Source organism: Mesorhizobium sp. M3A.F.Ca.ET.080.04.2.1 (genome assembly GCF_003952525.1).
Classification (GTDB): Bacteria; Pseudomonadota; Alphaproteobacteria; order Rhizobiales; family Rhizobiaceae; genus Mesorhizobium.
Genome location: NZ_CP034451.1, coordinates 3,277,718 through 3,334,591, shown reverse-complemented (window position 1 = coordinate 3,334,591; position 56,874 = coordinate 3,277,718). Strand labels below are relative to the sequence as shown.

53 protein-coding genes and 2 pseudogenes (2 of these 55 only partly in view) are annotated in these 56,874 nt (G+C 64.5%); 31 read left to right on the top strand and 24 right to left on the bottom strand.

What is annotated here, in order from left to right; all coding sequences use genetic code 11:
* Positions 1-596: the 3' portion of a DMT family transporter gene (locus EJ074_RS15890; protein WP_095805250.1), read on the top strand. It extends 331 nt beyond the left edge of the window; the window shows 596 of its 927 coding nt (coding positions 332-927); its start codon lies beyond the left edge, outside the window; the stop codon is at positions 594-596.
* 15 nt (positions 597-611) lie between these two features.
* On the opposite strand, the gene EJ074_RS15885 is transcribed toward EJ074_RS15890, so the two are convergent.
* From EJ074_RS15885 to EJ074_RS15870, 4 genes are all read right to left on the bottom strand, one after another.
* Positions 612-2,309, bottom strand: coding sequence for a SulP family inorganic anion transporter (locus EJ074_RS15885; RefSeq protein WP_129553572.1), 1,698 nt, complete (start codon positions 2,307-2,309; stop codon positions 612-614).
* Between the two features lie 189 nt (positions 2,310-2,498).
* Positions 2,499-2,768, bottom strand: a complete 270-nt coding sequence (locus EJ074_RS15880; protein ID WP_095805248.1) for a helix-turn-helix domain-containing protein — start codon at positions 2,766-2,768, stop codon at positions 2,499-2,501.
* A gap of 91 nt (positions 2,769-2,859) precedes the next feature.
* Positions 2,860-3,561, bottom strand: a complete 702-nt coding sequence (locus EJ074_RS15875) for a phosphatase PAP2 family protein (protein WP_095805247.1) — start codon at positions 3,559-3,561, stop codon at positions 2,860-2,862.
* Positions 3,562-3,565: 4 nt separating this feature from the next.
* Positions 3,566-3,910 (bottom strand): hypothetical protein, encoded by a 345-nt coding sequence (locus EJ074_RS15870; protein WP_095805453.1) that lies wholly within the window; start codon positions 3,908-3,910, stop codon positions 3,566-3,568.
* 216 nt (positions 3,911-4,126) lie between these two features.
* Between EJ074_RS15870 and EJ074_RS15865 the strand changes: the two genes are divergently transcribed.
* Together EJ074_RS15865 and EJ074_RS15860 are read left to right on the top strand one after the other, a co-directional pair.
* Positions 4,127-6,124, top strand: a complete 1,998-nt coding sequence (locus tag EJ074_RS15865) for a PhoX family phosphatase (protein WP_095805246.1) — start codon at positions 4,127-4,129, stop codon at positions 6,122-6,124.
* A gap of 254 nt (positions 6,125-6,378) precedes the next feature.
* Complete coding sequence (locus tag EJ074_RS15860; RefSeq protein ID WP_095805245.1) at positions 6,379-7,416, top strand: phosphatidylglycerol lysyltransferase domain-containing protein; 1,038 nt, start codon at positions 6,379-6,381, stop codon at positions 7,414-7,416.
* A gap of 51 nt (positions 7,417-7,467) precedes the next feature.
* Here the strand turns inward: EJ074_RS15860 and EJ074_RS15855 are convergent, their stop codons facing one another.
* A complete protein-coding gene (locus EJ074_RS15855; RefSeq protein WP_095805452.1) occupies positions 7,468-8,229 on the bottom strand; it encodes an ABC transporter permease in 762 nt (253 codons plus the stop codon).
* Between the two features lie 14 nt (positions 8,230-8,243).
* On the bottom strand, positions 8,244-9,170 hold the full coding sequence (locus tag EJ074_RS15850; RefSeq protein WP_095805244.1) for an ABC transporter ATP-binding protein: 927 nt from the start codon (positions 9,168-9,170) through the stop codon (positions 8,244-8,246).
* Between the two features lie 231 nt (positions 9,171-9,401).
* On the opposite strand from EJ074_RS15850, the gene EJ074_RS15845 reads away from it, so the two are divergent.
* Positions 9,402-10,772 (top strand): cytochrome ubiquinol oxidase subunit I, encoded by a 1,371-nt coding sequence (locus tag EJ074_RS15845; protein WP_095805243.1) that lies wholly within the window; start codon positions 9,402-9,404, stop codon positions 10,770-10,772.
* A 1-nt stretch (position 10,773) separates the two neighbouring features.
* On the top strand, positions 10,774-11,778 hold the full coding sequence (locus tag EJ074_RS15840; RefSeq protein WP_095805242.1) for a cytochrome d ubiquinol oxidase subunit II: 1,005 nt from the start codon (positions 10,774-10,776) through the stop codon (positions 11,776-11,778).
* 49 nt (positions 11,779-11,827) lie between these two features.
* Here the strand turns inward: EJ074_RS15840 and msrA are convergent, their stop codons facing one another.
* The 4 genes and pseudogenes from msrA to EJ074_RS15815 form a co-directional block, all read right to left on the bottom strand.
* On the bottom strand, positions 11,828-12,571 hold the full coding sequence (gene msrA, locus EJ074_RS15835; protein WP_095805241.1) for a peptide-methionine (S)-S-oxide reductase MsrA: 744 nt from the start codon (positions 12,569-12,571) through the stop codon (positions 11,828-11,830).
* Positions 12,572-12,803: 232 nt separating this feature from the next.
* Positions 12,804-13,058 (bottom strand): annotated as a pseudogene (locus EJ074_RS15830) (hypothetical protein); the annotation flags it as partial.
* 84 nt (positions 13,059-13,142) lie between these two features.
* Entirely contained in the window at positions 13,143-13,850 is a 708-nt protein-coding gene (locus EJ074_RS15825) for a DUF1223 domain-containing protein (RefSeq protein WP_095805240.1), read from the bottom strand.
* A gap of 296 nt (positions 13,851-14,146) precedes the next feature.
* Entirely contained in the window at positions 14,147-15,202 is a 1,056-nt protein-coding gene (locus EJ074_RS15815) for a TadE/TadG family type IV pilus assembly protein (protein ID WP_245420308.1), read from the bottom strand.
* A gap of 303 nt (positions 15,203-15,505) precedes the next feature.
* Here EJ074_RS15815 and lepA point away from each other — a divergent pair, with 303 nt between their 5' ends.
* From lepA to EJ074_RS15755, 11 genes are all read left to right on the top strand, one after another.
* Entirely contained in the window at positions 15,506-17,311 is a 1,806-nt protein-coding gene (gene lepA, locus EJ074_RS15805) for a translation elongation factor 4 (RefSeq protein WP_095805238.1), read from the top strand.
* A gap of 139 nt (positions 17,312-17,450) precedes the next feature.
* Positions 17,451-17,735 carry an ABC-three component system protein gene (locus EJ074_RS15800; RefSeq protein ID WP_129553570.1) on the top strand — a complete coding sequence of 95 codons (285 nt, stop codon included), beginning with the start codon at positions 17,451-17,453 and terminating at the stop codon, positions 17,733-17,735.
* A gap of 259 nt (positions 17,736-17,994) precedes the next feature.
* Positions 17,995-18,450: an ABC-three component system middle component 5 gene (locus EJ074_RS15795; RefSeq protein ID WP_129553569.1), complete on the top strand. Its 456-nt coding sequence runs from the start codon at positions 17,995-17,997 to the stop codon at positions 18,448-18,450.
* Positions 18,437-20,353, top strand: coding sequence for a hypothetical protein (locus tag EJ074_RS15790; protein WP_129553568.1), 1,917 nt, complete (start codon positions 18,437-18,439; stop codon positions 20,351-20,353). The genes EJ074_RS15795 and EJ074_RS15790 overlap by 14 nt, the downstream gene beginning before the upstream one ends.
* 21 nt (positions 20,354-20,374) lie before the next feature.
* Complete coding sequence (locus tag EJ074_RS15785) at positions 20,375-21,058, top strand: hypothetical protein (RefSeq protein WP_129553567.1); 684 nt, start codon at positions 20,375-20,377, stop codon at positions 21,056-21,058.
* A gap of 149 nt (positions 21,059-21,207) precedes the next feature.
* On the top strand, positions 21,208-21,720 hold the full coding sequence (locus tag EJ074_RS29695; protein ID WP_165349946.1) for a hypothetical protein: 513 nt from the start codon (positions 21,208-21,210) through the stop codon (positions 21,718-21,720).
* Positions 21,721-21,731: 11 nt separating this feature from the next.
* Positions 21,732-22,241 (top strand): hypothetical protein, encoded by a 510-nt coding sequence (locus tag EJ074_RS15775; protein WP_095805234.1) that lies wholly within the window; start codon positions 21,732-21,734, stop codon positions 22,239-22,241.
* 117 nt (positions 22,242-22,358) lie between these two features.
* Entirely contained in the window at positions 22,359-22,706 is a 348-nt protein-coding gene (locus EJ074_RS15770; RefSeq protein ID WP_095805233.1) for a hypothetical protein, read from the top strand.
* 130 nt (positions 22,707-22,836) lie between these two features.
* Positions 22,837-23,208 carry an endonuclease domain-containing protein gene (locus EJ074_RS15765; RefSeq protein WP_095805232.1) on the top strand — a complete coding sequence of 124 codons (372 nt, stop codon included), beginning with the start codon at positions 22,837-22,839 and terminating at the stop codon, positions 23,206-23,208.
* Between the two features lie 180 nt (positions 23,209-23,388).
* Positions 23,389-25,425: a hydantoinase/oxoprolinase family protein gene (locus EJ074_RS15760; RefSeq protein ID WP_165349945.1), complete on the top strand. Its 2,037-nt coding sequence runs from the start codon at positions 23,389-23,391 to the stop codon at positions 25,423-25,425.
* Between the two features lie 251 nt (positions 25,426-25,676).
* Complete coding sequence (locus tag EJ074_RS15755) at positions 25,677-27,845, top strand: malate synthase G (RefSeq protein WP_129553565.1); 2,169 nt, start codon at positions 25,677-25,679, stop codon at positions 27,843-27,845.
* Positions 27,846-27,871: 26 nt separating this feature from the next.
* Here EJ074_RS15755 and EJ074_RS15750 read toward each other — a convergent pair.
* Both EJ074_RS15750 and gshB read right to left on the bottom strand, forming a co-directional pair.
* Positions 27,872-29,322: pseudogene (locus EJ074_RS15750) on the bottom strand (YifB family Mg chelatase-like AAA ATPase).
* Between the two features lie 217 nt (positions 29,323-29,539).
* Positions 29,540-30,481, bottom strand: coding sequence for a glutathione synthase (gene gshB / locus EJ074_RS15745; protein WP_095805229.1), 942 nt, complete (start codon positions 30,479-30,481; stop codon positions 29,540-29,542).
* A gap of 277 nt (positions 30,482-30,758) precedes the next feature.
* Between gshB and EJ074_RS15740 the strand changes: the two genes are divergently transcribed.
* From EJ074_RS15740 to EJ074_RS15705, 8 genes are all read left to right on the top strand, one after another.
* Positions 30,759-32,003: a glycosyltransferase family 2 protein gene (locus tag EJ074_RS15740; RefSeq protein ID WP_095805448.1), complete on the top strand. Its 1,245-nt coding sequence runs from the start codon at positions 30,759-30,761 to the stop codon at positions 32,001-32,003.
* 8 nt (positions 32,004-32,011) lie between these two features.
* A complete protein-coding gene (locus EJ074_RS15735; RefSeq protein ID WP_245420307.1) occupies positions 32,012-32,398 on the top strand; it encodes a GtrA family protein in 387 nt (128 codons plus the stop codon).
* A gap of 99 nt (positions 32,399-32,497) precedes the next feature.
* Positions 32,498-34,306, top strand: a complete 1,809-nt coding sequence (locus tag EJ074_RS15730) for a polysaccharide biosynthesis protein GtrA (RefSeq protein ID WP_095805227.1) — start codon at positions 32,498-32,500, stop codon at positions 34,304-34,306.
* Between the two features lie 108 nt (positions 34,307-34,414).
* Positions 34,415-35,764 (top strand): EAL domain-containing protein, encoded by a 1,350-nt coding sequence (locus tag EJ074_RS15725; protein ID WP_095805447.1) that lies wholly within the window; start codon positions 34,415-34,417, stop codon positions 35,762-35,764.
* 152 nt (positions 35,765-35,916) lie between these two features.
* Positions 35,917-36,684 carry an SDR family oxidoreductase gene (locus EJ074_RS15720; RefSeq protein WP_095805446.1) on the top strand — a complete coding sequence of 256 codons (768 nt, stop codon included), beginning with the start codon at positions 35,917-35,919 and terminating at the stop codon, positions 36,682-36,684.
* A complete protein-coding gene (locus tag EJ074_RS15715; protein WP_095805226.1) occupies positions 36,681-37,616 on the top strand; it encodes a 2-dehydro-3-deoxygalactonokinase in 936 nt (311 codons plus the stop codon). The genes EJ074_RS15720 and EJ074_RS15715 overlap by 4 nt, the downstream gene beginning before the upstream one ends.
* Positions 37,613-38,251: a 2-dehydro-3-deoxy-6-phosphogalactonate aldolase gene (locus EJ074_RS15710; RefSeq protein WP_095805225.1), complete on the top strand. Its 639-nt coding sequence runs from the start codon at positions 37,613-37,615 to the stop codon at positions 38,249-38,251. The genes EJ074_RS15715 and EJ074_RS15710 overlap by 4 nt, the downstream gene beginning before the upstream one ends.
* Positions 38,248-39,123, top strand: a complete 876-nt coding sequence (locus tag EJ074_RS15705; RefSeq protein ID WP_095805224.1) for an SMP-30/gluconolactonase/LRE family protein — start codon at positions 38,248-38,250, stop codon at positions 39,121-39,123. The genes EJ074_RS15710 and EJ074_RS15705 overlap by 4 nt, the downstream gene beginning before the upstream one ends.
* A gap of 504 nt (positions 39,124-39,627) precedes the next feature.
* On the opposite strand, the gene EJ074_RS15700 is transcribed toward EJ074_RS15705, so the two are convergent.
* From EJ074_RS15700 to EJ074_RS15660, 9 genes are all read right to left on the bottom strand, one after another.
* The gene (locus EJ074_RS15700; RefSeq protein WP_095805223.1) at positions 39,628-39,915 is read right to left on the bottom strand and encodes a DUF1330 domain-containing protein; all 288 of its coding nucleotides are present in this window, start codon (positions 39,913-39,915) and stop codon (positions 39,628-39,630) included.
* A 23-nt stretch (positions 39,916-39,938) separates the two neighbouring features.
* Positions 39,939-40,646 (bottom strand): orotidine-5'-phosphate decarboxylase, encoded by a 708-nt coding sequence (pyrF, locus tag EJ074_RS15695; RefSeq protein WP_165350090.1) that lies wholly within the window; start codon positions 40,644-40,646, stop codon positions 39,939-39,941.
* Positions 40,646-41,242, bottom strand: coding sequence for an NADPH-dependent FMN reductase (locus EJ074_RS15690; protein ID WP_095805222.1), 597 nt, complete (start codon positions 41,240-41,242; stop codon positions 40,646-40,648). Before EJ074_RS15690 ends, pyrF begins: the two co-directional genes overlap by 1 nt.
* Positions 41,243-41,407: 165 nt before the next feature.
* On the bottom strand, positions 41,408-42,013 hold the full coding sequence (pmtA, locus tag EJ074_RS15685) for a phospholipid N-methyltransferase PmtA (protein ID WP_095805221.1): 606 nt from the start codon (positions 42,011-42,013) through the stop codon (positions 41,408-41,410).
* 168 nt (positions 42,014-42,181) lie between these two features.
* On the bottom strand, positions 42,182-43,312 hold the full coding sequence (gene dnaJ / locus EJ074_RS15680) for a molecular chaperone DnaJ (RefSeq protein ID WP_095805220.1): 1,131 nt from the start codon (positions 43,310-43,312) through the stop codon (positions 42,182-42,184).
* Positions 43,313-43,514: 202 nt separating this feature from the next.
* Positions 43,515-45,431 carry a molecular chaperone DnaK gene (dnaK, locus tag EJ074_RS15675; protein WP_095805219.1) on the bottom strand — a complete coding sequence of 639 codons (1,917 nt, stop codon included), beginning with the start codon at positions 45,429-45,431 and terminating at the stop codon, positions 43,515-43,517.
* Positions 45,432-45,896: 465 nt separating this feature from the next.
* A complete protein-coding gene (locus EJ074_RS15670) occupies positions 45,897-46,895 on the bottom strand; it encodes an LLM class flavin-dependent oxidoreductase (protein WP_129553564.1) in 999 nt (332 codons plus the stop codon).
* Between the two features lie 277 nt (positions 46,896-47,172).
* Positions 47,173-48,339, bottom strand: coding sequence for an AI-2E family transporter (locus EJ074_RS15665; protein ID WP_095805217.1), 1,167 nt, complete (start codon positions 48,337-48,339; stop codon positions 47,173-47,175).
* A 120-nt stretch (positions 48,340-48,459) separates the two neighbouring features.
* Positions 48,460-49,515, bottom strand: a complete 1,056-nt coding sequence (locus EJ074_RS15660; RefSeq protein ID WP_095805216.1) for an LLM class flavin-dependent oxidoreductase — start codon at positions 49,513-49,515, stop codon at positions 48,460-48,462.
* Between the two features lie 227 nt (positions 49,516-49,742).
* Between EJ074_RS15660 and EJ074_RS15655 the strand changes: the two genes are divergently transcribed.
* Entirely contained in the window at positions 49,743-50,171 is a 429-nt protein-coding gene (locus tag EJ074_RS15655; protein ID WP_095805215.1) for a DUF6481 family protein, read from the top strand.
* Between the two features lie 81 nt (positions 50,172-50,252).
* Here the strand turns inward: EJ074_RS15655 and sugE are convergent, their stop codons facing one another.
* Both sugE and EJ074_RS30620 read right to left on the bottom strand, forming a co-directional pair.
* Positions 50,253-50,567 (bottom strand): quaternary ammonium compound efflux SMR transporter SugE, encoded by a 315-nt coding sequence (sugE, locus tag EJ074_RS15650; protein WP_095805214.1) that lies wholly within the window; start codon positions 50,565-50,567, stop codon positions 50,253-50,255.
* Positions 50,568-50,831: 264 nt separating this feature from the next.
* Positions 50,832-50,957 (bottom strand): hypothetical protein, encoded by a 126-nt coding sequence (locus EJ074_RS30620; RefSeq protein WP_095805213.1) that lies wholly within the window; start codon positions 50,955-50,957, stop codon positions 50,832-50,834.
* A gap of 248 nt (positions 50,958-51,205) precedes the next feature.
* On the opposite strand from EJ074_RS30620, the gene EJ074_RS15640 reads away from it, so the two are divergent.
* Complete coding sequence (locus tag EJ074_RS15640) at positions 51,206-52,165, top strand: cation diffusion facilitator family transporter (protein WP_095805212.1); 960 nt, start codon at positions 51,206-51,208, stop codon at positions 52,163-52,165.
* Between the two features lie 31 nt (positions 52,166-52,196).
* Positions 52,197-52,601 carry a GFA family protein gene (locus EJ074_RS15635; protein WP_095805211.1) on the top strand — a complete coding sequence of 135 codons (405 nt, stop codon included), beginning with the start codon at positions 52,197-52,199 and terminating at the stop codon, positions 52,599-52,601.
* Positions 52,602-52,864: 263 nt separating this feature from the next.
* Here EJ074_RS15635 and EJ074_RS15630 read toward each other — a convergent pair whose 3' ends face one another.
* Positions 52,865-54,118, bottom strand: a complete 1,254-nt coding sequence (locus EJ074_RS15630) for a DNA recombination protein RmuC (protein ID WP_095805444.1) — start codon at positions 54,116-54,118, stop codon at positions 52,865-52,867.
* 103 nt (positions 54,119-54,221) lie between these two features.
* Here EJ074_RS15630 and def point away from each other — a divergent pair, with 103 nt between their 5' ends.
* The 4 genes from def to truA form a co-directional block, all read left to right on the top strand.
* On the top strand, positions 54,222-54,752 hold the full coding sequence (gene def, locus EJ074_RS15625) for a peptide deformylase (RefSeq protein WP_095805210.1): 531 nt from the start codon (positions 54,222-54,224) through the stop codon (positions 54,750-54,752).
* A 6-nt stretch (positions 54,753-54,758) separates the two neighbouring features.
* A complete protein-coding gene (gene fmt, locus EJ074_RS15620) occupies positions 54,759-55,694 on the top strand; it encodes a methionyl-tRNA formyltransferase (RefSeq protein WP_095805209.1) in 936 nt (311 codons plus the stop codon).
* A complete protein-coding gene (locus tag EJ074_RS15615) occupies positions 55,691-56,197 on the top strand; it encodes an N-acetyltransferase (RefSeq protein WP_095805208.1) in 507 nt (168 codons plus the stop codon). The genes fmt and EJ074_RS15615 overlap by 4 nt, the downstream gene beginning before the upstream one ends.
* 86 nt (positions 56,198-56,283) lie before the next feature.
* Positions 56,284-56,874: the 5' portion of a tRNA pseudouridine(38-40) synthase TruA gene (truA, locus tag EJ074_RS15610; protein WP_129553563.1), read on the top strand. 180 nt of this gene lie beyond the right edge of the window; only the first 591 of its 771 coding nucleotides appear in the window; the start codon lies at positions 56,284-56,286; its stop codon lies off the right edge, out of view.

Genomic DNA, 56,874 nt, shown 5'->3' with positions numbered 1-56,874 from the left:
GTTTCGTCGCGCCCTTGTTTGCCCTCTTCCTCGCCGCGCTGCTGCTGGGCGAGCGAATCCGGCGGCAGGCCGTGTGGGCGTCGCTGGCCGGCATCGCCGGCGTCGCCATCATATTGGCGGGCCAATTCGGGCAGGCGAGCTATTCGCAGGATGCCCTGCTCGGTACGGCGGCCGTGCTCGTGTCGACGGTGTTCTATGGCTACAACCTGATCCTCGCCCGGCAGCAGGCGCTGTTGGCCAAGCCGGTCGAGATCATGCTGTTCCAGAATCTTTGCGTCGCGATCATGCTTGGCCTCGCCGCGCCGTGGCTTGCCGTCGCGCTTCCGCGCGACCTCTGGCTTCCGCTCGCCGGCGTGACGATGCTGTCGCTCACCGGCCAGTTCCTGATGAGTTGGTCTTACGCCCGCGCCGAGGCGCAATATCTGATCCCAACGGAATACTCGGCCTTCATCTGGGCGATCGCGCTTGGCTGGTTCTTCTTCGGCGAGGAGGTGGCCGGGACCACGCTGATCGGGGCATGCCTCATCGTTGCCGGCTGCCTGATCGCCGCGCGCGCCAACCCCAAACTTGCCGAGCCCATCGAAGCGACGGTTTGAGGGAAGCAGCGGCCCCTACGTTCCTTTAAGCTGCGCCCGCGCATCGCGGATCGAGGCGGCATAGGTCACCAGCGGCCGCTTGACACCGTGGTTGATCAGCATGCGCCGGGTCTGCGGCGCAGCACCCGCGATGATGAAGCGAACGCCCGCGCGTTTGGCCTTGTGCGCCGCGCCCTCGATGACATTGGCGGCGGTGGAATCGAAGAACGGCACCGCCGAGCAGTCGAGGATGAAGTTCCGCCGTTGGTCGGCGATGCGGTCGAGCACCGCGCCGACGGTCGAGGCGGCGCCGAAGAAGAAGGCGCCGGAGATGCGATAGACGACGGTGTCGGCATCGGCCGCCTCGCTGGAATCATAGGCGCTCGGCCGATCGGCGACGTCTTCCGGCACCAGCGTCTGGTCGGCTTCGACGGCGATCGACTTGGCCATGCGGTCGATGAACAGGATCGACCCCAGCACGAAGCCGACGACGATGCCTTCGGTGAGATCGCGGAAGATGACGATGAGGAATGTCGCCATCAACACCAGCGCGTCGCCGCGCGAGGCTCGCAGCAGCGTGGCGAAGGCTTGCTTCTCGAACATGTCCCAGCACACGACGGCTAGCACGCCGGCCAGCGCGGCAAGCGGGATGTAGCTCGCCAACGGCGCCGCCGCCAGCATCAGGACGAGCAGGATCAGCGAATGCAGCATGCCCGAGACCGGGCCGTGCGCGCCCGCCCGCACATTGGTGGCGGTGCGGGCGATGGTGCCGGTGGCGCAGATGCCGCCGAACAGCGCGGAGACGATGTTGGCGAAGCCCTGCGCCACCAGTTCGCAGTTGGAGCGGTGCCGGCGCCCGCTCATGCCGTCGGCGACGACCGCCGACAGCAGCGATTCGATCGCGCCGAGCAGCGCGAAGGAGATGGCGTCCGGCAGCACGTCGATCATCTTGGCCAGGGTCACCGGCGGAAGGGAAGGCCACTGCAGGCTGCGCGGGATGCCGCCGTAACGCGTGCCGATCGTCTCCGCCGGCAGCGCAAACAGGGTCACCACCAGCGAGGCCAGCCCGATGGCGATCAGCATCGCCGGCCATTTCGGCCGCCAGCGCTTGAGAAGGGCGATCGCCGCGATGGTGAGCACCGCCACGAACGCCGCCGCCGGATTGATCGTGCCGGCCGCCTCGCCGATCGCAATCAGCTTCGGCACCAGCGGCCCGGGCTCCTTGCCGGCGAGCTTGAGGCCGAGCAGCTCGACGATCTGGCCGGAGAAGATGATCACGGCGATGCCGGCCGTAAAGCCGACGGTCACCGGATAGGGAATGAACTTGATGTAGGTGCCGAGCCTCAGATAGCCGATGACGAGCAGGAAGACCCCGGCCATCATGGTCGCGAGCAGCAGGCCGTCGACACCGGCGCGGGCGACGGTCGCCGCCACCAGCACGATGAAGGCGCCGGCCGGGCCGCCGATCTGGAAGCGGCTGCCGCCGAGCGCCGAGATTATGAAGCCGCCGATGATCGAGGTGTAGAGCCCGCGCTCGGGCGTCACGCCGGACGCGATCGCGATCGCCATCGAAAGCGGCAGCGCGACGATGGCGACTGTCAGTCCGGCGACCGTATCGGCCCGCAAATGCGCGAGCGTGTAGCCCTCACGCAGCACTGTGACCAGCTTCGGCGTGAAAAGCTCGGCGAATGTCGGTCGCGCGTGGTGATGCATTGCCCGCCGGACCTGATCCATGGACTGCCTTCCGCTCCAGTGCATGTCGCCCAAAAGTTCATAGCGTTTTGGGGATAACGACAGGCACAAAACAAAGACCGAGGCGGCGGGATCGTCGGCTTTGGTGTCGGCGGTCGCCGTCGCGAAAACCTGCGACGCCGCATCGTGCTTTCCGAAATCGAGCCGATTTCGGGCCGATGCGGTCGCGACTCAGCCCTGCGAGTTCTGCGCCACGGTGGCCTTGAGGCGCACGCCCCTGCCGCCGCGCTCGCTGGCCTGGTTCTCGCCGATCAGTTCCACCCCGGCCTCTTCCAGCGCCTGGATGACCTTCATCAGCGTGTCGACCACGCCTCTGACGACGCCTTCACTCGCCTCCATGCGTTGGATCGTTGGAAGCGAAACGCCGGCTCGTTCGGCAAGCGTTTTCTGGTCGATACCGGCCAACGCCCTCGCGGCGCGCATCTGCGCGGCAGTAATCATCGGCCAGAACCCTTGTCTGAGTCTGCAGTATCAATGGATAATACAGATATCATGATGGTTCAAGCATCATCAACGATGGATAAAACATGGGCTACTCGCTGTCGGTCACCACCTTGCGCCGCTGCAGCAGGCGCGCGGCAAGCCAGCACAGCATGGCCCAGGCGAAGCCCGCGCACCACCCGGCAAGCACATCCGACGGCCAATGCACGCCGAGATAGACCCGGCTGGTGCCGACCAGCACCGTGATCAGCACGGCGAGGCACAGGACGAAGATCTTTGTGGTCCGGTCCGGCAGGAACCGCGCCGCCAGCGAGCCGAGCGTGAGATAGGTGATTGCCGACAGCATGGCATGGCCGCTCGGGAAGGACAGCGAAGTCTCGTCGACCAGATGCGAGACGAGGTCGGGCCGCGGCCTGTCAACTTCGAACTTGAGCAAGCTGGAAACGACTTGGCCGCCCGCCACCGCCACGAACACAAAGAGCGCCGTCGTCGGCCGGCGGATCAGCAGAAGATAGATGATGACAGCGCCGGTGATCAGCACCAGCACGCTGGTGCTGCCGAGCGCGGTGATGTCGCGCACCGCCCCTTCCAGCCACGCCGGGCCGATCGGACTGTCCGGCTGTCCGGCATGGCGGAAAGCGAGCAGGATATCAGTGTCGAAGCCATGTGGCGTCGTTGCCCGCGCCACCTCCATCAGCTCCAGCAATCCCCATAGCCCGCCGGCGATCACCAGCCCGGCCAGAAGCACCGGAAACTCGATCTTGTTGAGCAGCGCGCTTGCGGCGGATTTCATTCGCTCAGGCCCAGAGCCGCTGCATATAGGGCCCGAGCGTGATCAGCGCCACGGCGGCGATCGCCAGCACGACGCCGGTCGCTTGAAAGACATTGAGCCGCTCGCCGAAGAACAGCAACGCCACGATATTGACCGAGACCAGCTGGATCACCGCCGACAGGCTGAACGACACCGACATGCCGAACTCGCGGATCAGCCTCAGCATGATCAGGTTGCCGAGCGAGTAGAGCGCCAGCGTCAGCACGATCTTACCGAGGCTCGGCGCCAGTCCCCATTGCTTGGCGGCGGTTGCCGCCAACAGGAAGATCACCGTCGAGACGCCGAGCTGCGCCAATCCCCAGAAACTCACCTTCGTCCCTCCGAACCGGCGTCGCCGTGCCTGCTGCGTCCTTGTTTCCCAACCGCGCGAAACCGTCAAGCTGAGCGCGAGCCGGGCAAGCCGCTCCCGGGCATCAGCCGGCAAAGCAGCGCTGCAACCCCTGCGCTGTCACGAAAGTGTGATCCTCCGGCTATACGGGTCCCAAGGTCGCAGACCCAGCCATCTCAAGCAGCCAGAGGACAGCTCATGACCGATTCCCCTGAAACCCGCTTCCGCACCAGCCAGCTCGAGGACAATGACGGTCCGCCCGTCAATCCCACCGACAACCGCACCATGGGCGAGATCATTGCCGCGCGGTTCTCGCGCCGCGGCTTCCTCAAGGGATCCCTGGCCATTTCGGCCATTGCCGCCACCGTCAGCCCGCTCGCGCTGGTCGCAGCCGACGAAGCGCGTGCCGGTGAGGCTTCCGCCTTCAAGTTCGACGAGCTCGAGGCCGGCATCGACGACAAGCACCATGTCGCGCCGGGCTACGATGCCGATGTGCTCTTGCGCTGGGGCGATCCGCTCTTTGCCGATTCACCGGACTTCGACCCGACCAAGCAGTCGGCCGATGCTCAGGCCAAACAGTTCGGCTACAACAACGACTATGTCGGCTACATCGCTATCGACGGCTCGGCCGAGCACGGACTGCTGGTCGTCAACCACGAATACACCAACCCGCACCTGATGTTTCCCGGCATCGTCAAGATCGTCGACAAGGACGGCAAGAAGACCGCCGAGGTCGCGCCGCTGAGCAAGGAGCAGGTCGATGTCGAGATGGCCGCCCACGGCGGCACCATTGTCGAGATCCGCAAGGAGGGCGGCAAATGGCAGGTCGTGCGCGACGGCAAGCTCAACCGCCGCATCACCTCCAACACCGAGATGGCGCTCTCCGGCCCCGTCGCCGGCCACGACCGCGTCAAGACCAATGCCGATCCGTCCGGCACCAAGGTCATCGGCACCCTCAACAATTGCGCCGGCGGCGTCACGCCCTGGGGCACCTATGTGATGGCCGAGGAAAACATCCACGGCTATTTCTCGGGCGACCTGCCGGAGGGTCACAGGGAAGCGGCCAACTACAAGCGGCTCGGCATTCCGGAAGGCGCCTATGAATGGGGCGCGCATTACGACCGCTTCAATCTCGCCAAGGAGCCGAACGAAGCCAATCGCTTCGGCTGGATCGTCGAGGTCGACGTCAACGACCCGAATTCGGTGCCGCGGAAGCGCACGGCCATGGGCCGCTTCAAGCATGAGGGCGCCGAATCGATCGTCGCCAAGGACGGCCGCGTCGTCTTCTATCTCGGCGACGACGAGCGCTTCGACTATGTCTACAAGTTCGTCACCAAGGGCGCGTTCAACGCAAACGACCGTGCCGCCAACATGAACCTGCTCGACGACGGCACGCTGCATGTCGCCAAGTTCGCCGAGGACGGCACCGTCGAATGGATGCCGATCGTGTTCGGTGAAGGTCCGCTGACGGGAGAGAACGGCTTCGCCAGCCAGGCCGACGTGCTGATCGAGACGCGCCGCGCCGCCGACCTGCTCGGCGCCACCAAGATGGACCGGCCGGAAGACATCCAGCCCAATGCCGGCAACGGCAAGGTCTATGTCATGCTGACCAACAATTCGAAGCGCAAGGCCGACCAGGTCGACGCCGCCAACCCGCGCGCCGCAAACGCCTTTGGCCACATCATCGAGATCGTCGAGGACGGCGGCGACTTCGCCGCCGCCAAGGGCAAATGGGAAGTGCTGCTGAAATGCGGCGATCCTTCCGTGGCCGATGTCGGCGCCACCTTCTCGACCGCCACCACCGCCAATGGTTGGTTCGGCATGCCGGACAATTGCGCGGTCGATTCGGCCGGCCGGCTCTGGGTCGCGACCGACGGCCAGGGCCCGAAGGCCACCGGCCGTACCGACGGCCTCTGGGCCGTGGATACCGAAGGCGCCGCGCGGGCGACCTCGAAGCTGTTCTTCCGCGTGCCGATCGGCGCCGAAATGTGCGGCCCGCTGTTCGCGCCCAACGACCAGACCGCCTTCGTCGCCGTCCAGCATCCGGGCGACGGCGGCGAGGACTGGGAAGGCTTCGGCCGCCCGTCCTACTACGAGGACCCATCGACGCGCTGGCCGGACTTCAAGCCGGACATGCCAGTGCGGCCTTCGGTCGTCGCCATCACCAGGCAGGGCGGCGGCAAAATCGCCGTCTGACACGCCGAGGCGCTCGACGGGGCACCGTCACAGACGTTGGGGACTGGCCGAAGCCTCCCCGACGTGCTGATTTCCAGAATGACCACAGCATCACGTCACCGCCGGTGGTGGTGACGTCGGCCACTGTCGTCGCCGACTTTTGGCCTTCATTCCAGCCCGATTGCATCCTATATGGCGCTGGCGCGACAGGTGGTTACGTCGCGCCAGGCGACTGATTCGAGGGTCTCCACCTATCGCTAAGCGGAAACCCGGCCGTGCCCCCACTGCGCATCCACATCGACAGGTTTCTCGACGCCGCAGCGCCCAAGGTGCAGCGGCGCGAGCTCACCCATCTCGAGCGCCTGGCGCTGGTTCGTCGGCACGGCGACTTCTCGCTCGCCTATTCGACCGCCGTTCAGCAGAAACTCTCCTATTTCAGCGACGGCGACGGCTACATCGCCTTCGGCACCAAGATGAAGCATCACTTCGCTCTCGGCGATCCGGTGGTGCATCCGTCGGACCGGCCCGGTTACATCAAGCGCTTCGTCGAGGCGGCCGGCGGTCCGTGGTTCGTGCAGATCGGCGCTGCGACGGCAAAGGTGCTGGCCGGCCTCGGCTATCAGGTCAACCGGCTCGGCATCGACACCAGGCTGCAGTTGCCGGCGCATGATTTTTCCGGCAGGCGCAACGAGACCGTGCGCTATTCCGAGCGCTGGCTGACGAAGAAGGGCTTCACCTTCGCCGAGGACAGACGCGGCCTGTTTCTCGACGAGGTTTCCAGGCTGTCCGAAAACTGGCGCCGCGAGCGCATCGTCAAACGCTGGGAGATGGGCTTTCTCAACCGTCCCTTCGCCGAGCATCTCGGCGCCGACATGCGCCGCTTCGTCCTGCATGGTCCGGACGGCGAGCTCGTCGCCCTGCTCGATTTCGATCCGCTGTTCAGCGGCGGCAAGATCATCGGCTACACCACGGCCTTCAAGCGCAAGCATGTCGACGCCACGTCCCATGCCGAAATCGGCCTGACGAAATTTGCCGTCGACCGCTTCCGCGAGGAAGGCATCTCGGTGGTCACGCTGGGCCTGTCGCCGCTGCTCGACGTCGAGCCGAGCGGGTTTGCCGAATCGAGCTTCTGGCGCAGCACCTTCCAGCGTGCCTACCGATCGCCCTGGGTCAACCGCTCGCGCTTCAACCTGCAGGGCCAGGCTGCCTTCAAGCGTCGCTTCCACGGCGTGGAAGAGCCGACCTACATCGCCTTCCGCAAGGGCACGCTGATGGAGATGCTGGGGCTGTTGCGTCTGATCAAGGCGATTTGAAGCGCTGTTTCCTCGCCCCCGCCAAGGGCGGGGAAGAGGAACCGCCCTTGCTCAATTCCTGAGCCGGTACCCTGTCTTGAAGATCCAGGCCACGATCGCGATGCAGGCGGCCAGGAACACCAGCGTCATGCCGAGGCTGACGCCGACCGAGACGTCCGCCTTGCCGTAGAAACTCCAGCGGAATCCGCTGATCAGATAGACTACCGGGTTGAACAGCGTGACCGTCTTCCAGATGCCGGGCAGCATATGGATCGAATAGAAGCTGCCGCCGAGGAAGGTGAGCGGCGTGACGATCAGGAGCGGCACCAGCTGCAGCTGCTCGAAGGTCTTGGCCCAGATGCCGATGATGAAGCCGAACAGGCTGAAGGTCACCGCCGTCAGCACCAGGAAGGCGACCATCCAGAACGGATGCTCGATCCTCAGCGGCACGAACAGCGCCGCGGTGCCTAAGATGATCAGGCCGAGCATGATCGACTTGGTCGCGGCACCGCCGACATAGGCGATGATGATCTCGAGATAGGAGACCGGCGCCGACAGCAGCTCATAGATCGAGCCGACGAATTTCGGGAAGTAGATGGCGAAGGAGGCGTTCGAGATCGACTGCGTTAGAAGCGACAGCATCATCAGCCCCGGCACGATGAAGGCGCCATAGCTGATGCCGTCGATCTCGGTGATGCGCGAGCCGATCGCCGAGCCGAACACGACGAAGTAGAGCGATGTCGAGATGACCGGCGAAATGATGCTCTGCAGCACGGTGCGGAACGCACGCGCCATCTCCGTCCGGTAGATCGCCCACACGGCACGAAGGTTCATGGCAGCGCGCGGGTTCATGGCTCTTGCCTCAGAATGTTGACGAAGATCTCCTCGAGCGAGCTGTTCTTGGTGTCGAGATCGCGGAACTGGATGCCGGCCGCTTCGAGATCGCGGATCAGCGAGGCGACGCCCGGCCGGTCGCTCTGGTTGTCATAGGTGTAGGTGAGCTGCCCGCCGCCCGGCGAGAGCTCCAGCGCGTAACCCGCCAGCTTCTCCGGGATCGCCCTGAGCGGCGCGCGCAATTCGAGCGTCATCTGCTTGCGGCCGAGCTTGCGCATCAGTTCGGCCTTGCCTTCGACCAGGATGATCTCGCCGCGGTTGATGACGCCGACGCGGTCGGCCATCGCCTCGGCCTCCTCGATGTAGTGCGTGGTCAGGATGATCGTGACGCCGTCCTCGCGCAGCCGCCGCACCATCGCCCACATGTCCTGGCGCAGCTCGACGTCGACGCCGGCCGTCGGCTCGTCCAGGAACAGCACGCGCGGCTCGTGCGACAGCGCCTTGGCGATCATCAGCCGCCGCTTCATGCCGCCCGAAAGCGTGATTGCCTTGGCGTCCTTCTTCTCCCACAGCGAGAGATCGCGCAGCACCTTCTCGACGAAATCCTTGTTGGCCGGCTTGCCGAACAGGCCGCGGCTGTAATTGACCGTCGCCCAGACCGTCTCGAAGGCATCGATGGTCAGTTCCTGCGGCACCAGCCCGATCAGGCTGCGCGCCGCGCGATAGTCCCGGCCGATGTCGTGGCCGTCCACGCTGACGCTGCCGGAGGAGCGGTTGACGATGCCGCAGACGATCGAGATCAGCGTCGTCTTGCCCGCGCCGTTCGGTCCGAGCAGCGCGAAGATCTCGCCCCGCTCGATGTCGAGATTGATCTCCTTCAGCGCCTTGAAGCCGGTGGCATAGGTTTTCGTGACACCGGAAATGGAGATGATGGCGGACATGCTGAAAACGGCTATCGGAAATCGTGCTGCGCGGTGGAATGCCGTGAATGTCGGTTCGCGCGGCCGGAAGTCAATGCCCCTCCTGACAGTTCTGGCCACCGCGCCCGGCCAAAACGCCTGACGGATTGTTCACACTTGCTGCGACAACGCGCCTCGCGCGGCGCCGCGCCGCTTTGACCGGGGCGTGTTTGCGGCCTACTCTCCAAGAACAAGCAGCAGCCGGAGCCAGCCATGGACCCGCTTATTCTGTCGCGTATCCAGTTCGGCGCGAATATTTCGTTCCATATCCTGTTTCCGGCGATCAGCATTGCACTTGGCTGGGTGCTGCTGTTCTTCAAGCTGCGCTACAACAGGACCGGCGACTCCGCCTGGATGCGCGCTTATTTCACCTGGGTGAAGGTCTTCGCGCTCTCCTTCGCCATGGGCGTGGTCTCCGGCGTCACCATGAGCTTCCAGTTCGGCACCAACTGGCCGGGCTATATGGAAACCGTCGGCAACATCGCCGGGCCGCTGCTCGCCTATGAGGTGCTGACCGCCTTCTTCCTCGAGGCCGCCTTCCTCGGCATCATGCTGTTCGGCTTCCGCCGCGTCTCCAACCGCATCCACACTTTGGCGACGGTGCTGGTGGCGGGCGGCACCACGGTTTCCGCCTTCTGGATCATCGCGCTGAATTCCTGGATGCAGACGCCGGCCGGCTTCGAGATGCGCGACGGCAAGGCGCATGCGCTCGACTGGTGGGCGATCGTCTTCAATCCCTCCATGCCCTACCGGCTGGTCCACATGCTGCTCGCCTCGGGGCTGACGGTTTCCTTCCTGATCGCCGGCCTGTCGGCACTGCGCTATCTCTACGGCGATCGCTCGGAATCGATGTGGAAGGCGCTGCGCACCGGCGTCTTCACCGCCGCGATCCTGATCCCGATCCAGATCTTTGCCGGCGACCAGCACGGCCTGAACACGCTGGAGCACCAGCCGCAGAAGATCGCCGCGATGGAAGCCAACTGGAACACCGGCCCCAACGTGCCGCTGGTTCTGTTTGCGCTCCCCGATGAGGCGGCCAAGGAAAACAGGTTCGAGCTCGCCGTTCCCGGCGGCGCCAGCCTCGTGCTGCGCCATAGCGTGAGCGGCGTCGTGCCGGGGCTGAACGGCTATCCCGGCAACCATCCGCCGGTGTTCCCGGTGTTCTGGGGGTTCCGCATCATGGTCGGCACCGGCCTCCTGATGCTCGTCGTCTCCTGGTCGGCCGCCTTCTTCCTCAAGCGCCGCCACAGCCTGCCGAAGCCGCTGGCGCTGATCATGGTGCCGATGACGATCTCCGGCTGGGTGGCGACGCTTGCCGGCTGGTACACGACCGAGATCGGCCGCCAGCCTTGGCTGGTCACCGGCGTCCTGAGGACGGCCGACGCCGTCGGCCCTGTCGCCGGCAGCCATGTCGCGCTGACCTTGGCCATCTATCTCATCCTCTATGTGCTGCTCTTGATCGCCTATCTCGGCGTGCTGGTGCATCTGGCGCTGAAAGCGGCCAAGGACGGCGACACCTCGCCATTGCCCGGCGTCATGAATGCGGCGCTGTCGCAGCCGGCCGCCCAGGAAGGGAGCGCCTGACATGAGCTTCGACTGGCCGACCGCGCTGCCGCTGATCTTCGCCGGCCTGATGGGCCTCGCCATCCTCATCTACGTCATCCTCGACGGCTTCGATCTCGGCATCGGCATCCTGTTCGCCGGCGCCGAAGACGCCGAGCAGGACACCATGATCGCGGCAATCGGCCCGTTCTGGGACGCCAACGAGACCTGGCTGGTGCTGGCCGTCGGCCTTTTGCTGGTCGCCTTCCCGATGGCGCATGGCACCATCCTCACCGCGCTCTACCTGCCGGTCTTCGTGCTTTTGGTCGGGCTTATCCTGCGCGGCGTCGCCTTCGATTTCCGCGCCAAGGTGCCGGCCGGCAAGAAGCGCCGCTGGAACCGCATCTTTTTCTTGGGCTCCACCATCGCCGCGCTGGCGCAGGGCTATATGCTGGGCGTCTATGTGCTCGGCCTCGACGTCGGCTTCGGTGGCGTCGCCTTCGGCGCGCTGGTCGCGCTCTGCCTGTCGGCCGCCTATGCCGCCATGGGCGCCGCCTGGCTGATCTACAAGACCGAGGGCCATCTGCAGCGCAAAGCCGTGCTTTGGCTGCGCACCACGCTGGTGCTGACGGCGCTCGGCATGGTCGCGGTGTCGTTGGCGACGCCCTTCGCCAGCCCGCGCATCTTCGACAAATGGTTTCTGTGGCCGGAGATCCTCTATCTCTCGCCGCTGCCCATCGTCTCGGCGCTGCTGTTCCTGTGGCTGTGGCGGCAGACCTTTCACCTGCCGAAGCCCGGCGACCGCCACGCGCTGATGCCGTTCCTGACGCTCGCCGCCATCTTCGCGCTCGGCTTTGCCGGGCTCGCCTGGTCCTTCTATCCCTTCGTCGTGCCCGACAGGCTGACCATCTGGCAGGCCGCCTCGGCGCCGGAGAGCCTGGCGGTGATCCTGGCCGGCGTCGTCGTCGTGCTCCCGATCATCATCTTCTATTCCTTCTACGCCTACCGCGTGTTCGGCGGAAAGGCGACGGATCTGACGTATGATTGAGCGCTAAGCTAGGAGGCGCCGCGATCCTTCGCGCCCCCCTCAGCAAACCTCAGCTCTTGCTTGCCGCCAGCACCAGCACCGGCTTTTCGCTGTAGAGCTTGGGGAACAGCGCCTTCAAATTAGCCACCTTCGGCAGGTCGTTGTAGACGATGTAGGGATAGGTCGGGTTGAGCGTCAGGAAGTCCTGATGATAATCCTCGGCCGGATAGAAAGTCTTGCCGGTCTCCAGCGTCGTCACGATCGGCTTGCCGAACACCTTGGCCCTGTCGAGCTGGGCGATGTAGCTCTCGGCGATCTTCTTCTGCTCGTCATTTTCGGCAAACACCGTCGAGCGGTACTGCGTGCCGTGGTCAGGGCCCTGATAGTTGAGCTGCGTCGGGTTGTGCGCGACCGAGAAATACACCTGCAGCAGCTGGCCGTAGGTCACTTGCGAGGGATCGTAGGTGATCTCGACCGACTCGGCATGGCCGGTGCGGCCGCTGCCGACGATCTCGTAGACGGCGTTTTCGGCGCTGCCGCCGGCATAGCCGGAGACGGCCTTGCTGACGCCCTTGACGTGCTGGAACACGCCCTGCACGCCCCAGAAGCAGCCGCCGGCGAACACGGCCTTCTCGGTCCCGCCCGCCGCCTTTTCGTCTATTGCCGGCGGTGGGATCACCACCGCTTCTTCCGCCGACCGGGCCGGCGTCTGCCAGAAGCCGGCGGCCGCCACGGCCGCAAGGCCGAGCGCCGCAAGGGCGCCGCGGGCAAGGAATGGCGATCGCCGCATGGCCCTTGTCTTGATGCCGTTCATGTCTGATCTCCTTGGTTTGGTTCCAGTATATACGATGGAAGCTGCCACTGGGTGCTCACTTTGCCGTGCGGCGGTTCGTGTCGTCGACGGCGCTCCCCCTCTCCGTCTCGGCTTCGCCGAGCCACCTCTCCCCCGCTCTGCGGGGCGAGGAACTTGGGCTTGCGACAGCCGCGCCCTTGGCGGTTGTTCGGCCTCGCCCGCGAGAGGCGGGGACCGCCTCACTTATTGATTGAGCCGGGGCCATCGCATCGACCGGCTTCATGGCATTCGGCTTCATCGCATCGGTGGCCGGTTTCATTGCGTTGGCCGCCATGGCATCCGTCGCCGTCGCATCGGGCTTCATGGCACCTGCCGGCTTCATCGCCTCGGTAGCCATCGCATTGGCGGGCTTCATGGCGTTGGTCGCGTCGTCGGCGCGGGCCCCGGCAACCAGCGCGGTTGCGGCAAGCGCGAAGGCCAGCGCCGGCAGCGTCAGGTATTTGGTCATGGTGGTCTCCTTGTGTTGTGGCGCGCCGTGCGAGCCCGTTGGTGCGCTGCCGCCGTCTGCGGCTTCGGCGCGGAAAAATGCTGATCAGTCCGAGGCCGCCGCGAGGATCGGCCCGCCGCCGGGCGTCTGCACCAGCACCGCCGTGTTGAGGCCGGCGCCCGCCGCCGGCAGCGGCAACGTCGTCGCGCTGCCGTTCCAGCTGCCCAGCCTCTCCAGCGAATGGACGACATTGGCGTGCGGCAGCGTGCGGCCGCTGTTCTCGCCGCGCGCCACCGGCACCGCGACGACGCGCTTGTCGTAGCGCACCAGCCAGATGTCGGCCTTGCCGCCCGGCGCCATGCCGGCGCCGATGCTCACCTTGCCTTGCCCAAGCGCCAGCGCCGGGCCTTCGGCACGGGAGCTTGCCGAAATCAACCGTTCGATCTCGCCGGGCCGGACCCCGACGGCGTCGGCGCTGCCGTTCACCACCACCTGCGGCGTGAACGGCCCGTCATGGCCGAGCGCCGGTTCGTAGGCGAACTGGCGCTGTGTGAATTCCTGCCGGCCGAAACTGTCCTTCCAGCCGAGATAGTCCCAGTAGGTGACGTTGAACGACAGCGCCAGCACGCCGGGCTGGTCCTTGACCTTGATCAGATTGGCGTTGGCCGGCGGGCAGGACGAGCAGCCCTGGCTGGTGAACAGCTCGACCACGGTCAGCGGCTGCGCCGCCGCTGTCGCCGAGCTTGCCGCCAGCGCAATCAGCGCCGCGCCGGCGAGCGCTGCCTTGCCGGCTTTTGCCTTGCGTCCAGTCATGGGGAAGTCTCCGTTGCGGCGGGTCATGCTCCAACTTCGCCGCGCCGGACCGCTTCGTTACAGGCTTCACCGGTTTGTGATTGAATGGCGTCAATGCGCGACGTTGGCGGGACAGCACCCCCCTCTGGCCTGCCGGCCATCTCCCCCGCAAGGGGGGAGATCAGCTGTCGTGTTGGCCTTTGCCAATCGCCAACGCTGCAAGGAGGCGCGCCGCCGGCGAAGCTGCCAATCTCCCCCCTTGCGGGGGAGATGGCCGGCAGGCCAGAGGGGGGTGTGAAGGATCGCGGCGCTTCGCGCTACTGCGTCAGCACCGTCGCCGACGGGCGCTGGTTGTAGTCGCACTTGCCTTGCACGGTGTAGAAGAAGTCGGCATTGCTGACGGCCGCCGGCACGGGATTGCCGCCGTCTTCCCAGGCCTGGTAGCCGGGCTGGCCGCAGGGCACGGCGGTGAAGATGTTGACGGTCTGGCCCGTCGCCACCTCGGGCATGTCGGTTGGACTGACGCCCATATAGAGCCGGTTCGAGGTGGCCGGGTCGTTCGACTTCAGCACCTTGGGATTGCCCGAGGGCACGTCCATTTCCAGGTAGAGCTGGTCCATCGCGCTGACGTCGATCGTCGCGCCGGCGCCGTTGGCCGGATAGAAGGTGTCGGCGCAGGTCGTCACATATTTCTTGCTGCCGCTGCTCTGCGTGATCGCCCCGGCCGGCAGGTCGTTGAAGTTCTTCACCGTGCTGGTCGTGCAGACCTGCTGCTGTACCGTCGTCTCGGTGCTGCCGTTGATGGTCTTGACCGTCGTCGTGCCGTAGCCCTTCGGGTCGCCATAGCCATTATAGGCATAGGTGACCGTCATCAGCGGCTTGGCGCCGGTCTCGCCGAACCTGGTGCCGTAGAGCGTCATCGTCTTGTTCCAGTAGCCCGACACTTTCGTCACCTTGAACGTCGTCTGCACCAGCGCCGGCGTCTTGCGCACCGACGACCCGACGCCGACCTGCACCGAGCTGATCTTGGCGATCTGCATGAAATTGGTCGGCATCGGGTAGCTCGCCGTGGCGCTGAAGCTGGCGGTGCCGTCGGCGCCGATGTCGACGCTGGTCAGCGAGGCGGTCCCCTGCCCGGCATTGGCTAAATAGGCCTGCTGCAGCGCGACCTGGCGGTCGGCCTTCGAGGTCGTGGTCGGCAGCGTGGTGATCGAGATGATCGCCGCATCGAGCGCGTTCTGCATGTCGCTTCGGGTCGTCACCGCCGAGGTGTAATCGACGGAAAAGCCGACCGCGAGCAGCAGCGGGATGGTTGCCAACACCATAATCGGCATCATCGAGCCGTCGCTCGAATGCAGGAACTGCTTGAACATTTGGAACCTTCGCAACCGCGGCAACGTGCCGTGTACCATCAGGAGTTGCGGATGATGCCCGAAAGGAGTGGATGATTGTTTAAGCGGGGCACCCCCTCTGGCCTGCCGGACATCTCCCCCTCAAGGAGGGAGATCGGCAGTTCCAGCGCCGCGCCTTGAACTGCGACGGCGGAGATCGGCGAAGGCGGTCGAGCGTTTGATCTCCTCCCTCGAGGGGGAGATGGCCGGCAGGCCAGAGGGGGATGCCTCGCCAAAACCTCCCGCCGCTTGCCCCTTAAACCCGCCCCTGCTAAAGCGCGCCGCATGACGACCCCGCTCGACCACATCCGCAATTTCTCCATCGTCGCCCATATCGACCATGGCAAATCCACGCTTGCCGACCGGCTGATCCAGCTCACCGGCGCGCTGGAGGAGCGCGACATGAAGGAGCAGGTGCTGGACTCCATGGACATCGAGCGCGAGCGCGGCATCACAATCAAGGCCCAGACCGTCAGGCTCAACTACCGCGCCAGGAACGGCGAGGACTACGTCCTGAACCTCATCGACACCCCCGGCCATGTCGACTTCGCCTATGAGGTGTCGCGTTCGCTTGCCGCCTGCGAGGGCTCGCTGCTGGTCGTCGACGCGTCGCAAGGCGTCGAGGCGCAGACGCTGGCCAATGTCTACCAGGCCATCGACAACAACCACGAGATCGTCGTGGTGCTGAACAAGGTCGACCTGCCGGCGGCCGAGCCCGAGCGCATCCGCGAGCAGGTCGAGGAGGTGATCGGCCTCGACGCCTCCAACGCCGTGCAGATCTCGGCCAAGACCGGCCTCGGCGTGCCGGACGTGCTGGAGGCGATCGTCCACCAGCTGCCGCCGCCGCGCGAGGGCGACATTGCCGCTCCGCTCAAGGCGATGCTGGTCGACAGCTGGTACGACGCCTATCTCGGCGTCATCGTGCTGGTCCGCGTCATCGACGGCGTGATGAAGAAGGGCCAGACCATCCGCATGATGGGCACCGGCGCGAAATACCTCGTCGAGCGCACCGGCGTCTTCAAGCCGGCCCGCGTCAATGTCGACGAGCTCGGCCCCGGCGAGTTCGGCTTCTTCACCGGCTCGATCAAGGAAGTGGCCGACACCCGCGTCGGCGACACCATCACCGAGGACCGCCGCCCGACGGCCAAGGCCTTGCCCGGCTTCAAGCCGGCGCAGCCGGTGGTGTTCTGCGGCCTGTTCCCGGTCGACGCCGCCGATTTCGAGGACCTGCGCGCCGCCGTCGGCAAGCTGCGCCTCAACGACGCCTCCTTCTCTTATGAAATGGAGACGTCGGCCGCGCTCGGCTTCGGCTTCCGCTGCGGCTTCCTCGGCCTGCTGCATCTGGAGATCATCCAGGAGCGGCTGGAGCGCGAGTTCAACCTCGACCTCATCGCCACCGCGCCGTCCGTCGTCTACCGCATGAACCTCATCGACGGCACGACCAAGGAACTGCACAACCCGGCCGACATGCCCGACGTGGTCAAGATCGCCTCGATCGAGGAGCCGTGGATCCGCGCCACCATCCTCACGCCCGACGACTATCTCGGCGGTATTTTAAAACTCTGCCAGGACAGGCGCGGCATCCAGGCCGATCTCTCCTATGTCGGCAAGCGCGCCATGCTGACCTACGACCTGCCGCTCAACGAGGTCGTGTTCGACTTCTACGACCGGCTGAAATCGATCTCCAAGGGCTACGCCTCCTTCGACTATCATCTGACGAACTACCGCGAGGGCGACCTGGTCAAGATGTCGATCCTGGTCAATGACGAACCGGTCGACGCTTTATCGATGCTGGTCCACCGCACGGCGGCAGAAAAGCGCGGCCGCGCCATGTGCGAGAAGCTGAAGGAGCTGATCCCGCAGCATCTGTTCAAGATCCCGATCCAGGCGGCAATAGGCGGCCGCATCATCGCCCGCGAGACCGTCTCGGCGCTGCGCAAGGACGTCACCGCCAAATGCTACGGCGGCGACGTCACCCGCAAGCGCAAGCTGCTCGACAAGCAGAAAGAGGGCAAGAAGCGGATGCGGCAGTTCGGCAAGGTGGATATTCCGCAGGAGGCGTTTATCCAGGCGCTGAAGATGGGGGACTAGTATATCTATCCTCTGCTGAGAGGACCACGGCACGTAGTACCGAATTGTGGACGCTGGGCCTTGCGAAACTCCTGTAGATTGACAACATTAACCCAGACGCGTCGAATTGCGGTTCGTTCCTACAGGGGGAAGGAACAGGTTGTCCCAGGTCGCTGTCCTGATCGAAAAGCTTAACGCCCAGATTCAGTCTGGCGAACAAGTTGACTCGTTCATCGACGCCCTCCAGATGTTCGTCGATCACCGCGAAGATGAAGAGATCGTCGGTCTTGAGGACAAACTTGCGTATGTAGGGCGTAGTGACGAAATCAAAAGTGCCCTGAAAAAGAAAGAGCTATTTCAGAAGAAGCTCATGGCCCTTGAGCCCTTTAGCTCAGCACAAAAAATATTCGCTATCTTCCTGTCAAGGAATTCACGAGGTGTTTGAAGCGCATATAATGCACAACGGCCAAGCTCTAGACCGCACATCTGTCGAGTGCGTCGTTGAGGAAAAGATCATAAATCCAACAATAGCCGAAATAGACGCCAGTGTTGGGAGCGACCACTTGCTCATCACTCATACTCTTATAAAGGGTATGATTTTCTGGCTCGCCGATCGATGCTGGGTTCGGTGGCATTGATGTTTACGCTATCATATTCCTTCTGCCTATGACCCATACCATACTGTCTTTCGCATGATATGCGCTTTGCGTGCAGCAGACGAGCAGAAGATAGATTATCAGAAGCTCAGGATAGTTGATTTCTTCCTCTGTTTTCCGTGGTTAATCAAGGAAATAACAGCAAGCCGGTCGATCAAAAATTTTGCGAAGAGAAAAAACAGCATCCTAAAGGCATACATCGCCACGAAATACGATGTCACTCCCGCCCCGAGGACGCTTTTCGCTCGCATAGAGCCGATACAGATGGCTGCTTTAGGTGGATTGATATCCGCCGGGGTCGCGTCGGGGAGCAGAGATGCAGCTGTTAGGATCGATGTGGATGCGTTAAGCAGCGGACTAAATTCGTTAACCGCGAAATTTAACGACAATAATAGGGAGCTGGTGGAGTTCCTCTCACAAGAGTTGATAAAGTTACCCTATGCCGGCGATGGCGGCTTGAAGCACCGCTCCGGCTTGGATGAGTATCGCTATGACAATATTTAAGCCAAATCTGAAGGTTGAACATCTCTCGGTCTTTGGGTCAGGGAAAACGGTATTCTCGGCCGATTTTCATTCTGGGTTGAATATTATAAGGGGTGAAAATAGCTCCGGAAAGTCCACAATTATGGACTTTTTATTTTATGCGCTCGGCGGAGACTTCCTTGAGACTCAATGGCGTGAGAGCGCCTTGCGTTGCGATAGCGTGACTATCGGAGTCAGGATTAATGGCCAGCAGTTGGCGCTTTCAAGGGACATCGATCCTAAGTCATCTCGTCCGATGCGCATTTTTCTTGGTGGTTGGCAAGAAGCTCTGGCATCGGCGGGCGAAGGCTGGGAAATTTATCCTTACAGGCGGGGCGAGAAAGACAGCTTCTCACAGGTCCTATTCCGGTGTCTTGGCCTGCCTGAAGTGCAGTATGATAATCAAACGACCAAAGTGACAATGAATCAGGTGTTGAGGCTTCTGTATTCAGACCAGCTTAGCCCCGTGGATAAGATATTTAGAAGTCAGACATTCGATGATGCGCTGACTCGGCAATCGGTTGGCGATTTGCTGTGCGGAGCATACAGCGACAAATATTATAAGGCTAAGATCAGGAGGCGGGAGGCCGAGGCCGAGTTCACGGATGTTTCAAAAAAACAAGCGACCCTGATAAGGACTCATGGGCGATCTGGGCATCCATTGACGTTGGAGTGGCTGGGGCAGGAACAGGCCGGGCTCGAGCGTCGCCTGGACGAGTTGAACTCCGAGATCGAAAAGCTTGAGGCGCAGATATTTGATGCGCAATTCGACGATCGCCTAACCCTAAATGATCAGGATGCGACTCTAGGCAGGGTGGTCAGTTTCCAAGAGGAGATAGCCAGGCTAACGGTCCAACTTCGGGATATCGAATTCGAGATAGTAGACTCGAACGATTTCATTGCCGCGTTGGGACGCAAGATTGAGCAACTAACCGAGTCTGGTGCAGTCGTAGAGCAATTTTCGAATCTCAAGTTCGACTTGTGCCCGGCTTGCCTATCCCCAATCCGTGAAAATGAGGTGGAGGGGGCGTGTGCGCTCTGTAAGAACGCGTATGATCATGACCTCACAAAAAGGAGGTCGATGCGCCTCCTCAACGACTATCAGAGGCAGCTTGACCAGTCGCAGGAGTTGCAATCCGATCGACATCGGCAGGCAGCGGAATGGCGCGCAGAAGTTGAGAGGCTAAGGGTCCTTTGGGAGCAGGCATCTCAACTCTATCGGGTAGCTGTCCGAACGCCGACAACTGAAATGCGACTAAAGCTGCGCGACCTGAACCGCAGGGCAGGTTACGCTTACAAAGAACTCGAGGAACTTGCCTTCAAGCGCGAAGTTGTCGAAGAGCTAGCCGAACTGACAAGGCAGGCAGAAGCCCTAAACATTGAGATAGCTACGCTTGACGCTGTAATTCGCAGTGAAAACGCCAGGACAAAGGAGCAGCTGTCCAAAGCGCGGCGCTCGATAGAACTAGTTACACTCGATTTCTTGAAGAGTGACCTAGAACGACAGACAACATTCTCCAAGGCAAATCGATTCGACTTTGAGTTCGATGGAGACCGAATGTCGGTTAATGGGGAGAGCTTCTTCTCTGCCAGTTCGATGGTGTATATGCGCAACAGTTTCTTTGCGGCCTTTCTATTCGCTGCGGCAAACGACCCGTCCTTCGCGCATCCAAGGTTCCTTCTTATGGATACAATTGAAGACAAAGGAATGGAGCAAGAGCGGAGCCAAAATTTTCAAAGAGTGCTGGCAAAACGATCGAAGTCGGCAGTGTCAGAGCATCAAATAATAATAGCCACGTCCATGATTGCTCCGGACTTGGATTCACAGGAATATACGGTAGGGGAGACCTACACCCATGAGAACAGGACATTGAAGCTCGCTTAGATGCGAATTGGGGCGATTGCGATGTCCGACAATCAGGCGTACGTGCCAGATACATGGTTTCAGAAGGTAGTTAACTGGCATGCCTTGAGAGGGTTTGGGCAGTCCAAGATAGCCTCCTTGAGCATAGCAACCCCGTTCGTGGGTTATTTGATTCTGTACCATGAGGCTCTGAGGCCCTTTATGGGCGGGCTTGGAGGGCTTATTGGCTCGGGAAGCCACGAGCAATGCGGCCCATGGATAAGTTTTATCGGCAGACTCAATTGTATCTATTTCGGAGCACTGTCTCTTGGAATTGGAACGATAATATATCGAGTGTTTGCACATCCTGTAATAAAACGATTTGACGACATATCAGACTACGTTGAACGACAAATATCGACAGTTAGCGCTAGGAATCTTCGGTCAATGTTTGTCACCATCATGTCAAGGCGATCCGGCGTGGCAAGGCAATTGCTACGTAGAGCCGAATGGCTGGATAGGTCAAAAGTTGACTTTAAGGTTGCATCTGACGCTTTTTCAACCAGAAATGACCGAAGCTTGAGCGTAGATGTGCTCCGGTCATACTATAACGTTAGGGATAGATATGAATTCCGTCCGCTCGCAACGATGACAGCGATATTGTACCTTATTGGTTTTGGACTTCTGGCGATTCCTGGTCTTTTTTTTACGGCTCGGGTTGGGTGCGTAATAGTGTTCGGCGACTGAAGGACCTATTGTCGGAAGGTGGTTGGGTGTAAGGCCCCCCATCTTTCATCCGCTGTCACGGGCGATCGATTGCGAGCCTGCGCTTTTGAGCAGCCTTCACCATCCCCTCACCTCGTTGTATCCTCTCCCCGGCTTGGGGAGACACCAACATGCGCTCCACCTCGGACACCGTCGCCGCGATCGGCCTCGCTATCGGCGGCGCGTTGGGCATGGCGGGCACCTTCGTTGCCAGCGACGCGTTGCGCGAGACGCTGTGGACCATCGACGGCGTGGCGATCGTTGTTGCGGCAGCACTCCTCACCATGAAATACCAGCGGCTCGGCGATGACCTCGTCGCGGCCGGCTTCCTCACCTTCCTGGCCGGCGAATGCCTGCTTCTGGCCGGAAATGCGGCGGGACTCGAGGCCAGCGTACCGTCCTATGTCGGCGGCATTGCACTGTGGGCGGCGGGGCTCGTCATGGTCAGCGCCCAAAACACCTTCGCGCTGTGGATGCGGCTCACCGCTTTCGCGGCGGCCCTGCTCTTCACCGTCTCGGCGGCGATGATCCTGTGGGGCACACCGCTTTTGCCCACCTCCGCGCCCTTGCCCGCCGCCGGCTATCCGTTCCTGGTCCTGACCTTCATCGGCTGGATCTGGACACTACTGAAATCCGAGCGCTGAATGGGCGGAAAATGGTCGACCCGCTCGAAATCCGCAACAGCGTCTCAGGGAAAATCCTCCCGGCCATAGGGCCGGTCATCATCGGCGCCATGTTCGGTTTCGGCGCGCTGCAGGGCGCGGCGGCCGGAGCCAACAGCGGCCATGTGCTGTGGATCGCGCTGCTGGCTGCCGCCTGCCTGGCGCTCGGCTTCTTCATCGCGCGTGGCGCCTTCGACACCTCGGTCAAGGTGGTGCTGAACAGCCAAGGTTTCCGCGATAGCCGCGCCGGCGACGTGCTGGTGCCGTGGCGCAAGGTCAGGAGCGTGCGCCTCGCCTCCGGCGGCAAGGGCGCGGCGATGCTCAATTTCGAACTCACCGAGGAGCCGCCCGACGCAATCAGATACGCCGCCGCCAACGCCTTCGGCCTGATGCCCTTCGGCAAGACCACCGTGCACATGGAGATCTCCTCGCTCGACATCCGCGGCGACGACATGGTCGAGGCGGTGAAGGCATTCGCGCCGCATGTGGTGGTGAGAAGGTAGCGCGCCTCCCATATCGCCGGAGTTGCATGACGAGCGGGGCGCCGAAGCTGCTGATCTCCCCCACAAGGGGGGAGATTACGCACTCCACCCGTGCTCTACTCCTCAGGGGACCTCACCATGATTCGCGCTCTGCTCGCCGCCCTTTTCCTCGCCAGCCCGGCCTTCGCCGCCGACATGTCGCTCTATGTCCGGAACCAGCGGCAAGATGGCGTGGCGCTGGAGCTGTTCGGCCGCGACAGCGGCAAGGTCTGGCCGGGCAACGACAAGGTGTTCCTCATCCGGCCGGGGGCGAAGAAATCGGTGCCGATCACCTGCGAGCCCGGCGAGCACATCTGCTGGGGCGCCTGGGTCAACGGCGACGATTCCGTCACCGCCGGCGTCGGTCCCGACAACGACCAGCCCTGCGACACCTGTTGCTTCATCTGCACAGAGCATTCCACCGAGACGGTGGATCTGGCGGAGTAGCGGAGCCCTCTCCTTCTCCCGTTGTGGGAGAAGGTGGATCGGCGCGTAGCGCCGAGACGGATGAGGGGTGTGTGACGGAGTGCGACGTTGGAAAAGTGGACGAAATGAGGACGCTGCCTAATCTCGCTTCATGCCGCATCAACCCGTAACCCCGGCCAAGCGCAATTTCGCCCGCACGATGCGTCGCGAGCCGACGGAGGCGGAGGACCGTCTGTGGCAGGAATTGCGCGGCCGCCGCCTCGACAAGATCAAGTTCCGACGTCAGGTGCCGGTTGGTCGGTTTGTAGCCGACTTCGTCTGTGCCGAGGCTCGGCTGATCGTCGAAATCGACGGCAGCCAGCATGCGGAGTCGCGCCATGACAAGGAGCGCGATGCTGAACTGAAGGCCAGGGGTTTTCGCGTGCTGCGGTTCTGGAACGACGATGTTCTGAAGGACCTGGAGGCGGTGTGCGATACCATTATCGCCTATGTGCGCGATGTGAGTTTGCAACCCTGGCGGTGAGGCCAGGGCGGATGTCTTTGCCAAGCCGGAGCACCCCTCATCCGTCTCGGCGCTGCGCGCCGAGCCACCTTCTCCCACAAGGGGAGAAGGGAAGGCCATCCGTGGCCCACGTCTCCCATCTTTATCCAATCGCCCGTATCGGCTAAGGGCTTCGCAGCAAAAACTTCTCGTCTGGACCCAATGACCGCCAAACCGCATCCCCTGTTCCTCGGCATCGACACCGGCGGCACCTATACCGATGCGGTGCTGTGGACGGAGGAGGGCGGCCCCCTGGACAACCCGGGCAAGGGCAAGGTGCTGGCCAAGGCCAAGGCGCTGACCACCAGGCACGATCTCGCCGTCGGCGTTTCCGGCGCGGTCGACGCCGTGCTGGAGAAGGCCGGGACCGATCCGGGCGCGATCAAGCTCGTCTCGATGTCGACCACCTTGGCTACCAACGCGCTGGTCGAGGGCCAGGGCGGGCGCGTGGCTCTGGTCATGATCGGCTTTTCCGAGGCCGACCTTGCCCGCGACGGGCTGAAGACGGCGCTCGGCACCGATCCCGTCGTCTACTGCCCCGGCGGCCATGACGTGCACGGCAATGCCGCCAAGCTCGACCTCTCGGGGCTCGAGGCGGCGCTCCCCGAGCTCGGCGGCACGGTGTCGGGCTTTGCGGTCTGCGCCTATTTCGCCACCCGCAACCCGGCGCATGAGCTCGCCGCCCGCGACCTGATCCGCGACAGGACCGGCCTGCCGGTCACCGCCAGCCATGAATTGTCGGCCAAGCTCGGCGGCCCGCGCCGCGCGCTGACCACGCTGCTCAATGCCCGCCTGATCTCGATGATCGACCGGCTGGTGGCGGCGACGGAAGGCTTTCTTGCCAAGCGCGGCATTGCAGCACCCTTGATGGTGGTGCGCGGCGACGGCGCGCTGGTGTCGGCGGGTTTTGCCCGCCAGCGGCCGATCGAGACGATATTGTCCGGCCCCGCCGCCAGCCTTGTCGGCGCCCGCCACATGACCAGCCTCGACGACGCCATGGTGTCGGACATCGGCGGCACCACCACCGACGTCGCCGTGCTGGACGGCGGCCGGCCGCGGCTTGACCCGGAGGGCGCCACGGTCGGCGGGTTCCGCACCATGGTCGAGGCGGTGGCGATGCGCACCTTCGGCCTCGGCGGCGATTCTGAAGTGGCGCTGGAGGACGGCGCGCTCGAGCCGCAGATCCTGCTCGGCCCGCGCCGCCTGGTTCCGCTGGCGCTGGCCGGCATGGCGCATGGCGAGGCCGTCACCGTCGAGCTGGAATGGCAGCTGCGCGCCTCCAACCCCGGCCGCTCGGATGGCCGCTTTGCCGTGCGCACCGGCGTGCCGGATCGCCTCGCCGCCGGCCTCAGCGCCCCGGAAGCAAAGCTCTACGAGGCGATCGGCGCCGTTCCGCTGGCGCTCGACCGGCTGCTCGCCTCCAACGCCCAGAACGCCACGCTCAACCGTCTGGTGGCGCGGGGTCTCGTGCACATCTGCGGCTTCACGCCCTCCGACGCCGCCCATGTGCTGGGCAAGCAGGCCAATTGGGACGCCACCGCCGCCCGTCTCGGTGCCGAGCTCTTCGCCCGCCGCCGCGACGGCCGCGGCCTGGCCATCGCGGCGACGCCGGAAGCGCTTGCCGAGCGCGTGCTGGTGACGCTGACGCGCTGGTCGGCCGAATACATCCTCGAAACCGCCTTCGCCGAGGACGGCCTGGATGGCGCCGCCACCGTCGCGCATGCCTTGGTGCAGCGGGCCGTCGATGCCCATCCCGGCATCGCCCGCTTCAGCGTCGCGCTCGACCGGCCGGTGATCGGCCTCGGCGCCTCGGCGCCGCTGCACTATGCCGGCCTGCCGCCGCTGATCGGCAATGGCTGCATCGTGCCGGAGGACACCGATGTCGCCAATGCGCTCGGCGCCGTCGTCGGCCAGGTCCGCGTCTCCGCCGAAGCCCGCGTCAGCCAGCCGGCCGAGGGCCTGTTCCGCCTCTCGTCGGGGCAGACGGTGCGCGATTTCATGGACGAGGCGGCGGCGATCGCCGCGGCCGAGGCCGATGTGCGCGCGATCGTCGCCCAGCGCGCCAGGGACGCCGGTACCGACAGCGCCGAGATCGAGGTCGCCACCGAGTTCAAGGTCTCGACCATCGAGAGCCAGCGCATGTTCATCGAGGCGCAAGTGGTGGCCGTGGCCTCGGGACGGCCGCGGATCGCGGTGTGAGAGCAGCCCTCTCCTTCTCCCCTTGTGGGAGAAGGTGTCGCCGAAGGCGACGGATGAGGGGTGCTCCAGGGAACGCCAACGCCTCACTCCGCTGGAACACCCCTCATCCGTCTCGGCGCTTGCGCGCCGATCCACCTTCTCCCACAAGGGGAGAAGGGGAAACCGCGCCCCTCCTTCACCCTAAGCCGAATTGACCCCCGCCCCCCAACATGCCAAACGCCCGGCAAAGCCACTCATCGGGAGACGTGCTGATGACCGACCGCATCGAGATCGCCGGGTTGCGGATTGCCCGGGAGCTCCATGATTTCGTGGCCGAGGAGGCAGCGGTCGGCACCGGCATCGATCCTGAAAAATTCTGGAACGGCTTCTCGGCCATCGTCCATGACCTGGCGCCGAAGAACCGCGCGCTGCTCGCCAAGCGCGACGCCCTGCAGGAAAAGCTCGACGCCTGGTACCGCCAGAACGGCGCGCCGATCGACATGGCGGCCTACAAGGCCTTCCTGAAGGAGATCGGCTATCTGGTGCCGGAAGGCCCGGCTTTCAGCGTCAGCACCGAGAAAGTCGATCCCGAGATCGCGGTCGTTGCCGGGCCGCAGCTCGTCGTGCCGGTGATGAACGCGCGCTATGCGCTCAATGCCGCCAATGCCCGCTGGGGCTCGCTCTATGACGCGCTCTACGGCACCGACGCCATTCCCGAGACCGGCGGCGCCGAAAAGGGCAAGCGGTTCAACCCCAGGCGCGGCGCCAAGGTCATCGCCTGGGCCAAGGACTTCCTCGACCAGTCGGTGCCGCTGACCACGGGCAAGTGGGGCGGCGTCAACGGGCTTTCGATCGAGAACGGCGCGCTGAAGGCGGGCGAGGGGGCCGGCGCCACGACGCTCGCCGATCCGAAACAGTTCGTCGGCTATCGTGGCGAGGCCGCCAATCCGGAAGCGGTGCTCTTGGTCACGAACGGCCTGCACATCGAGATTACAATCGACCGCGCCAACGAGATCGGCAGGACCGACCCGGCCGGCATCGCCGACGTCATCCTGGAATCCGCCTTGACCACCATCCAGGATTGCGAGGATTCGGTCGCCGCCGTCGATGCCGAGGACAAGGTCGTCGTCTACCGCAACTGGCTCGGCCTGATGAAGGGCGACCTGACGGAAGAGATCACCAAGGGCGGCAAGAGTTTCGTCCGCAAGCTCAACCCCGACCGCCGCTACACCACGCCGCATGGCGGCCAGGTGCTGCTGCCCGGCCGCTCGCTGATGCTGGTCAGGAACGTCGGCCACCTGATGACAAATCCGGCGATAACGGACCGCGACGGCAACGAGGTGCCGGAAGGCATCATGGACGCCGCGGTGACCGCGCTGATCGCGCTGCACGATGTCGGCGTCAACGGGCGGCGCGCGAATTCCCGCGCCGGCTCCATGTATGTGGTGAAACCTAAGATGCACGGGCCCGAGGAGGTCGCCTTCGCCGTCGAGATTTTCGATCGTGTCGAAGCGCTGCTCGGCATGGCCAAAAACACCATCAAGATGGGCATCATGGACGAGGAGCGGCGCACCACCGTCAACCTCAAGGAGGCGATCCGCGCGGCGAGGGAACGCATCGTGTTCATCAACACCGGCTTCCTCGATCGCACCGGCGACGAGATCCACACCTCGATGGAAGCCGGCCCGATGATCCGCAAGGGCGACATGAAGCAGGCCGCCTGGATCTCCGCCTATGAGGCCTGGAATGTCGACACCGGGCTGGAATGCGGGCTCGCCGGCCACGCCCAGATCGGCAAGGGCATGTGGGCGATGCCGGACCTGATGGCGGCGATGCTGGAACAGAAGATCGCGCATCCCAAGGCTGGCGCCAACACGGCCTGGGTGCCTTCGCCGACGGCGGCGACGCTGCACGCCACCCACTACCACAAGGTCGACGTGCGCGCCGTGCAGGTGGCGCTGCAGAGCCGTCCGAAGGCCAGGCTCGACGACATATTGTCGGTGCCGGCGGCGGTGCGGCCGAACTGGACGCCGGACGAGATCCAGCGCGAGCTCGACAACAACGCGCAGGGGATTCTCGGCTATGTCGTGCGCTGGATCGACCAGGGCGTCGGCTGCTCGAAAGTACCCGATATCAACGATGTCGGCCTGATGGAGGACCGCGCCACGCTGCGCATCTCCTCGCAGCACCTTGCCAACTGGCTGCGCCACAAAGTGTGCTCGCAGATTCAGGTCCGGGACTCGCTGCAGCGCATGGCGGCGATCGTCGATCTGCAGAATGTCGGCGATCCGCTCTACCGTCCGATGGCGCCGGACTTCGACAACTCGATCGCCTTCCAGGCTGCCTGCGACCTGGTGTTCAAGGGCACCAGCCAGCCCAACGGCTACACCGAGCCGGTGCTGCATGCCAGGCGGCTGGAGCTGAAGGCGAACCCGCGGTAGCGCCCGCGGCTGATTTGGGCAGCCTGTTACGCCGCCTGCGCCATGCGCTCCGCGCTCATCCGGTAGGAGATCGCCTCGGCGAGATGGATGCGGCCGACGGTCTCGCTGGCATCGAGGTCGGCCAGCGTGCGCGCCACTTTCAGCACCCGGTGGTAGGCGCGCGCCCGCTGGCGTCCTTGAGCAGCGTCAGCCCGGCGGCATCCGGCTTGGCGATCTCCTCGACGATTGCCGGGGGGCAATGCGCATTGGTGGTGGCGCTTGCCGCACCCAGCCTTTCCAGGCGCTCGCGCTGGATGGCGCGGGCACGCGCCACGCGCTGCGCTACTGCAGCACTGGTCTCGGCGCGGTCCGGCCGGATCAGGTCGCTGGCCGAGACTGCTGGCACCTCGATCCGCAAGTCGATGCGGTCGAGCAGCGGGCCGGAAATGCGCGCCTGGTAGTCGGTGCGGCAGCGTTCGCCGCGCAGGCAGCGATAGCCCGGCTCGCCCGACATGCCGCAGCGGCACGGATTCATCGCCGCCACCAGCTGGATGCGCGCCGGATAGGTGACGCGGTGGTTGGCGCGCGCGATGACGCAGTCGCCCGTCTCCAGCGGCTGGCGCAAAGCATCCAGCGTCTGCGGCGTGAATTCTGGGAATTCGTCGAGGAACAGCACGCCGTGATGGGCAAGCGACACCTCGCCCGGCCGTGCCCGCAGGCCGCCGCCGACCATCGCCGCCATCGAGGCCGAATGATGCGGCGCCCGGAACGGCCGCCGGTCGGTGAGCTTGCCCTCGCCGAGCTCGCCGGCAACGGAAGCGATCATCGAGACTTCCAGGAGTTCCTTCGGCGCCAGCGGCGGCAGGATGGAGGGCAGCCGCTGCGCCAGCATCGACTTGCCCGAGCCGGGCGGTCCGACCATCAAGAGGTTATGCCCGCCCGCCGCCGCCACCTCCAGCGCCCGCTTGGCGCTTTCCTGGCCCTTGATGTCGGCGAGATCCGGCAGGTCGCGCGCCGCGAGCTGGATGCCCGCCTCGGGGCGCGACAGCACCTGCGTGCCGCGAAAATGGTTGGCGACGGCAATCAGGCTGCGCGGCGCCAGTATGTCGAAGTCCTTGCCGGCCCAGGCCGCTTCCGGCCCGCAGGCGAACGGGCAGATCAGGCCTTTTCCTTCCGCGTTGGCGCCGATCGCCGCCGGCAGCGCACCGGCCACCGCCGCGATGGTGCCGTCGAGCGACAATTCGCCGAGCACGACATAGCCGGCCAGCATGTCGCCCGGAATGGCGCCGAGCGCTGCCATCAGGCCGAGCGCGATCGGCAGGTCGTAATGGCTGCCCTCCTTGGGCAGGTCGGCCGGCGCCAGGTTCACCGTCACCTTCTTCGACGGCATCGACAGGCCGGAGGCATGCAGTGCGGCTTGCACCCGTTCTCGGCTCTCGGCCACGGCCTTGTCCGGCAGCCCGACGATCTGCATGCCGACCTTGCCCGGCGCGATCATCACCTGGACATCGACCGGCACGGCCTCGATGCCCTGGAAAGCCACCGTGCGAACCCGCGCCACCATCTTGTCTGAACCCCCCGCTGCGGCTCGCACGCGGCTTTGCGATCAGGCCGCGAGCGAGGTCAGGTTAGACAACCACAGATTTTCGCTTTGATCAAGAACATTACGGGAACATTTGCCATGGCAGGTCCCGCGCCCCGGCGGCAGAGAGGAGCTAGCCCTTCTTCCCCTCGACGCAGTCCCAGAACAGGCTGGCGATATCGGCACCGCCGAAACGCCGCACTTCGCGCACGCCGGTCGGCGAGGTGACGTTGATCTCGGTCATGTAGTCGCCGATCACGTCGATGCCGACCAGGATGAAGCCGCGCTCCCGCAGCGACGGCCCGATGCGGGCGCAGATCTCGCGCTCGCGTGCCGTCAGCTCGGTCTTCTCGGCGCGGCCGCCGACATGCATGTTGGACCGCGAATCGTGCTCGGCCGGCACGCGGTTGATGGCGCCGACCGGCTCGCCGTCGATCAGGATGATGCGCTTGTCGCCCTTGCGCACGTCCTTCAGATAGCGCTGCACGATATAGGGCTCGCGGAACAGCTGGCCGAACATCTCGAGCAGCGAGGCGAGGTTGCGGTCGGCCTCGTGCAGGTGGAAGATGCCGGCGCCGCCATTGCCGTAGAGCGGCTTGATGATGATGTCGCCGAACGCCCTGCGGAAGGCCGCCACTTCCTGCGGATCCTTGGTGATCAGCGTTTCCGGCATCAGGTCGGGAAATTCCGTGACGAAGATCTTTTCCGGGCTGTTGCGCACCCAGGCTGGGTCGTTGACCACCAGAGTCTTCGGATGGATCCGCTCCAGCATGTGCGTGGTGGTGATGTAGTTCATGTCGAAGGGCGGGTCCTGCCTCAGCAGCACCACGTCCATCTCCGCGAGATCGGTGCGCACCGGCTCGCCCAGCGCATAGTGGCTGCCCTTCTCGTCGCGCACCTGCATCTCCTCGACGCGCGCGAACACCTTGCCGCCCTGCATCGACAGCCGGTCGGGCGTGTAGTGGTAGAGCTTGTGGCCGCGCCGCTGCGCCTCCAGCGACAGCGCGAAGCTCGTGTCGCCGGCGATCGACACGGTGGAAACATGGTCCATCTGGACGGCGATCTTGAGCGGCATCTGCGGTCTCCGGCGGGGTCGAGCAATCCCAGGAAAAGTGCCCGGCGGTTTTCGGTCCGGAATTGCGTCGAGTAACGCCGATATAGGGAACTCGGCGGCTCCTGCCAATCGCGTCATTTGCAAGATTGCCGGCAAGGCCGCCGCAACCTCGTCTCGCCGGCCAATGGAGACAAGATGATGCCGCGCGTCATCGTTTTCTTAAGCCTTGCCGTGCAAGGGTGAGCGCCGAATGCCCTCGCCGGACGAAGCCGGAGGGGTCGCCGATGGAACAATGACCATGAACGCCGTCACCGCCATTCGCACCGCCTCGGCCGAGGAACTCGAACTCACCATCCTCATGCCGTGCCTCAACGAGGCCGAGACGCTCGCCACCTGCATCCGCAAGGCGCGGGCGTTCCTCGACAGGGCGGGTGTCGCCGGCGAGGTGCTGATCGCCGACAATGGCAGCTCGGACGGCTCCCAGCAGATCGCGGCGGACAACGGCGCCCAGGTCGTTCCGGTGGCGCAGAAGGGCTATGGTGCCGCGCTCATGGGCGGCATCGCCGCCGCCAGGGGCCGCTACATCATCATGGGCGACGCGGACGACAGCTATGATTTCGGCGCGCTCGAGGCCTTCGTCTCGCGCCTGCGCGACGGCGCGGATCTGGTCATGGGCAACCGCTTCCAGGGCGGCATCGAGCCTGGCGCCATGCCCGTCCTGCACCGCTATCTCGGCAACCCCGTGCTCAGCTTCATCGGCCGGCTGTTCTTCCGCATCAAGACGGGTGACTTCCATTGCGGGCTCAGGGGGTTCAACGCCGAGCGTATCAGGAAGCTCGACCTGCAGACGAGCGGCATGGAATTCGCCAGCGAGATGGTGGTTCGCAGCGCCCTTGCGGGTTTGCGCATAGAGGAGGTGCCGACCACGCTGAAGCCCGACGGCCGCAGCCGTCCGCCGCACCTGCGCACCTGGCGGGACGGCTGGCGCCATCTGAAGTTCCTGCTGGTGCACAATCCGCGCTGGATGTTCTTCATACCCGGCACCGTGCTGCTCAGCCTTGGCGCGCTGCTGGTGACGCTGTTGCTGCTGGGCCCGCTGCAGGTGATCGACAACCTGTCGCTCGACCTCAACACATTCGTCGCGGCCTGCTTCATGGTGGTGGTGGGCGTCCAGCTTCTCACCTTCGGCGCCATCTCGCGCTACTATGCCGAGATAACCGGCATTCTGCCGCCGAACAGGCGATCGGATTGGCTGACCAGAACCATCAGCACCGACCGCCTCGCGGCCAATGCCGGCATTTGCTTTGCCGGCGGTGCGCTGTTCTTCGGTTATGCACTTTTGCGTTGGGCGAGCCTCGGATTCGGCCCCTTGGATGATCCGGCAATTCCGCGCGTCGTCGTGCTGGGCCTGAGCCTGATCGTCATCTCGCTGCAGGCCTTCTTCTCGGCGTTCCTGCTCGGCGTCCTGGAAATACCGGTCAAGCGGCTGAAAGCCGCCTCAGCCGGCTCGGCCGACGATGCGCGGTTGGGCCAGGCCGCATGAACCGGGCCTTGACTCCCTTTCTGCAGACCCGCCTTTTCCGGTTTCTCACCGTGGGCGTCGGCGCCGCCCTGCTTCTGTTCGCCCTGTCCTGGCTGCTGGTCTCGCTCGGACTTTCGCCGTTCACCGGCAGTGTCGCCGCCTATGCGGTCAGCTTCGTCGTCGCCTATTCGGCGCAGCGCAGTTGGACCTTCGGCGGCCAGCACGACCATGCCGAGGCGATGCCGCGCTATCTTGCGCTGCAGGTCGGATGCGCCGCCTTCTCCGGTCTGGTGTCGCATGTGGCGGTGACGGATCTTGCCATGTCGCCGCTCTCGATGTCGGCATTGACCACCGTTGCGGCGAGCGCGGTGAGCTATGTCCTGTCATCGGTTTGGGTGTTTCCGGCTCGCGACTAGCCGCGGCCGCGCCGCCTTGGGCAAGCGGTTTTACGCTTTGTTGAACGAAGCGGCCTAGCCTGCGCCGAAAACACGCTGGAAGTTACCTCCGTGACCCTCATGAATCCTGTGCAGCTCCCCAAGGATGCAACCGGCCGCTCTTGGACAAAGGATCTCATGCTGGCGCTGTTGGCAGCCCTGGTCGTGCTCACGGTCAGCGCCGCCACAGGCTTTCGCCCGCTGGCCGATGCCGGCAACAACGACAATCTGCTGCGGCTTGTCGAAGTGCGCGACCTGCTGAACGGCCAGGGCTGGTTCGACCTTCATCAGTACAGAATGGGCCCGGAGGGCGGCTTCGTCATGCACTGGTCAAGGCTGGTCGACGTCCCGATCGCCACCCTCATCATGGCCGCTTACGCGCTGACCGGCAGCATGCCGCTCGCCGAAGCGGTGGCCCAGGTCCTCTGGCCGGCACTGTTGTTGTTGGCGACGCTGTTCTTCACCGCGCGCGCCGCGCGCAATTTCGCCGGTGGGGGCGCGGTGCTGCCGTCGGTCGTGATCGGCGCCGCCGCTTATAATTTCGTCGGCATCTATTGGCCCGCTGCGCTCGATCATCACAACGTCCAGCTCATGCTGACCATGGCGAGCCTCGCCCTGCTGCTCGAAGCGCCGGCCCAGAGGACGGCGGCCCTGTTTTCCGGCCTCTGCGCCGCGCTGACCCTCGCTGTCGGGATGGAGACCCTGCCCTATGTCGCCACACTCGGCGTCTGCGTGTCGCTGCTGTACGTCGTCGACGGCGCCGGCGAGCGCGCCATCGCCCGCGATTTCGGTCTCGGCTTCGCGGGCGTTTCGACGCTCGTCTTCGCTGCCACCATTCCGGCGTCAGCCTGGGGCGAGGCTCAATGCGATGCCTTCTCGACGGCGCAGTTCGTCGTCGCCGCCATTGCCGGTGCAGGGTTGTCGGCGATTGCGTCGGTCGACGTGGCCTCTCGCGACTGGCTGCGGCGCCTGCTCTGTCTGGGCTTGCTTGCCATCGTGCTCGGCGCTGTCGTGATGGCCTTCTTTCCGCAATGCCTGGCCGCGCCCTACGCCACCCTCGACCCGCGTCTCAAGGAGCTCTGGCTCGATCACATCGAGGAAGCCCAGTCGCTCGTGACACTTATAACTCATGATCCCAGGCGCGTGGCCGCCCGCTACGGCACGTCCTTCCTGGCGCTCGCTCTGATGGCGCTGCGCCTGGGCCGAGGCGGCTGGCGCCGCCAGGACAGCCTCGTCGGCGCGCTTCTTGTCGCTTCTTTCCTCGTCGGCGTCTGGCAGGTGCGCGGCACCACATTCTCGATCGCCTTTGCGCTGATCCCTCTTTCCGCTTGGATTGCGAAATGGCGCGCCCGCGCGGCGACAAATTCCTCTGTCGGGGTAGCGCTGCGCCTGGCCGCCGTCTGGCTGGTCTCGGTCAATCCGGTCTGGACCGGCGCCGCAGCCGCAACGTCCTTGGCTCTGGAAGGAAGCGCGTCCCCCGCCGATGAGGGGACCGCCGACAAAGCCTGCGAGAACAAGGCCAGCTTCGCGTCGCTCGGCCGCATTCCCGGCACCACCGTGCTTGCCACTTCCAATCTCGGCTCGCCGATCCTGGCCTTTACCGCGCATCGCGTCTTTGCCGGCCCCTATCACCGCAACATCGCCGGCAACCTCCTGGCACTCGACGCTTTCCTCGGCTCGGCCGACGACGCGCGACGGATCGTGCATGCACATGGCGTCGGCCTGGTCGCGGTCTGCCCCGGCAGCCCCGAAAGCGTCCTGCTGGCCAGGAAGGCCCCAGGCGGCTTCCTGGCCGGGCTGATCAACGGCAGCATTCCGGACTGGCTCGAACCCGTCGCGGAGACCAGGGGCAGCATGATCGAGCTCTATCGCGTCAGGCACGCGGGCTGATTGCGGAGCATGCCGTTCGGGGGTCGAAAAAATCGATTTTTTCGATACGCTTCCTAAAGGGTTTCCTGCCAGTCTCCGCGCAAATATCGAAGTCACCACAGGGACATGATGCAAACGACGTTTGGCACCGGGCAGCCAGGCAGGGAAAGCACGGATCTGGCCCTCACCGATCCGCTGACCGGGCTTGGCAACCATCGTCGCTTCGTCGACAAGGTCGATCGCCTGATCAGCGACCGCGCCGACGACCCGGCGCCCTTCACAGTCGGCATTCTCGATCTCGATGGCTTCAAGCCGATCAACGACCTGTTCGGCCATAAGGCCGGCGACGACATCCTGATCCAGGTGGCGATGCGGCTGCGCGCCTCGATGGACAGCTATTCCACCGTCTGCCGCATCGGCGCCGACGAGTTCGCCTTCCTCTACCCGATGGTGTTCAGCGAGGAGGCGGCGGCCGAGAAGTCGCGCATGCTCATCGAGATTCTTTCGGCGCCTTATGATGTCGGCGAGCGCACCGCTAGACTCTCCGCCTCGGTCGGCTGCTCGCTGTATTATTCCGGCGACGAGACCACCGAGATCCTGCTCAACAAGGCCGAAACCGCGCTCTATCACGCCAAGCGTTCGGGCCGTGGCCGCGTCGTCGTCTATACCCGCGAGATGGAGGAGGCCGCCAAGCGCGTCACCCGCATCGAGCAGGCGCTGCGCCGCGCCGTCTCGGCCGGCGAGGTCGAGCCGCATTTCCAGCCCATCGTCGATCTCAACACCCGCCGCACCATCGGTTTCGAGACCCTGGCGCGCTGGACCGATCGCGACCTCGGCATGGTGCCGCCAAGCGTCTTCATCCCGATCGCCGAGGAGCGCGGCATCATCGGCCCGCTCTCGCAGCTCGTGCTGCGCAAGGCGACCGAAGCGGCTCGCAGCTGGCCGAAGGATCTGTTCCTGTCCTTCAATCTGTCGCCCTCGCAGCTCGTCGACCAGAACACCGGCCTGCACATCCTGGCGATCCTCGACCGCACCGGCTTCGATCCGCGCCGGCTGGAGATCGAGATCACCGAGACCGGCCTGATGAACGATCCGGCTTCGGCCGAAAAGATCGTCGCCGATCTGCGCCGTGTCGGCATCCGTGTCTCGCTCGACGATTTCGGCACCGGCCAGTCCTCGCTTGGACGCCTGCGCGAGTTCCATTTCGACAAGCTCAAGATCGATCGCGCCTTCGTCGCCTCCATTCTCGACGACCGGCCGTCGGAGCATATCATCCGCGCCATTCTTGCCATGTGCGAAGGGCTCGGCATGGACGTCGTCGCCGAAGGCATCGAGGAAGAGGCGCAGGCCGACCGCCTCGTCCAGTTCGGCTGCGCCGGCGGCCAGGGCTATCTGTTCGGCAAGCCGGTCGACGCCGACGCCACGCTCGGCTACCTGCGCGATTCCTATCGCGGCGCGCTGCACGCCAAGGCGATCTGACCGGCCTATCCGTCCTCCGCCGGGCCCGGTCCGCCGGCTGCGGACGTCTCCATGTGCTTTTGTCAGACATAAGCGCGAAAATCTGACGTTTCTCCCTTGCCCGGACGACGTCTCTGGCTAGGATGCGCGCCGGCCAAAGGGAGAAAGAGATCATGATGCCATCGGCGCGTTTCGCCGACCTCGACGGCGCCTCGGTGCTGATCACCGGCGGCGGCTCCGGCATCGGCGCCGCGCTGACGGAAGGCTTCATGCGGCAGGGCGCCAGGGTCGCCTTTCTCGACATCGCCGACAAGCCCAGCAGGGCGCTTGCCGACCGCCTGGAAAAGGAGCTTGGCCGGCGGCCGCTCTATCTCAAGACCGACCTGCGCGACGTCGAGGCCCTGCGCGTTTCGGCGGCGAAGGCGGCTGAAGCGCATGGCGACGTCACCGTGCTCGTCAACAACGCGGCGCTCGACGACCGGCATGCGGTGGAAGACGTCACCGTCGAGTTCTGGGATAATAATCTGGCCATCAACCTGCGGCCGCACTTCTTCACCGCGCAGGCTGTGGCGCCCGGCATGAAGCGCGCCGGGGGCGGCTCGATCATCAACTTCACCTCGACCTCCTATCTCATCAACCACCCCGACATGCCGGCCTATACCGCTGCCAAGGCCGGCATACTCGGCCTCACCAAGGGCCTTGCCGGCAAGCTTGGCGCCGACCGCATCCGCGTCAACGCGATCGCGCCGGGCTGGGTGATCACCGAGCGGCAGCAGAAGCTCTGGGTCACCGAAGGCTCGCTCGCCGCCCATGTCGCCAAGCAGTGCATCAAGGAGGTCATGCAACCCGACGACGTCGTCGGCACGGTTTTGTTCCTGGCGTCCGACGCCTCGCGCATGCTGACGGCGCAGATGCTGATCGTCGACGGAGGCTTCCTTTGAGCGGCGCCCCGGCGATCGCCGCGCTCGACTGGGGCACGACAAGGCTCAGGGCCTGGCTGCTCGATGCTTCCGGCAAGGTGCTTGCCGAGCGGCGAAGCGATGACGGGCTGATCACCGCGCGCGAAAAAGGTTTTGCGAAGGTGCTGGAGGGACATCTTGCCGCCATGGGCGCTCCCCAGGCGCTGCCGGTGATCATCTGCGGCATGGCGGGTTCGCGCCAGGGCTGGCTCGAGGCGCCCTATGTCGGCGTGCCGGCGCCGATCGGCGCCATTTTGCGCGGCGCCGCCCGCATCGAGAGCGAGCGCCGCGATGTCCGCATCGTGCCGGGGCTGGCGCAGCGCCTGGCCGACGCGCCGGATGTCATGCGCGGCGAGGAGACCCAGCTTGCCGGCGCCGGCCTGCCGGCAAATGGCCGCCACCTTGTCTGCATGCCCGGGACGCATTCGAAATGGGTCGTGGTCGAGGACGGCGCGGTCGCCGGCTTCGGCACCTGGCCGACGGGCGAGCTGTTTTCGGTGCTGTCCGCGCATTCGATCCTGAAACATTCGCTAGGCGAGCATCCGGCCCCGGTGGCGGCGGACAATCCTTTCTTCCGCCAATGGTGCGAGCAGGCGCTGGGCGAGGGCGGCGACGTCATTTCGAAGCTGTTCGCGATCCGCGCCGCGGGACTGCTACAGGATTTGAAATCCGAGGATGCCGCAGCCTGCCTGTCCGGACTGCTGATCGGCGGCGAGATCGCCTCGGCCACGCGCCGCTATGGCTTCAGCGAAACGCCGGTGGTGTTGATCGCCTCCGGCGCGCTCGCCAACCTTTACGGCGCAGTCTTGGACCTGGCCGGCTTGCCCTTCAGGACGGTCGATGCGGACGAAGCGGTGCGCGCTGGCCTCATCGAGGCAGCGTGCGAGAACGGCATGATCGGAGGCGCAGCGTGACTGAGACCGCACCCTTTCCAAAACTCCGGCGCGGCCTTGTCGCCATCCTGCGCGGGCTGAAGCCGACCGAAGCGGTGGCGATCGGCCGGGCGGTTTTCGACGCCGGCATCGAGGCGATCGAGGTGCCGCTCAATTCGCCCGAGCCGTTCACCTCCATCGCCAGTATCGCCGCGGCGCTTCCCGAAACCGCGCTGGTCGGCGCCGGCACGGTGCTGACTGCGGCCGATGTCGACGCCCTGCACGAGGCCGGCGGCCGGCTGCTGGTCAGCCCCAACATCGATGCCGAAGTCATGGGCCGCGCGATGCACCATGGCATGGTGACGATGCCCGGCGTGTTCACGCCCACCGAGGCGTTCCTTGCCATCAGGCTCGGCGCCTCGGCGCTGAAATTCTTCCCGGCAAGCGTGCTCGGCGCCGTCGGCATTTCGGCGATGCGCGCCGTGCTGCCGGCCGCCACCGTGATCGGCGCTGTCGGCGGCGTTTCCGACAAGGATTTTGCCGGCTACAAGACGGCTGGCGTCAGCGTCTTCGGCCTCGGGTCGAGCCTCTACAAGCCGGGCGCCACCGCCGAAGAGGTGGTTGAGCGCGCCCGCGCCGCGGTCGCCGCCTGGGACGAAGCCTTCGGAGCGGCATGATGGACAGCGTTTCGGTCTTGAGCGACCACATCTGCCAGCTGGGCGAAGGCCCGAGCTACGATCCGGTCACCGACACGCTGTTCTGGTTCGACATCGTCAACGGCAAACTGCTGGAAAAGCCGCTCAGCGGCACCCTGAAGGTCCACGATCTCGGCCTGATGGCCAGCGCCATCGCCATCATCGATGACGCCCGCCAGCTGATCGCCACCGAGACGGGCCTCCATGTCCGGGACGTCGAGACCGGCAGGTTGACGTTGCACACACCGATCGAGGCCGACAACCCGCTCACCCGTTCCAACGATTCCCGCGTCCACCCTTGCGGTGCCTTCTGGACCGGCACGATGGGCAAGGACGAGGAGAAGGGTGCCGGTTCGATCTACTGGTTCTTCAAAGGCGAGCTGCGGCGCCTGTTTTCGGGAATCACCGTCTCCAATTCCATCTGCTTCTCGCAGGACGGAACCATCGCCTATTACACCGACACCGCGACCGGGCTGCTGATGCGCGTCGCCTGCGATGCGGCGACCGGCCTGCCGACAGGCGAGGCAAAGGTGTTTGTCGATCATCGCTCGTACAAGGGCTATGTCGATGGCTCCGTCGTCGACCGCGACGGTGTGCTGTGGAATGCCGTCTGGGGCGGCAAGGCGGTCAAGGCCTATTCGCCCGACGGCACGCTGCTGCGCGAGGTCGCGATGCCAGTGACGCAGCCGTCCTGTCCCGCCTTCGTCGGCGCGAAGGCCGACCGCCTGGCGGTGACGTCGGCCTGGAAGGGCAAGGACGACAAGCAACGCCAGCTCGACCCGCAAGCCGGTATGACCTTCGTTCTGGATGTGCCAGTCAGGGGCCGCTTCGAGCCGCGCGTGCTGATCGCCTGATACCGCTCCGGCCGGTGGGCTTCTGGCGGGCTTGGTTAGGAAGTGAAGAACCATGCGGAGAGCTGTAGTTCTGTGACTGTTGAATAAAGTCGCAAGAACCCGCATCCTTCGCGAATGCACATATCTGTGCCATTCGAGCTTGCCCGCTCCAGCATTGCTTTCGTCGAATCGGGCGGCCCTTCCAGACCATGGCCGACTTCACGGCGCTCCAGGTGATAGCGGGCAGGCCGCCAGGGTTGCAAGCACGTCCAAAAACTTCGTCATTCCAGGGCGGAGCAAGGAGCGAAGCGACGCGCGCAGACCCTGAAATCCATGCCGTTACCCGGTCCGTGGAGTGCAGCGGGGGCAGAATTCTGGACCGTAGCGGCGCGTTGAAGTTACGGCATGGATCCTCGGGTCTGCGCGCGTCGCGTCGCTCCTTGCTCCGCCCGTGGATGACGACAAGATGGGCGTGTCGGCTAATCTCCAACGTGCCAACGCAGCCGATCCCCTTACTTCGACGACCTAAACCCCCTCGACCAGCACGATCTCGCCGTCGGCCACCTTCTGGCGGATGGCGACGGCACGCTGATATTCGGGCGAGTGGTAGCAATCGCGCGCCGCCGCCAGCGACTCGAATTCGATGATGACGTTGCGGCCACGCCCGGGACCTTCGGCCTTTTCGTGCTCGCCGCCGCGCGCCAGGAATTTTCCACCGAAGCGCTCGAAGGCGGGCTTGGCCGCGGCGACATAGTCCTTGTAGCCCTCGGCGTCGCGCACATCGACGCGTGCGATCCAGTATCCCTTTGGCATCTGTCTTCCTCCGGTTTGAAACGTCAGGCGGATTGCATCTCGGCCAGGATCGCCTCGGCCGCCGCGCGCCGGTCCGGCGCGGCGACGATCGGCCGGCCGACGACGAGGTGGCTGGAACCGTTGCGAATAGCCTGCGCCGGCGTCACCACGCGTTTCTGGTCGCCATGATCGCTGCCTGCCGGACGGATGCCGGGGGTCACCACAGCCATGTCGGGGCCGACGATCCGGCGCACCGCTTCCGCCTCCTCGGCCGAGCAGACGATGCCGCCCATGCCGGCATGCAGCGCCTGTTCGGCGCGCCTCAGCACCAGCGTGTGCGGGTCGTATTCATAGCCGGCGTCGATCACGTCCTGCTCGTCCATCGAGGTCAGCACGGTGACCCCCAGCAGGCAGAGATCGCTGCCCTTGGCTGCCTCGACCGCCGCCTTCATGGTCTTGGGATAGGCATGCAGCGTCAGCATCGACATGCCCATCCTCACGATGTTCTCGACACCTTTGGCCACCGTATTGTCGATATCGAGCAGCTTCATGTCGAGGAAGATCTTGGTGCCGCCGCTGGCGAGTTCGCGCGCGAAGTCGAGCCCGCCGGCGAAGGCGAGCTGGTAGCCGATCTTATAGAAGGAGACGGAGCCTTCCAGCTCGCGCACTGCCCTCTCGGCGTCCTTGAGCGTCGGCAGGTCGAGGCCGACGATCAGCCTGTCGCGCATCCCTTCGGCCTGCACGGAGTGCATCACGCCTCGATCCGGATGGACAGCATGCGCGAGGTTTCGATCAGTGTCCGGCATAGGCGCTCCATCGATTGGTGTAGTCGTTCGTCCCGGAACTGCCCATCCTGGTCGAAGGCCTCGCCGGCGTTCGACACCGAACATTCCGGCGTAATCACTTCCATCTGGCAGCGCACCAGCACGGCGCGCAGATGATTGATGCAGCGTATGCCGGCAAACTTGCCCTCGGAGGACGAGCAGAGGCCGACGGGCTTGGCGGAGAGCGGCCTGAACGGACGGCTGCCTTCCCTGCGTATGCGGCTTACCCAATCGATCGCGTTCTTCAGCAGCGGCGGGATCGAGCCATTATATTCGGGCGTCGCGATCAGAAGCCCGTCATGGGTGCCGATCAGCCGGCCGAGCCGGACAGCGTTTTCCGGGACGCCTTTTTCCTTTTCCAGGTCCTCGTCCATGATCGGCAACGGATAGTCGCCCAGCGATATGCGCGTCACTTCGGCGCCCTGCAAGGCGAGTTCCTTCTGCGCCACGTCGGCCGTCCGGCCGCTGAACGCGCCCGTGCGCACCGAGCCGGCGAAGACGAGGATTTTCGGGATTACTGCCATTGGCCACCTTGTTCCCGGACAGGTACAGCCAGGGGCCATTCAAATCAACGGCTGGATGAGGGGACAGGGGTTAAGGGAGTAAGGGAGTAGGGCAGTAAGGGAGTAAGGGAGTAAGGGAGTAAGGGAGTTGCCTCGATTTTCCCTATTCCCCTAATCCCTTCTCATCTAATGCGCATTGCGCCGGTAGATCCACAGCTGCGTCGGCGGAATGTTGCGAATGATGAAATCGAAATGCTTGACGGTGTAGTCGCCGCGGCCGGGCGGGATCGGCGACATCGGCCCGTAGGTCAGCTGGACGATCGGCCGGCCGGCGGGAATGCGGTCGAGCAGGCTTTCGATATAGGCGATGCGCTGGGCAACCGGGAAATTGAGCAGCGGCACGCCCGAGACGACCGAATCGAACACCATGTCACGCTTGTCGCCGAGCGTGGCATTCAGATTGAAGGCGTCGCCCTCGATGACGTTGACGCCCGGATAGAGCCGGCGCAGGTGACGCACGAAGTCGGTGGAATACTCGACCGCGTAGAGATTTTCCGGCTTCACGCCTTGGGCGAGAATGGCGCGGGTGATGACGCCGGTGCCGGGCCCGACCTCGAGCACCGGCAGGCCCGACTTCGGGTTGACGACCGAGGCCATCTTGCGTGCGGTGACCGAACTGGTAGGGACGATGGAGCCGACCGCCTTGGGCTTGTCGATCCAGCCCTTGAAGAACTTCAGCTCGTCATCGAACTTTTCCGCAAGCGCTTTGCGCAACCCGGGACCACGTGCCATGCGAGCTCTCCTCAACGCTCCCCCCGCCCCGCTACTTAACAGCTAGGTGGAACAAGGCAAGGCGTCAATCTGGCATAAGGTGTTGATGACGCTTGGTGCGGGGGCGGTAACGCAAGTCGCCCAAAAGTGCGAAGCGGTTTTGGGGCAACGACTTGCGTCAGGAAAATCTCAGCTCTCGCCGAAAGACTCGAAAAAGTCCTTCATGCGGGCGAAAAAGCCGCTCGACTGCGGCGAGTTGTCCTTCGAGGACAGCTGCTCGAACTCTTCCAGCAGCTCGCGCTGGCGCCGCGACAGATTCTGCGGCGTCTCGACCGCCGTCTGGATGTAGAGATCGCCGACATTGGGCTGGCGCAGCACCGGCATCCCCTTGCCCTTGAGCCGGAACTGGCGGCCGTTCTGGGTGCCTTCCGGCACTTTCACCTTGGTCTGCGTGCCGTCGAGCGTCGTCACCTCGAACGAGCCGCCAAGCGCAGCCGTCGTCATCGAGATCGGCACCTTGCAGTAGAGATCCGCGCCGTCGCGCTGGAAGAATTCGTGCGGTTTCACCGCCAGGAAGATATAGAGGTCGCCCGACGGTCCGCCGCGCAGGCCGGCTTCGCCCTCATTGGCAAGGCGGATGCGGGTGCCGTCCTCGATGCCGGCCGGAATGTTGACCGACAGCGAACGCTCCTCGGTGACGCGGCCCTGGCCGGCGCATTTCGGGCAGGGGTCCTTGATCGTCTGGCCGCGGCCCTGGCATTGCGGGCAGGTCCGCTCGATCGAGAAGAAGCCTTGCGTGGCGCGCACCTTGCCGTGGCCATGGCACATGGCGCAGGTGGCGGGCTGGGTGCCCGGCTTGGCGCCGCTGCCCGAACATTCCGCGCAGGAGATCGAGGCCGGAACCCGGATCTGCGCCGTCTTGCCGGAGAACGCTTCTTCGAGCGAGATCTCCATATTGTAGCGTAGATCGGCGCCGCGCTCCCGGCCGCCTGAGGAGCGGCGCTGGCGGCCGCCCATCATGTCGCCGAATATGTCCTCGAAAATGTCGGCGAAGCCGCCGGCGCCGAAGCCGTGCGCAGCGCCGTTCATGCCGCCCTGCTCGAAGGCGGCGTGGCCGAAACGGTCATAGGCCGCGCGCTTCTGTGGATCCTTCAGCGTCTCGTAGGCTTCGTTGATTTCCTTGAACTTGTGCTCGCAGGCATGGTCGCCTGGGTTGCGGTCGGGATGGAACTGCATGGCGAGCTTGCGGAAAGCGCTCTTGAGCTCCTTGTCATCGGCGCCCTTCTGCACGCCCAGCGTTTCGTAGAAATCAGCTTTCATCTTTTCCCGCTGTCCGGATGCTCAATGTCTTCAAGCATTGTTGCGACGTTTGCCGGCACGTTGTTCGATTTAGGAGCGATGATGCCCGGATGCTAGTGCCGAGCCGGGCTCCTGCAGTGTTTTTCCGTCACTTTTTAGCTCGGGGTTGCAAAAAAGCCCGGCTTTGCGCCGGGCTCTTCGCAACTATCTGCCGTCAGCCGGCTCAGGCCGACTTCTTCTTGTCGTCGTCTTCGTCGATTTCCTCGAAGTCGGCGTCGACCACGTCCGAGTCCTTGGCGGCGTCCGCCTTCGCGTCGGCTTCCGCCGCTTCCTTCTGCGAGGCCTCGTACATGGCCTGGCCAAGCTTCATCGACGCTTCGGCGAGCGCCTGCGACTTGGCCTCGATGGCGGCGACGTCGTCGCCTTCGGCAGCAGCCTTCAGCGCCGAGATGGCGTCGGCGATGGCGGTGCGGTCAGCCTCCGAGACCTTGTCGCCATACTCCTTCAGCGACTTCTCCGACGAATGCACCAGCGCTTCGGCCTGGTTGCGGGCCTCGACCAGGGCACGGCGCTTCTTGTCGGCTTCGGCATTGGCCTCGGCGTCCTTCACCATCTTCTCGATGTCGGCGTCGGACAGACCGCCCGAGGCCTGGATGCGGATCTGGTGCTCCTTGCCGGTGCCCTTGTCCTTGGCCGAGACGTTGACGATGCCGTTGGCATCGATGTCGAAGGTGACTTCGATCTGCGGCACGCCGCGCGGGGCCGGCGGGATGCCGACCAGGTCGAACTGGCCGAGCAGCTTGTTGTCGGCCGCCATCTCGCGCTCACCCTGGAAGACGCGGATGGTCACCGCAGACTGCGAATCCTCGGCCGTCGAGAACACCTGGCTCTTCTTGGTCGGGATCGTCGTGTTGCGCTCGATCAGCCGGGTGAACACGCCGCCCAGCGTCTCGATGCCGAGCGACAGCGGCGTCACGTCGAGCAGCAGCACGTCCTTGACGTCGCCCTGCAGCACGCCGGCCTGGATCGCGGCGCCGAGCGCGACGACCTCATCCGGATTGACGCCCTTGTGCGGCTCCTTGCCGAAGAACTGCTTCACGATCTCCTGGATCTTGGGCATGCGGGTCATGCCGCCGACCAGCACCACCTCGTCGATCTCGCCCGCCTTCAGGCCGGCGTCCTTGAGCGCTGCCTTGCAGGGATCGATCGTGCGCTGCACGAGATCCTCGACCAGGCTTTCGAATTTCGCCCGGGTGAGTTTCATCGTCAGGTGCTTGGGCCCGCTGGCGTCGGCGGTGATGAAGGGCAGGTTGATCTCGGTCTGCGTCGTCGACGACAGCTCGATCTTGGCCTTCTCGGCCGCTTCCTTCAGGCGCTGCAGGGCGAGCTTGTCGGCCTTCAGGTCGATGCCCTGTTCCTTCTTGAACTCGGCCGCCAGATACTCGACCAGGCGCATGTCGAAATCCTCGCCGCCGAGGAAGGTGTCGCCATTGGTCGACTTCACCTCGAAGACGCCGTCGCCGATTTCGAGCACCGAAATGTCGAAAGTGCCGCCGCCAAGGTCATAGACGGCGATGGTCTTGCCGTCCTTCTTTTCCAGGCCGTAGGCGAGCGCGGCAGCGGTCGGCTCGTTGATGATGCGCAGCACCTCGAGCCCGGCGATCTTACCGGCGTCCTTGGTCGCCTGGCGCTGGGCGTCGTTGAAATACGCCGGAACGGTGATGACCGCCTTCTCGACCTTCTCGCCGAGATAGGCTTCCGCCGTTTCCTTCATCTTCTGCAGGATCATCGCCGAGATCTGGCTGGGCGATTGCTTCTTGCCGCTGGCCTCGACCCAAGCGTCGCCATTGTCTCCCTTGACGATCTTGTAGGGGACAAGCTTCTTGTCCTTCTCCGTCACCGGATCGTCATAGCGGCGGCCGATGAGGCGCTTGACCGCGAAGATGGTGTTTTCCGGATTGGTGACCGCCTGGCGCTTGGCCGGCTGGCCGACGAGACGTTCGCCGTCGCTCGAGATGGCGACGATGGAAGGCGTCGTGCGCGCACCTTCCGCATTCTCGATCACCTTGGGCTCCTTGCCGTCCATAATGGCGATGCAGGAGTTGGTGGTGCCGAGATCGATACCGATAACTTTTGCCATTGCTCTAGTCTCTCCTCTAAGCAGGCTCTCAGGACCCTGAAAGGCGTTCCGACGAAAGCCCCTGTTCACAAGAATGCCGTCCCGTCCCGGTCTGCCAGGGCCGGACGGCTTGGCGCGTATATAAGAACAGGCTGCACGGCGCGCAAGCATCCTGCGCAAGCAGTTGGCGATCCCGTTCCGCCGCCCCAAAACGACTTGAATCAAGCATATCGCAGCCGATTTGATCGCCCGATGCGGCCGCGCGCGCCAAATCCGGCGCGGGCAAAATCGTCGCAGTCGCCGGGATCAGGCGTCGAAGGCTTGCGGACACAGCGCCTGCAGCTTCGCAGAGACATGACTCCCGCCTGCGATCACCAGCGTGATGGCGAACTGCATGCGCTGGTCGAGATCATCGGTCACGGAACGGCTCGCGCTTGGGGAAGACGGCTGCCCTTCGCAGACAAAAGCCGGCAAAGCCGCTTGGGGTCACGCCGCCCGTGAGATCGATCCATGGACGTCCGCGAGAATCTCGAACGAGCGCACGCGCGCCGCATGGTCATGGATCTGGGCCGTCACCATCAGCTCGTCGGCGCCGGTGCGGCGGACGAAGGCCGCGATGCCCTGGCGCACCGTTTCCGGCGAACCGACGACGGCGCAGGACAGCGCTTGGCCAAGCATGATCTTGGCGACCGGATCGAGGTCGCGCTCATAGTTCTCGACCGGCGGCGGCAACTTGCCGGGGCGGCCGCTGCGCAAATTGACGAAAGCCTGCTGCAGCGAGGTGAACAAGAGCCGCGCCTCCGCGTCGGTGGGCGCGGCAAAGACGTTGAGGCCGAGCATGACATAGGGCTTGTCGAGCTGCGCCGAGGGTTGGAAGCCGGTGCGATAGACCTCCAGCGCGTGCTCCAGCTCGGCCGGCGCGAAATGCGAAGCGAACGCGTAAGGCAGTCCGAGCAGCGCAGCGAGCTGTGCGCCGTAGAGGCTGGAGCCGAGGATCCAGACCGGCACCTCCTGGCCTTCGCCGGGCACTGCACGAATGCGTTGGCCCTCCTCGGCCGGCTGGAAGTAGCCCATCAGCTCGACGACGTCCTGCGGGAAATTATCGCTGGCCTCCAGGTTGCGGCGCAGCGCGCGCGCCGTCGCCATGTCGGTGCCGGGGGCGCGGCCGAGACCGAGGTCTATGCGGCCGGGGTGGAGCGCGGCCAAGGTGCCGAACTGCTCGGCGATGACCAGCGGCGCGTGGTTGGGCAGCATGATGCCGCCGGCGCCGACGCGGATCGACTTGGTGCCGCCGGCGACATGCGCGATCACCACGGAAGTCGCGGCACTCGCGATACCCGGCATGTTGTGGTGCTCGGCAAGCCAGTAGCGCCTGTAGCCGAGCCGTTCGGCATGGCGGGCGAGGTCGAGCGAATTGGCGAGCGACTGCGAGGCGTTGCCGCCATGGGTGATCGGCGACAGGTCGAGAACCGAAAGGGCCGTCATGTCTTACCTCTCCACGATGTTTTTTGCTGCGGAGCATCGGTCGCTCCGCGATCGCCGATGCGGGGCGATTGTGGATCGATGTCGAAGGGGACCGCGGTCATGAAGGTCCGGGCTTTGACCGGCCCGATATAGGCACTCGCCCTGGCCGCCGCAAACAAGGGGAGCGGACCAAGGATTGGGCCAGATACAACGCTTGTCCCCCAATGCGCAGCGGTCCTTGAGGACATGCCATTGCCAGCGACCTAAGCCGCTGTCTTTCGGTTTTCCCGACGCGTCTTCAGGCAGCAGGCTTGTGGTTGTTCTCGTCCGCCTCGTCGTCGACGACGATGGTCTGCTGCGCGGCCAGGAAGTTGCCGACGTGGCTCAAGCCTTCGAAATGGTCGCAGAACACCTTCACCACCACCAGCAGCGGCACCGCCATCAACGCGCCGATGAAGCCCCACAGCCACGACCAGAAAGCGATGGCGATGAAGACTGCGACCGCATTGATCTCGAGCCTGCGTCCCACCATTATCGGCGTCACGAACTGGCCCTCGACCAGATCGCAGAGCAAGACGAAGCTCGGCGCCAGCAGCGCGTAGGAAATGCTGTCGAAGCTGATCAGCGCGATTATCGTTACCAGCAGAAGGGTGATCAGCGCCCCGACATAAGGCAGGAAGTTGAGGAGCGTCGCCGCCGCGCCCCACACCTGTGGGTTGGGCATGCCGAGCCCCCAAAGGCCCATTCCGATCACCGTGCCCAGCCCCACATTGATGACGGCCACCGTGAGCAGGTAATGCGAGATTTCGCGCTCCACGTCGTAGACCACGCGCAGCGCCCGCTTCTTCTGGCTGAGGCTGGCGAAGGACTGGATGATCTTCTCGTAGAAGAGCGTGCCGGAGGCGAGCAGGAACAGCGACAGCACGAAGACGATGGTGATGCTGGTGCCGGCCGACAGCACATTGCCCGCGGCAGTGGACAGGATGCCGGAGGGCGCCACCGAGACCTTCTGCACGCCGGGTTCCTGGGACGTCTCGGTGAGCCCGCCCAGCTGGTGAGAAATTTCCATGATCTTTTCGAGCGGCCGTTTGAGCTGTGCCAGCCGCTCGGTCAGCTGCATGCCGATCGAGGAGGAGTTGTTGATGAGCTCGATGACCGGACCGCTGAGCAGGTAGCCGGCCGACGCGATCAGGAAGACCGAGAGCAGCACCAGCAGTGTCGCCGAGACCACATCGGGTATGCCGTGCTTGCGCAGAAAGCGCACGATCGGCGTCAGCGTCAGCGCCAGCAGGAAAGCCAGGATGACCGGCATGAAGAAGTCGCGCCCGAAATAAAGCGCATAGACGCTCATCAGCAGGAAAATGCCGATCAGCAGCGAACGCATAAGCCGCACTTCCGGCCCGACCTTGGGCGGATCAGGGGTTTCGGCCATGCCTGCGCCCGAGGTGGTCGACTCGGCTTTCATCCTTTCCCCTCAGGCGCCGCAATGGGCGGCATGGGCGGAAACGCCCCTGACGCGCCAAAAGTTCCGTTAGCCGAGGGCGACGGAAGCATCGGGTCCGTCGCCCTCAGAATGTCGGCCAGGCTACTGCGCCGCCACAGCCGGGACGGGCTTTGCCGTCTCCTTGCGCACGATCGGCGCCACCTTGGTGCCGTAGAGCTCGATCGCCTTCATGATCTTGGCATGCGGCATGGTGCCGATCGCCATCTGCACCAGGAAGCGGTCGTTGCCGAAGATCTTGTGCTGCGCGACGATCTTTTCCGCGACCTGCTCGGGACTGCCGACGAACAGCGCGCCGTTCGGTCCGCGCGACTGGTCGAAATGCGCCCGCGAGGTCGGCCCCCAGCCGCGCTCGCGGCCGATCCGGTTCATCACCTCGGCCTGCGGCGCGTAGAAATCGTCGGCCGCCTTCTCGGTCGACTCGGCGATGAAGCCGTGCACGTTGAGGCTGGTGGCAAGCGAGCCCGGGTCGTTGCCGGCCCGCCTTGCCGCTTCGCGATAAATCTGAAACAGCGGCGCGAAGCGCGCCGGCTCGCCGCCGATGATGGCGAGCGCCAGCGGCAGGCCGAGCGCGCCCGCGCGGGCGGCGGACTGCGGCGTGCCGCCAATCGCGATCCAGATCGGCAGCTTCTCCTGGTGCGGTCGTGGATAGACGCCGCGACCGTTGATCGGCGCCCGCAGTTTGCCGGACCAGGTGACCTTCACGCTGTCGCGGATGGCGAGCAGCAGGTCGAGCTTTTCGGCGAACAGCTCGTCATAGTCCTCGAGCTTGTAGCCGAACAGCGGAAAGGACTCGATGAAAGAGCCGCGGCCGGCCATGATCTCGGCGCGGCCGCCGGACAAGAGATCGAGTGTGGCAAACTGCTGGAAGACGCGCACTGGATCGTCGGATGAGAGCACGGTGACCGCGCTGGTCAGCTTGATGCGCTTCGTGCGCTCCGCCGCAGCGGCCAGTGCCACGGCGGGCGCCGAGGCCGCGTAGTCGGGACGATGATGCTCGCCGAGGCCGAACACGTCGAGGCCGACCTGGTCGGCCAGCTCGATTTCCTCGATCAGGTTGCGCAGCCGTTCATGCGGGCCGATGGCGCCGGGACCCGGTTCCGGGCTGACATCCGCGAAAGTGTAGAGGCCGAGTTCCATTTTCATGCATCCTGGTGCGCTGTTTGCGCGTTGTCTCTCGGCGCTAGAGGTAGCGATCGGCGGTGCCGCCCGCCAGTGGCGCGATTCGTGAACAGTGCATCGCGCGAACCAGGACGTATCCCGCCGGCAACAGCTCAGAATTTCATGGCTGGCATACCGATTTGGCGCTTGAACTCATGACTTTCGCGCGTATGTAAGCGTCGCGAATTGACTGCAAGGAAGTGGACTTGGCTATCTACAGGGAAAAAGACATTTTCGAGCGGCGCAACGCCGCGAACGAGGCAAAGAAGGCGCTCCTTGAGCGCTTCAAGGCAAGGCCGGCCGCCGACGACCCAGCGGTGCTGGCGCGTCAGGCCGAGCGCAAGGCAATTCTCGAGGCCCGCGCTATCCGCGAGGCCGAGAAGGCCAGGCTGAAGCAGGAAAAGCTGGCGCGCGAAGCGGCCGAGAGGGCCGAGCGCGAGGCAGCGGCTGAAGCGGCTCGCATAGCCGCCGAAGAAGTGGCGGCAGCCGAGGCCAAGATCCGCGAAGCCGAGGAGAACGAGCGCATCGCGCGCTTGCTCGCCGACGAGGCCGAGCGTAAGGCCAAGCGCGATGCGCGCTACGCTGCCCGCAAGGCGCGCGTCGGCCGGACGCCGCCAGGCTTCTCCGCCCGCTAACAGCGGTTTCGTTCCAAGATGGCTCAGGGTCGCCAGTGGCGGCCCTGAAGGCGTTTGTCCTGGTGTCTTTGCTCGGGCGTGTCAGGCGACCAGCTTCAGCCCGACGATGCCGCAGACGATCAGGCCGATGCAGGCAAGTCGCACCACGGTCGCCGGCTCGCCGAGGAGCCAGATGCCGAGCAAGGCCGTGCCGACGGTGCCGATCCCGGTCCAGACCGCGTAGGCCGTACCGACCGGCAGCGTCTTCAGCGCCAGGCCGAGCAAGCCGAGACTGATGATCATCGAGGCAATTGTCAGCACGGTCGGCATCAGCCTCGAGAAGCCGTCCGTGTATTTGAGGCCGACCGCCCAGCCGATCTCGAACAGACCGGCGAAGAACAGAAAAATCCAGGACATCACAGTCACCCCATCGATCCGGCATCGCGTGTTGCGAATGCGGGAAGTGGCGGGTCGTCCCGGCCAAGTTTCATGAAAAGCGAGGTCGTCCTCGCTGCGCTGAAATACTGCATGTCACGCAAAACTGTGCAGCGGTCTTGCGAAAACGACATGCATAAAACAAAGGTCTAGAGCGCGTCGCTGCCCAGTTCCCCGATCAACAAAGCACCGGCAGCACTGTCCATGCTGCCGGCTGCAAATTGAGTCGAGAAGGATCGTGAGAGGCTATTTTTCCTTGATCCTGATCGCCTTGACGGGCGGCGCCTTGAGGGCCGGGGCCGCGGCAGGCTTCTTCGCGTCCTTCTTCGGCTTGCGGGGTTCCTTGCCCGCCTTCATCGCACCTTTAGCCATGATTCGCTCCTCCGCTTGTGGGCAGCCAAGTGAAACAAGAGAAGCGCCCGACCGCAAGTGGCTGCGCATGGTCGGAGCCGGTTTCGGCGATTTCGATCAGTTTGCTCGGCACGGCGCGGACTCGGAAAGCAGCGACTGAACTATAGCGCTAACCCCGCCGTGAACCTCGGGACCGCTGGCGCATTGTCTGTGGAGCTTAGGTCGCCGCGCCGCTAAGCTCGTCGGCGTCAGACAGGTCAGGAACGCGAATGGCAGGGCATGCCGGTTCGAAAAGGGTGATCTATGCCGCGCTCGCCGGCAACCTTGCGATCGCGTTGACCAAGTTCGCCGCGGCCCTCTTCACCGGCTCGTCCGCCATGCTGTCGGAAGGCGTTCACTCGCTGGTCGACACAGGCAATGGCGCACTGCTTCTCTATGGCATGCATCGCGCCGCGCGCCCCGCCGACCACACGCATCCGCTCGGACATGGACGCGAGCTCTATTTCTGGAGCTTCATCGTCGCGCTTCTGGTTTTCGCGCTCGGCGCCGGCGTTTCCTTCTATGAGGGCATCATCCACATCATGACGCCCGAACCGGTCGTCAACGCCAAGGTCAACTATGTCGTGCTCGCCTTGTCCTTCCTGTTCGAAGGCAGTTCCTGGCTGGTGGCGCTGAAGGAGTTCCGTCGCCAAAAGGGCCGGCAGGGCTGGCTCGAGGCGGTGCGCCGCAGCAAGGATCCGAGCGTCTATACCGTGCTGTTCGAGGACAGTGCGGCGCTGCTCGGACTGATGGTCGCATTTGCCGGCATCCTGTCAGCCGAACTCCTGGAAATCCCCGAGCTCGACGGGCTCGGCTCGATCGGCATCGCGATCATCCTCGGCGCGACCGCCATCTTCCTGGCGCGCGAGAGCAAGGGCCTGCTGCTTGGCGAGCCCGCTTCACCGGAGGTGCAGAGGAAGGTGCTGGCGATTGCCGGCCAGGACCCGGCCGTGCAGCAGGCGAACGGTATATTGAGCGTCCATATCGGCCCGGAGGAGATCGTCGCCGGCTTGAGCATCGAGTTCGAGGATCACCTCACCGCTCCCGATATCGAAGCTTGCGTCGAGCGGCTGGAGGCGCGGCTGAAAGAAGAGATGCCGCAGATCACCAGACTGTTCGTCAAGCCGCAGGCGACTGGCACATGGGAGCTGCGGCGCAGGGCCATCGCCGAGGCGGCCGGCGAGGACTAGGCTTAGGACAAACTCTTGAGGAGGAAGGCTGATGAAGATCGACGGCGGATGCCATTGCGGCGCCATCACCTATGAGGCGGAGGTCGATCCGGAAAAGACCTCGATCTGCCACTGCACGGATTGCCAGCAACTGACCGGCACCGCTTTCCGCGTGACGGTCCCGGCGCCGGAAAGCAACTACAGGATCACCAGCGGCACGCCGAAGGTCTACATCAAGACCGGCTCGAGCGGGGCCAAGCGCGCGCAGGGCTTTTGCGGCGAGTGCGGGTCGCATCTCTATGCCACGTCGGTGGGCGACGGACCGAAAATCTATGGCATCAGGGTCGGCACAGCGCGTCAGCGCGAGGAGCTCGTTCCCAGAAGACAGGTCTGGCACCGCTCGGCGCTGCATTGGCTGCCTGAATTCGAAGGCATGACGACGATCGAGGAGCAGTAGCAGCGAAGCCCTTGGCGATTGGCGGAAGCCTTCTCACCTTCGTCATCCTCGGGCTTGACCCGAGCATCCATTCCGTGACGTCTCTTGAAGCGCGCGGCGGCACAGAACTCTGCACCGCGGCAACGCCGGAATGGATTCTAGGGTTGGCGCGCGTCGCTTCGCTCCTTGCTCCGCCATAGAATGACGAAGCGATGGGCGTTCTGACCTATCTCCAAGGTATGCACCTAGGAAGAATCGCTCTTTCCAACCTCCGCGTCGAGCAGCTACTCGCTGTCTTCCACGACCCTAAGCCGTAACTGGCCTGTCTTGGAATCCGCCACCCGCGCGCTTGGCTCGATCCTGGCCGGACCGCCGCGGGCCGGCTCGGTTTCGCCTTCGGCGAATTCCAGCGCCTCGATCTTCTGGCCGCGCTTGGTGACCTTCGAGGTCGAGACGAGGATGTCGTCTATGTCCTTGGCTGCCTGACCGAAATGCGTCTGCAGGCGACGCACCCGCTCGTCGACGCGCCCCACATCCTCCATCAGGCGGATCACTTCACCCTGGATCAGATGCGCCTGCTCGCGCATGCGGGCATCCTTGAGGATAGCCTGTATGACCTGGATCGACAGCATCAGCAGCGACGGTGAAACGATGACGACCCGGGCGCGATGCGCCTTCTGCACGACCGCCTCGAAATTCTCGTGGATCTCGGCGAATACCGATTCAGAAGGCACGAACATGAAAGCGGTGTCCTGCGTCTCGCCCTGGATCAGGTATTTCTCGGCGATATCGCGGATATGCACCTCGATGTCGCGCCGGAAGGCCTGTGCCGCCGACTTCTGCAGGTCGGCGCCTTCGGCGGCACGGATGGCGTTCCAGGCTTCGAGCGGAAACTTCGCGTCGATGGCAAGCATCGGTGCGCCGTTGGGCATCCGCACCAGGCAGTCTGGCCGGCTGCCGTTGGAGAGGCTTGCCTGAAACTCGTAGGCGCCGTGCGGCAGGCCGTCGGCGATGATCGCCTCCATGCGCGATTGGCCGAAGGCGCCGCGCGTCTGCTTGTTGGACAGGATCGCTTGCAACTGCACCACCTGGCCGGCGAGCGACTGGATGTTGCCCTGCGCGGTATCGATCACCGCCAGCCGCTCCTGCAGCCTGGCCAGGCTTTCATGCGTCGACCTGGTCTGTTCGGCCATGGTCTGGCCGAGGCGACCGGTCATGGCATCGAGACGCTGGCCGAGCGACTGGGTGAGTTCGGCCTGTCTGGCGCCGAACACTTCGGCGATCGCCCCCATGCGCCCCTGCATCTCGGCCTGGGCCTGCAGGATGTCGGCCATCCGGGCCTCGGTGTCGCGCGCATGGTCGGCGGCTTCGCTCGCTGCGATCGCGCGCGCCCCGGCGGCGCGCCATAGCGCCACGACGAGCGCCACGAACAGAGCCAGCAGCAGAAGCGCGCCAACAAACAGCGCTTGGCCCAGCGTGATCGTGGTGGCGCCGAGCCGCGCGACCGGTTCTGAAAAGATCGAGGTCGTGTCGTTCATGGCGGCACCATAGCCGATTCGGTCGCCCGGCACAGATCAAAACGTGAACAGTCCACCGGAGCCCCGGTTGACGCTTTTCCAGCGAGGTCTTAGGTGAGACGCCATGTCGATCAAGCCGCTCATCATTCTTCCCGATCCTCTCCTGCGCCAGGTTTCGAAGCCGGTCGAGCGCGTCGATGGCGACCTCCGCAGACTCGCCGACGACATGCTGGAGACCATGTATGACGCGCCGGGCATCGGCCTGGCAGCGGTCCAGATCGGCGAGCCGCTGCGCATGCTGGTCATCGACCTTGCCAAGGAAGGCGAGCCGCCGGCCCCGCATGTTTTCATCAATCCGGAAGTCCTCGAAAGCTCCGACCAGCGCTCGGTCTATGAGGAAGGCTGCCTGTCGATCCCGGACTACTATGCCGAGGTCGAGCGTCCCGCCGCCGTGCGGGTGAAATATCTCGACCGCGACGGCAAGCTTCAGGAGATGCAGGCCGAAGGGCTGATGGCGACCTGCCTGCAGCATGAGATCGACCATCTCAACGGCGTGCTGTTCATCGACCACATATCCAAGCTGAAGCGCGACATGGTGGTGAAGAAGTTCAAGAAGCTCGCCAAGGACAAGGCGCCGGGCAAGATGGTGGGCTAGGGGATCATGCCCCTTCGCGTCATCTTCATGGGCACGCCGGAGTTTTCGGTGCCGACGCTGCGCGCCGTCGCCGAGGCGGGCCATGACGTCGCCGCCGTCTACACGCAGCCGCCGCGCGCCGCCGGCCGCCGCGGACTGGAATTGACGCCCTCGCCCGTGCAGCGCGAGGCCGAACGGCTGGGCATCGCGGTGCGGACGCCGGCTTCGCTCAAAGGCGAGGCCGAGCAGCAGGCGTTCGCCGCCTTGCAGGCCGATGTCGCCGTAGTCGTCGCCTATGGCCTGCTGCTGCCGAAAGCGGTTCTCGAGGCAACCAGGCTAGGCTGCCTCAACGGCCACGCCTCGCTTCTGCCGCGCTGGCGTGGTGCTGCGCCCATCCAGCGCGCCATCATGGCCGGCGATGCGGAGACCGGCATGATGGTGATGCGCATGGAGGAAGGCCTCGACACCGGTCCGGTGGCATTGGTTGAAAAATGTGCCATCGGACCCGATATCACCGCCGGTGAATTGCATGACCGCCTGATGACGATCGGCGCTCCGCTGATGGTGGAAGCCCTCGCGCAGTTGGGGATAAATTGTCTGACATTTGCCTCACAGGCGACTACGGGGGTGACCTATGCCCGAAAAATCGATAAATCGGAGACACGCGTAGACTGGACGCGGCCTGCCGGCGAAGTCCACAACCACATCCGCGGCCTCTCGCCCTTTCCGGGCGCGTGGTGCGAGGTCGAAATTGGCGGCCGCCCAGAGCGGCTGAAACTGCTTCGCTCGACGCTCTCGGATGGCGTCGGCGAGTCGGGAGGAATTCTCGATGACCGGCTGACGGTCGCCTGCGGGTCAGGCGCGGTCCGGCTGGTCGAAGTTCAACGGGCGGGTGGAAGGCCCGCCGCCGCGCAGGAGTTCCTGCGCGGGGCCAAGATCGAAAAAGGAATGAAACTCTCATGAGCATGATGTCGATACGCGCGGCGACGCCGCGGGATCGCGAGGCGATCCGCCTCGTCGAAGAGCATGCATTCGGCCAGCAGGCGGAGGCCGGCCTGGTCGACGCGCTGGTCGCCGGTGGCGACACCGTGGTCGAGCTGGTGGCGGAAGAAGACGGCCAGGTCGTCGGCCATATCCTGTTTTCCAGGCTGTTCGTGCAGAATGGCGGCAAGCGCTTCGCCGCCGTGGCGCTGGCGCCGCTGGCGGTCGAGCCGTCCTTCCATGGCACCGGCATCGGCGGCGCGCTGATCCGCGAGGCGCATCTCCGCCTCAAGGAAGCCGGCGAGCGGCTGGCCGTGGTGCTGGGCGACCCGGCCTATTACGGCCGCTTCGGCTACAGCCACGGGCGCGCCGAGAAGTTCGAGAGCGAGTATCAGGGCGAGGCTTTGCAGGCTCTGGCCTGGGGTGACGCGCCCGAAGCCGGCAAGCTGGTCTACGCCTCGGCCTTCACCGCGCTCGCCGCCTAGAGCATGATCGCGAAAAGTGGGAACCGGTTTTCGGAGAGGATCATGCTCCGCAAGACCACTTTTTGAGCGCGAACCAACCGACGAGCATGCCGCGTTTTCGTCTCGATATCGAATATGACGGCAGCCAATTCGCAGGCTGGCAGCACCAGGCGGACCAGCCTTCGGTGCAGCAGGCGATCGAGCAGGCGATCGCCAAGTTCTGCGGCGAAGAGCTGCGGTTGCGCGCCGCCGGCCGCACCGATGCCGGCGTGCACGCCACCGCCCAGGTGGCGCATGTCGATCTCGCCAAGGCCTGGCCCGGCGACAAGGTGCGCGATGCCGTCAACGCCCATCTTCAGGCGGCCGGCGCGCGCATCGCCATTCTGAAGGCAGCGGTTGTTGCCGACGACTTCGATGCACGCTTCTCCGCAACGGGGCGGCACTATCTCTACCGTATCCTCAATCGTCGTGCGCCTTCGGCCCTGGAAAAAGGCAAGGTCTGGTGGGTGCCGAAACGGCTCGATGCCGAGGCCATGGACGAGGCGGCGAAGCTGCTGCTCGGTCGGCATGACTTCACCACCTTCCGCTCCACCCAGTGCCAGGCCGAAAGCCCGGTCAGGACGTTAGACCGGCTCGATGTCGGCCGTGCCGGCGATCTCATCGAGGTGCGGACCTCGGCGCGCTCCTTCCTGCACAAC

Coding starts and splice junctions, on each gene's coding strand:
- EJ074_RS15630 (WP_095805444.1), bottom strand. CDS start 54,118: ATGAACGACACGACCTCGATCTTTTCAGAACCGGTCGCGCGGCTCGGC.
- EJ074_RS15690 (WP_095805222.1), bottom strand. CDS start 41,242: ATGGCAGTAATCCCGAAAATCCTCGTCTTCGCCGGCTCGGTGCGCACG.
- EJ074_RS15790 (WP_129553568.1), top strand. CDS start 18,437: ATGACAATATTTAAGCCAAATCTGAAGGTTGAACATCTCTCGGTCTTT.
- EJ074_RS15825 (WP_095805240.1), bottom strand. CDS start 13,850: ATGACTGGACGCAAGGCAAAAGCCGGCAAGGCAGCGCTCGCCGGCGCG.
- EJ074_RS15880 (WP_095805248.1), bottom strand. CDS start 2,768: ATGATTACTGCCGCGCAGATGCGCGCCGCGAGGGCGTTGGCCGGTATC.
- EJ074_RS15665 (WP_095805217.1), bottom strand. CDS start 48,339: ATGAAAGCCGAGTCGACCACCTCGGGCGCAGGCATGGCCGAAACCCCT.
- dnaK (WP_095805219.1), bottom strand. CDS start 45,431: ATGGCAAAAGTTATCGGTATCGATCTCGGCACCACCAACTCCTGCATC.
- EJ074_RS15755 (WP_129553565.1), top strand. CDS start 25,677: ATGACCGACCGCATCGAGATCGCCGGGTTGCGGATTGCCCGGGAGCTC.
- EJ074_RS15670 (WP_129553564.1), bottom strand. CDS start 46,895: ATGACGGCCCTTTCGGTTCTCGACCTGTCGCCGATCACCCATGGCGGC.
- fmt (WP_095805209.1), top strand. CDS start 54,759: ATGCCCCTTCGCGTCATCTTCATGGGCACGCCGGAGTTTTCGGTGCCG.
- EJ074_RS15865 (WP_095805246.1), top strand. CDS start 4,127: ATGACCGATTCCCCTGAAACCCGCTTCCGCACCAGCCAGCTCGAGGAC.
- EJ074_RS15705 (WP_095805224.1), top strand. CDS start 38,248: ATGATGGACAGCGTTTCGGTCTTGAGCGACCACATCTGCCAGCTGGGC.
- EJ074_RS15845 (WP_095805243.1), top strand. CDS start 9,402: ATGGACCCGCTTATTCTGTCGCGTATCCAGTTCGGCGCGAATATTTCG.
- EJ074_RS15765 (WP_095805232.1), top strand. CDS start 22,837: ATGCCGCATCAACCCGTAACCCCGGCCAAGCGCAATTTCGCCCGCACG.
- EJ074_RS15775 (WP_095805234.1), top strand. CDS start 21,732: ATGGTCGACCCGCTCGAAATCCGCAACAGCGTCTCAGGGAAAATCCTC.
- EJ074_RS30620 (WP_095805213.1), bottom strand. CDS start 50,957: ATGGCTAAAGGTGCGATGAAGGCGGGCAAGGAACCCCGCAAGCCGAAG.
- EJ074_RS15885 (WP_129553572.1), bottom strand. CDS start 2,309: ATGGATCAGGTCCGGCGGGCAATGCATCACCACGCGCGACCGACATTC.
- dnaJ (WP_095805220.1), bottom strand. CDS start 43,312: ATGAAAGCTGATTTCTACGAAACGCTGGGCGTGCAGAAGGGCGCCGAT.
- EJ074_RS29695 (WP_165349946.1), top strand. CDS start 21,208: ATGCGCTCCACCTCGGACACCGTCGCCGCGATCGGCCTCGCTATCGGC.
- EJ074_RS15875 (WP_095805247.1), bottom strand. CDS start 3,561: ATGAAATCCGCCGCAAGCGCGCTGCTCAACAAGATCGAGTTTCCGGTG.
- EJ074_RS15855 (WP_095805452.1), bottom strand. CDS start 8,229: ATGAACCTTCGTGCCGTGTGGGCGATCTACCGGACGGAGATGGCGCGT.
- def (WP_095805210.1), top strand. CDS start 54,222: ATGTCGATCAAGCCGCTCATCATTCTTCCCGATCCTCTCCTGCGCCAG.
- EJ074_RS15725 (WP_095805447.1), top strand. CDS start 34,415: ATGCAAACGACGTTTGGCACCGGGCAGCCAGGCAGGGAAAGCACGGAT.
- EJ074_RS15700 (WP_095805223.1), bottom strand. CDS start 39,915: ATGCCAAAGGGATACTGGATCGCACGCGTCGATGTGCGCGACGCCGAG.
- EJ074_RS15720 (WP_095805446.1), top strand. CDS start 35,917: ATGATGCCATCGGCGCGTTTCGCCGACCTCGACGGCGCCTCGGTGCTG.
- gshB (WP_095805229.1), bottom strand. CDS start 30,481: ATGCCGCTCAAGATCGCCGTCCAGATGGACCATGTTTCCACCGTGTCG.
- pyrF (WP_165350090.1), bottom strand. CDS start 40,646: ATGCACTCCGTGCAGGCCGAAGGGATGCGCGACAGGCTGATCGTCGGC.
- EJ074_RS15840 (WP_095805242.1), top strand. CDS start 10,774: ATGAGCTTCGACTGGCCGACCGCGCTGCCGCTGATCTTCGCCGGCCTG.
- EJ074_RS15815 (WP_245420308.1), bottom strand. CDS start 15,202: ATGTTCAAGCAGTTCCTGCATTCGAGCGACGGCTCGATGATGCCGATT.
- lepA (WP_095805238.1), top strand. CDS start 15,506: ATGACGACCCCGCTCGACCACATCCGCAATTTCTCCATCGTCGCCCAT.
- EJ074_RS15770 (WP_095805233.1), top strand. CDS start 22,359: ATGATTCGCGCTCTGCTCGCCGCCCTTTTCCTCGCCAGCCCGGCCTTC.
- EJ074_RS15760 (WP_165349945.1), top strand. CDS start 23,389: ATGACCGCCAAACCGCATCCCCTGTTCCTCGGCATCGACACCGGCGGC.
- EJ074_RS15785 (WP_129553567.1), top strand. CDS start 20,375: ATGTCCGACAATCAGGCGTACGTGCCAGATACATGGTTTCAGAAGGTA.
- EJ074_RS15615 (WP_095805208.1), top strand. CDS start 55,691: ATGAGCATGATGTCGATACGCGCGGCGACGCCGCGGGATCGCGAGGCG.
- EJ074_RS15740 (WP_095805448.1), top strand. CDS start 30,759: ATGAACGCCGTCACCGCCATTCGCACCGCCTCGGCCGAGGAACTCGAA.
- pmtA (WP_095805221.1), bottom strand. CDS start 42,013: ATGGCACGTGGTCCCGGGTTGCGCAAAGCGCTTGCGGAAAAGTTCGAT.
- EJ074_RS15850 (WP_095805244.1), bottom strand. CDS start 9,170: ATGTCCGCCATCATCTCCATTTCCGGTGTCACGAAAACCTATGCCACC.
- sugE (WP_095805214.1), bottom strand. CDS start 50,567: ATGTCCTGGATTTTTCTGTTCTTCGCCGGTCTGTTCGAGATCGGCTGG.
- msrA (WP_095805241.1), bottom strand. CDS start 12,571: ATGAACGGCATCAAGACAAGGGCCATGCGGCGATCGCCATTCCTTGCC.
- EJ074_RS15640 (WP_095805212.1), top strand. CDS start 51,206: ATGGCAGGGCATGCCGGTTCGAAAAGGGTGATCTATGCCGCGCTCGCC.
- EJ074_RS15660 (WP_095805216.1), bottom strand. CDS start 49,515: ATGGAACTCGGCCTCTACACTTTCGCGGATGTCAGCCCGGAACCGGGT.
- EJ074_RS15635 (WP_095805211.1), top strand. CDS start 52,197: ATGAAGATCGACGGCGGATGCCATTGCGGCGCCATCACCTATGAGGCG.
- EJ074_RS15730 (WP_095805227.1), top strand. CDS start 32,498: ATGAATCCTGTGCAGCTCCCCAAGGATGCAACCGGCCGCTCTTGGACA.